This is a genomic window from Streptomyces sp. NPDC101166 (assembly GCF_044768125.1).
GTDB lineage: Bacteria > Actinomycetota > Actinomycetes > Streptomycetales > Streptomycetaceae > Streptomyces.
Map to the genome: position 1 here is coordinate 1 of NZ_JBIWPF010000017.1, position 56,099 is coordinate 56,099.

Genomic DNA, 56,099 nt, shown 5'->3' on the forward strand with positions numbered 1-56,099 from the left:
TGCGGTGAAGATTCGACACCTCCACCACACACGGGGGCCTTCGTCACGATCAAGACCGACCCGCGTTAACAACGCTCGTGATCAATACACCTAGGTCGCCGTGCAGCTCACGCTCGGTACGCCTCCCCCGCCCGGCGCCCCGCCGAAGCCGAGGCTCGCCGAACCGCCCGCCGGGACGCTGCCGTTGTGGGCCGCGTTCGTCGCCGTCACCGTCGCACCGGTCTGGGTGTACGTCGCGTTCCACATGTTCGTCACCTTCTGGGCGCCGGGCCACGTCCAGGTGACCTTCCACGAACCAAGCGGTACGGCACCGGAGTTGGTGATCTTCACCTCCGCGTTGAAACCGCTCCCCCAGTCGCTGCTGACGCTGTAGACGGCGGTGCAGGCGGGTGTGCCGCCGCCCGGGTCACCGGGGTCGCCGGGATCGCCGCCTCCGGTGCCGGGAGGGAAGCCGGGGGCCTTGACGCTCGCCAGGTAGCCGTCCTTCACGGTGTCGACGGTGGTCCAGTCGTCCTTCAGGATGCCCCCGGTGTCACCGGAGTTGGGGTTCCAGGACCAGAACGTCCAGTGGAAGGAGTCGTTGCCGTACGCCGAGGTCGAGCGCAGATAGCTCACCAGGGCGGCCAGCCAGCGCTGGTCGGTCGTGGACTGGAGCGTCGTGCCGAACTCACCGAGGAAGACCGGGGCGACGTTCTGCTTGAAGAGGTAACCCCAGTGACGGTCCCAGATCCCGGGCATGTTCGCGGGGAACGAGGGGTCGCTGAACCAGGGCTGCTGGGCCACGCTGGTGGCGTAGTCGTGCGCCGAGTACACCAGCCGATCGGCGACGTTCAGACGGACGGGGTACTGAGCGGCGCCCATCAGGTTGCCGCCCCACCAGATGGAGGCGCCGTTGAAGCTCTGGACGCCCTCCACGAAGATCAGCAACTGCGGGTTGACGGACAGGACCGCGTTCCCGGCCCGCTCGGCGGCCAGCCGCCAGTCCCTGGTCGTGTCGCCGCACCCCCAACAGGCCGGGTCATGCGGCTCGTTGTGCAGATCGATGCCGACGACGGTGGAGTTGCCCGCGTAACGGCCCGCCAGCGCCTTGAGGTTGGCGATCCACGTCGACTCGGAGACCGCCGGGGTGTACCAGAGCGCCGACTGGCCCGCCGAGTCCGGCCGGTGGCGGTCCAGGATGACCTTCAGGCCGGCCTGACCGGCGTAGCCGACGACCTTGTCCAGAACCTGCAGCGAGTTCAGGCCCTGGAGGTCCGCGTTCTTGCCGGCGGAGAAGTTGACGCCGACGGGTGTCGCGCCCGGCTTGAGGATGTCGTCGCTGTAGGGGACGCGGAGGGTGTTGTAGCCCAGCGACCGAATCTGGTCGATCATGCTCTTGTAGTCGCGGGTCCACAGGCCGTGGACGACGCGGTTGTCGGTCTCGAAGCCGAACCAGTTGATGCCGGCGACGCGGACCGACTGACCGGCGGAGTCCAGGAGTCGGCGTCCACTGGTGTGCCAGTAGCCGGCTCCGGCGTCGGCGGAGCGGAGCCCGCCCGCCGCCGTCCCGGCTCCGGCCCTCGCGTCGGCGGCGGTGTCGGCGGTGGCCCGCGCGCCGGCCGCCAGCGGTAACACGAGCGCGGCGACCACCGCGCACAGCGTCCTGCGCAAGCTGCTGCGGAACATGTGCCTGCTTCCTCTCGGCGGGCCGGAATCAGTGGGAGCGCTCCCACCCCGCTCTCCCATGGAAGTCAAAGCACATGAACACGTCAAGATGCGGAACGCCGGCGCCGTGCCCGGAAAGGTCTGCCGGCCGGTGAACCTTTCCGGTCACGGCACTAGCGGCTCAGCTTTTGGAACCTGCGCACCGCAAGCGGCAGGAAGATCAGCGTCAGCACCACGGGCCACGCCGTCGCCATCAGCAGCGCGTGCCGCTCGACCCAGGAGTCACCGCCGCCGGCCCCCGCGCCGAACAGTTCGCGGGTCGCCGCCGCCGTGGAGGAGATCGGGTTCCACGAGGCCACGAAGCCGAGCCAGTCCGGCATGAGCTGGGGCGCGACGAAGATGCTGGAGATCATGGTCAGCGGGAAGGCCACCGCGAACAGACCGCCCGCGGCCTCGGGGTTGGGCACCAGCAGCCCCAGCCACACCCCGGCCCAGATCAGCGCGAACCGCAGCCACAGCAGCAGCCCGAAGGCGGCGAGGAAGCCGAGGCCGGCGTCCGGACGCCAGCCCATCGCGAGCGCGGTCAGCATCATGATGGCCAGCTCCGCACAGGCGGCGAGCAGATCGGTGATCCCTCGCCCGGCGACCACGGCGGAGGACGCCATCGGCATGGAGCGGAACCGGTCGATGACACCCTTGGTCGAGTCGTGGACGACGAGCGTGGCGGTGTTGATGAAGCCGAACGCCATCGTCATCACGAACATCCCCGGCATGAGGAAGTCCGTGTAGTTCCCCCCGCCTGGCACCTTCATCGCGCTGCCGAAGACATATCCGTACAGCAGCACGGACAGGATCGGGAAACCCAGTTGCCAGGCGATGTTGACCGGCTGCCGCTGGTAGTGGGTCAGGCCGCGGCGCACGACGTTCCAGACGTCGGCGAGCAGCCAGTAGGCGCGGCCGTGGGAGTCGCGCACGGTCAGATCGACGGCGCTCATGCCGCGACCTCCTTCCGCTGTGCGGCGTCGGTGCGGGAGGCGTCCGTGCGGTGTCCGGTCAGGCGCAGGAACACGTCGTCCAGGCTCGGCCTGCGCAGTCCGATGTCCTCCACCCGCACCCCTTCGTCCTGGAGGGTGCGCGCCACCTCGGTGAGCGCGGCCACCCGGTCGGTCACCGCCGCGTGGACCCTCGACTCCTGCTCGTCGCACTCCGGTTCACCGTCCGCGACCCGGGCGACGACCTTCACCGCGCGCGGGATGTCGGACCGCTCGGCGACCACGACCTCGACGCGGTCGCCGCCGACCCGGTTCTTCAGCCCGTCCGGGGTGTCGTCGGCGATGGCCCGGCCCTGGTCGATGACCGTGATGCGGGAGGCGAGCTTGTCGGCTTCCTCCAGGTACTGCGTGGTCAGCAGCACCGTCGTGCCGCCCGCGACCAACGCCCTGACCGAGTCCCAGACTTCACCGCGGCTGCGCGGGTCCAGCCCCGTCGTCGGCTCGTCCAGGAACAGGACGGCCGGGGTGAGGATCATGGACGCGGCGAGGTCGAGACGCCGCCGCATGCCGCCGCTGTACTTGCCCACGCCCTTGTCGGCCGCGTCGGTCAGGTCGAACTGCTCCAGCAGTTCGGCGGCCCTCAGCCGTGCCCGCTTCCCGCCGAGGTGGAACAGCCGGCCGAACATCTCCAGGTTCTGCCGCCCGGTGAGCACCTCGTCCACCGCCGCGTACTGGCCGGTGAGCCCGATGCGGGCGCGCACCTCGCGGGCCTGCCGGGCCACGTCCAGGCCGGCGACGGTCGCCCGTCCGCCGTCCAGTGCGACCAGCGTGGAGAGGATGCGTACGGCGGTGGTCTTGCCCGCGCCGTTCGGCCCGAGCAGACCGTGCACCGTGCCTTCCCGGACCGCCAGGTCGAACCCGTCGAGCGCCCGCTTCTCCCCGTACCTCTTCTCCAGCCCCTCGGCGCGCACGGCATGTCCGTCGGCCATGAGTCCCCCTTCCGTGACCGGATACGACCGGGACCAGCCGCCCCGGTAACTGGGTACACCGTACCCGAATTCGCGTACGCCGTACTCGGTTTTTTGTCGCGGAACTACACTGCGCCCATGACGAGCAGTACGGAGACCAGCGGCAGCGGCGACATCGTCCGCACCCTCGAGCTGCTGTGGGACCTCGGCAAACGCCCCAGTCGCGGCCCCAAGCCGGGGCTGACGCTGGAGCGGATCGTGGAGGTCGCCGTCGAGGTCGCCGACCGGGACGGGCTCGACGCCGTCTCGATGCGCCGGATCGCCACCGAGCTCGGGACGGGGGCGATGTCCCTGTACCGCTACGTCCCCGGCAAGGCGGAACTGCTCGACCTCATGCTCGACCGCGTCCAGCGCCCGTCGGAGAACCCGTCCGACCTCGGCGACGGCGGCTGGCGCTCGGCTCTGGAGGCGATGGCCCGCGCCACCCTCGCCCTCTACCGCCGCCACCCCTGGCTGCTCCAGGTCAACCAGTCCCGTCCGATCCTGGGGCCGAGCGCCCTGGACGGCATGGAGAAGGTCCTCGGCCGCATCAAGCCCATGGGCCTCACCGACCCCGAACTGGTCTCGGCGATCGTCATGATCGACGCCTACGTCGTCGGGGCCGCGCGGACGCAGATGTACCAGGAGGAGGCCGAACGCAAGTCCGGTATGACGGACGCCCAGTTCTGGTCCGCGCAGGCGCCGACGCTGGAGCGGATCCTGGCCTCCGGGCGCTATCCGGTCATGTCCGAGCTCTCCGAGGACACCTTCCTCCCCACCTTCGACCACTTCGGCTTCGGGCTCGAGCGGATCCTGGACGGCCTGGAGGCCCTGGTCGCCGAGCGGGGCCGGGAGACGTAGACCTCGCGGGGCGCTCGGACGGGCGGGACGGTCACGGGCGGCGGGACGCGCTTCGTCCCACGCCGGTCATCCCCGCCGCCGCAGTCGCCGGACGCCGAAGAGGGCCAGGCACAACGCCGCCAGGGCCGCCGCGCCCAGCGTCACGGTCCTACCCGCCCCCTCGCCGCCGCCCCCGCTCTTCGAGGACGCCGAACTCCCGCCGCCCGAAGCGGACTTGCCGCCCCCGTCGGCAGCGCCCGGGGCGTCCTCCGCCTGCACCGGGCTCTGTTCGCCCTCCGTGCCGTACAACAGCTTCGAGCCGTCGGCCGAGAAGCTGACGGACTCCCCCTGCCGCTGCAACGGCAGGTCGAGCCGCCCCAGCCGCTTGGGCCGGCCGCCGTTCCAGTCGTAGTCGATGCCGCCGAAGTAGCCGCGGACGGCGAGACGCCGGCCGTCCGGGGAGAAGGCGGCGTCGGTGGCCCACAGGTCGATGGGGGCGACGGGCTTGAACACGTTGACGCCGGAGGCGGAGAGCCGGGCCGGGCCTTCGTAGAGGTGCCCGCCCTCCTCCTGCTTGTCGATGATGTAGACGCGGCCGGTCTTCGGGTGCACCACGAGCGACTCGGCGTCGCGCGGGCCGTCCTGGTACTTCACGACGTACTGCGTGGCGCGGACCTTCTGATCCTTGAGCTGCTTCGGCTCGGGCAGCCGGTACACCCACACGTGGTCCCACACGACGCCGTCGTTGTCGCCGATGTCGCCGACGTAGAGCTGGTCGTCCGGTCCGACGGCGATCGCCTCCACGTCGCGCGGGGTGCCCACGCCGGTCATGGTGATCGTCGCGACGGTGCGGCCGGTGGAGCTGTCCACCGCGTAGAGGAAGGCGCCCTCGTCCTGGTCGTTGTGCGTCCAGTAGATCCCTGGATGCCGGCGGGAGGCGGCCAGGCCGCTGGACTCGGTGATGCGGGGGTCCTCGATCGTGAAGCTCCCGTCGCCGTCGGCGGCGGAGGCGGGCACGGCGAGGGCGCCCACGAGCAGGGCCCCGGCAAGGAGGGCGAACGGTCGACGCATGCCCCAAGACTGCCACCCCGCCCGGCCTTTGCGTCGCCCGTGGCAGGCCTCACACCCCACACGTCACCTTGATCCCTCATGATGAGCGGATGCTCAGGTTGATGCCCGTCGGCGACTCCATGACGATCGGCAGCGCGGGTGAGCACACCTGGCGCTACCGCCTGTGGCGGCACCTGTGCGAGACGTACGGCGGCCCGTTCACCCTCGTCGGTCCGCGCGAGACGCTGTACGACAAGGCGACGGACGCCCCCTCCTCGTCCGCGTACGCCGAACCCGACTTTCCGCGCCGGCACCTGGCCGGGTGGGGCGAGGGCTGGCTGCACATGGCGCCGCTGGTCGGCGGGACAGTTCGGGAGTGCCGGGCGGACGTCCTGCTGGTCTCCCTGGGCCTGATCGACCTCGGCTTCTACACGAACGCCGAGCAGACGGCGGACAACGTCCGCGTGTTCGTCGCCGAGGCCCGCGCGGCCCGGCCCGGAGTGCGGGCGGTGCTGCTGCCGGTCATCCCCAATGTCCGCGCCGCGAACGACGCGCCCTTCGCCGCGCAGGTCGCCCGCTTCAACGAGCTGCTCGCCAAGACGGCGGCGGACCTCGACGAACCTTCGTCGCCGCTGCTGATGGCGTCGGTCCCGGAGACGTGGGACATCCACACCGACACCTACGACGGCACCCACCCGAACGCGAGCGGCGAACACAAACTCGCCGGCGCGTTCGCGGACGCGCTGCACCAGGCATGGGGCATGGGCGGCCCCTACGCCCCCTACGACTCGTAGGTGTCGTAAGGGTCGTAGGGGCCAGGCCCCCTGGCGAGGTCCCCAGCACCCCGACGACAGAGCCGGCTGACGCTCAAGTCCTCACCAGGCGAAGGCCTCCGGGGACGGACCCGGGCCGGGGAAGACCTCGTCCAGGCCGGTGAGCAGTTCGTCGGACAGCTCCAACTCCACCGCGCGGATCGCCGATTCGAGCTGCTCGGCGGTGCGGGGGCCGACGATCGGGCCGGTCACGCCGGGGCGGGTGAGCAGCCAGGCCAGGGCGGCCTCGCCGGGCTCCAGGCCGTGCTTGTCGAGGAGGTCCTCGTAGGCCTGCACCTGGGCGCGGACGCCGTCGTCGGCCAGGGATGCGGCGGCCCGGCCGGAAGCGCGGCGAACGCCCTGCGCCTCCTTCTTGAGGACTCCGCCGAGCAGTCCGCCGTGCAGCGGGGACCAGGGGATCACCCCGAGCCCGTAATCCCGCGCGGCCGGGAGGACCTCCATCTCGGCGCGCCGCTCGGCCAGGTTGTACAGGCACTGCTCGCTGACGAGGCCGATGGTGCCGCCACGGCGGGCGGCGATCTCGTTGGCCTGGGCGATCTTGTAGCCGGGGAAGTTGCTGGACCCGGCATAGAGGATCTTGCCCTGCTGCACGAGCACGTCCACGGCCTGCCAGATCTCCTCGAACGGAGTGTCCCGGTCGACGTGGTGGAACTGGTAGACGTCGATGTGGTCGGTCCGCAGCCGCTTGAGGCTGGCGTCGACCGCGCGCCGGATGTTCAGCGCGGAGAGCTTGTCGTGGTTGGGCCAGGCGTCACCGTCGGCGGCCATGTTGCCGTACACCTTCGTGGCGAGGACGACCTTGTCGCGCCGCTCACCGCCCTTGGCGAACCAGCTGCCGATGATCTCCTCGGTGCGGCCCTTGTTCTCGCCCCACCCATACACGTTCGCGGTGTCGAAGAAATTGATACCGGCGGCCAGCGCCGCGTCCATGATCCCGTGGCTGTCCGCTTCGTCCGTCTGCGGTCCGAAGTTCATCGTCCCCAGGACCAGTCGGCTGACCTTGAGTCCGGTACGTCCGAGCTGCGTGTACTCCATGAGGCCCCAGCCAACGCCTTGAAGCCCACTCGAAGCAAGCGATCCACCGACACCGCGAGGACAACCCCCCAAGGGGCGCGGGGAACTGCGCGACCAGCCCCCGCACGCCCGCAGCCGACGCCACCAGAGACACACCGCCGCCCACCCCACACCGCAAGGACACCCCCCAAAGGGGCGCGGGGAACTGCGCGACCAGCCCCCGCACGCCCGCAGCGGCAAGCAACGACAAGCACCCACAGCCGCCCGACCAGCGGAGCTAAAGCGCTGCGGCCACCGCCACGACGACGAACATCAGCACCAGCACGGCGGCCATGATCCGGTTACGGGTTTTCGGGTCCACACCCCGAGCCTAACCGGCCCCGCCCAGCGCCCACCGGCCGACCGGGTCGTAGCGGGGCTGCTCCCCCGGCGTCCCGGACCTCGGCAGCCTGCTGCGCACCAGCACCAGCTCGCGCACCGTCCACGTCCGGCCGGCGAAGGCGTCCAGCGCCTCGACGTACGGCCGGACCTCGACGGCGTCCCGGCTGCGGGCCAGCGTCAGGTGGGCCTTGTAGCGGCGGTGCTCCCCCATGTCGAGGCCGGCCTTGCGCGCCGCAGCCTCCGCCCGCTCGGCGAGCAGCCGCAGCGCCGCCGTCTCACCGTCCGCCCCGGTCCACAGCGCCCGCCCGTGCCCGAACTGCCCCCCGCCCCGCAGCGCGAGCCCGAAAGGCGCGGTGCGGTGCGCGGCCCGCTCCAGCCGGGCCGACAGCTCCGGCACGACGTCGTCGTCGACCTCGCCGTAGAAGGCGAGCGTGAAGTGCCAGCCGGGCCGCCCGGTCCAGCGCAACGCGTCCGCACCGGGCAGCTTCCGCAACGCGGCCACCTCGGCGGCGAGTTCGAGGGCGACGTCCTCGGGAGGCAGGACGGCGGCGAAGAGTCTCATACGGTCAGTCTGCCCCTGCTCCTGCCCCGGGTTCCGGGCGTGTCCCGGACGCCGTACGTATCGTTGTACCGCGCGGCCGCTCCCGCCCACGGGGCAGCCGGGGAGGAGCGCCACGATGACCGTCGTCGACGACAGGATCGCCATGGCCGACGCGAACACCCAGCGCCTGGACGAGTGGTTCGAGCGGCTGGAGCAGATGCCCGTCCCCGAAGGATTCCGGGTCGAGATCGTCGGGGGCACTGTTCACATGACGCCGCAGCGCGACACTCATTGGCTGATCATTCGCAGGATCGTGCGGACCGTCGAGGACAAGTTCGGGATGGATGTGAAGGTGTTCTCGGACGTCCGCATCGACTTCCCTGGGCACGAGAACGGCTTCTGCCCCGACGTCGCCCTTCTCAGCGCCTCTGCGGTGAAGGACGACGAAGGCCGCTGGTGTCACGACGACGTCGAGTTCGTCGCCGAGGTGATCTCCAAGGGCACCGCCGCCAACGACTACGGCCCCAAGAAGACCGCCTACGCGGTGGCCGAGGTGCCCGTCTACCTCGTCGCCGACCCCTACCAGGGCAAGTGTCACCTCTACACCCAGCCCAAGGACGGCGAGTACCTCAGTGAACTGTCCGTGGTCTTCGGGACGGACGTCGACATGAGCGCCACCCCCCTCGGTCTGACCCTCAGGACCGACGAGTTCCCCCGCGACTGAACCCGCGGCTGATCCCGACCGTCCTGAGGGCCCGCCGAACGCCGGACCAGGGGGCTACGCCGCCGCGGCCAGCTCCTCCCGCTCCCGCGGCACGAACCGCACCGTCGGGTGCCCGTGGCGCCAGCCCACCGCGAGCCGCAGACCGCCGATGCGGGTGAGGATCACGCCGATGGCGACGGCCGCGACGGCGGAGACGGCGCCGCCCGCTGCGAGGCCGGCGCGGACGCCGTACGCGTCGGTGATCCAGCCGGCGATCGGCGCGCCCACCGGGGAGCCGCCCAGGAAGACCATCATGTACAGGGCCATGACCCGGCCGCGCATGGCGGGATCGGTGCCCATCTGGATGCTGGTGTTGGCGGTGACGTTGAGCGTCATGCCGAACACCCCGATCGGGGCCATGAGCAGGGCGAACAGCCACAGGGACGGGGCGGCCGCCGCGACCAGCTCCAGCACGCCGAAGGCGATCCCCGCCGCGACCAGCACCCGCAGCCGGGCCGTGCCGCGCCGGGCCGCGAGCAGCGCGCCGATCAGCGAGCCGACGGCCATGAGCGTGTTGAAGAGGCTGTAGGAGCCCGCGCCGGCGTGGAAGACGTCGTCGGCGAAGGCGGTCAGGTAGACGGGGAAGTTGAAGCCGAAGGTGCCGACGAACCCGACCAGGACGATCGGCCAGATCAGATCGGGGCGTCCGGCGACATAGCGCAGGCCTTCCCGCAGCTGGCCCTTGCCGCGCGGGGCGCGCTCGACGACGTGCAGTTCACGGGCGCGCATGAGCAGCAGACCGGTGATGGGCGCGACGAAGGACAGGCCGTTGGCGAGGAACGCCCAGCCGGTGCCCACGCCGGTGATCATCAGGCCTGCGACGGCGGGGCCGACGAGCCGCGCGGACTGGAAGTTCGCGGAGTTGAGGCTGACCGCGTTCTGCAGTTGCGCCGGGCCGACCATCTCGGAGACGAAGGACTGGCGGGCGGGGTTGTCGAGCACGGTCGCCAGGCCCACGGCGAACGCGGCGACGTAGACGTGCCAGACCTGGACGTGTCCGGAGAGGGTGAGCGCGGCGAGCGCGACGCCGGTGAGGCCCATAGCGGCCTGGGTGCCGAGCAGCGTGCGGCGCTTGGACAGCCGGTCGACGAGGACGCCGCCGTAGAGCCCGAAGAACAGCATGGGCACGAACTGCAGGGCGGTGGTGACGCCGACGGCGGTGGCGGAGCCGGTGAGGCTGAGCACCAGCCAGTCCTGGGCGATGCGCTGCATCCAGGTGCCGACGTTGGAGACGACCTGGCCGGCGAAGAAGAGCCGGTAGTTCCTGACCTTCAGGGAGCTGAACATCGAGGACTTGCGGGCGCCTGTGCCGAGCGGGGCCTTGGCGGCGTCGCCCGGCGAGGACGTGCGGGCGCCTTCGGCAGGCGCCGGTGGAACGGTGTCGTGGGTGGTCGGTGCGGGGGCGGAGTCTGCTCCGGGTCCCGAACTCAAACGGGTTCGCCTCCTTCTGGCGTCCTACAGATGTGCGAGTTTCTCCAGCACGGGGGCGGCGGCGCGCAGCTTCGCCCACTCGTCGTCGTCGAGGCCGTCGACGAGGGTGGCCAGGAAGGCGTTCCGCTTGCGGCGGCTCTCCTCGAGCATGGTCTCGGCCTGCTCGGTCTTGGTGACCACCTTCTGGCGCCGGTCCTCGGGGTGCGGCTCCAGCCGGACCAGGCCCTTGGCCTCCAGCAGCGCCACGATGCGGGTCATCGAGGGCGGCTGCACATGCTCCTTGCGGGCGAGCTCGCCCGGGGTGGCGCTGCCGCACAGGGAGAGGGTGCCGAGCACCGACATCTCGGTGGGGCTCAGCGATTCGTCGACCCGCTGGTGCTTGAGCCGACGGGACAACCGCATCACGGCGGATCGCAGGGAGTTCACGGCGGCAGCGTCGTCGCCATGGGTAAGGTCCGGCATGTTCTTTAGCGTAACTCATTACCCTCGCTAAGGACCACCGCAGGGGTCCCCGAGTGCCCGTGACGCCCGCCACGCAACCTCACCGACATCCGAATGTCACTCATACGGGTGATACGTGCGCGGAACGCCTCCCACCGCCCCGATCCGTGCCGCGACCCTCGTACGCATGGGGACCAGTGTGCTCAGCCTGCGAATAGACCACGACCTGCTCGAACGGCTCCGCCACCATGCCGCCAGAAGCGGAATGAGCGTCCAGGACTACGTCGTCCAGACGCTCGTCCGCAACGACTTCGACGAGCGGTTCCAGACCGCCGTGGAGGAGACGGAGAAGTTCTACGGCCTCGCGTGAACCGCGTCGAGCGGATCACGCGAGGCCGCAGGGCGCACGCATCGGGCCGGCCCGAAGGCCGGGGTCACGTCGGCTCACAGGCCCGTGGGCCCGCCGGCCGACAGGCCGGGATCAGGTCAGTCCGAGAGCCGGCATCAGGTAGTAGAAGGCGAAGACGGCGGCGACCACGTACATCGGCGTCGGCACCTCCCGGCCCCGGCCCGCCGCCAGGCGCAGCACGGCGAAGGTGATGAAGCCCATGCCGATGCCGTTGGTGATCGAGTAGGTGAACGGCATCATCACCATCGTCACGAAGGCGGGGACGGCGATCGTGTAGTCCGCCCAGTCGATCTCCTTGACCGAGTTCGCGAGGATCAGGAAGCCGACCGCGATCAGGGCCGGGGTGGCCGCCTGGGACGGGACCATCGTGGCGACGGGGGTCAGGAAGAGGGCGACGGCGAACAGGCCGCCGGTGACGAGGTTGGCGAAGCCGGTGCGCGCGCCCTCGCCGACGCCCGCCGTGGACTCCACGAAGGCGGTGGTGGCGGAGGAGGAGCTGGCGCCGCCGGCGGCGACGGCGATGCCGTCGACGAAGAGCACCTTGTTGATGCCGGGCATCTGCCCCTGGGCGTCGGTCAGCTTGGCCTCGTCGCTGACGCCCATGATCGTGCCCATGGCGTCGAAGAAGCAGGACAGCAGGACCGTGAAGACGAACAGGACGCCGGTCAGCACGCCGACCTTCGAGAACCCGCCGAACAGGCTGACCTGGCCGATCAGGCCGAAGTCGGGGCTGGCGACGGGGTTGCCCGGCCACTGCGGGGTCGTCAGGCCCCAGGACGGCACGTCGGCGACGGCATTGATGATCACCGCGAGGACGGTCATCGCGACGATCGAGATCAGGATCGCGCCGGGCACCTTGCGGACAATCAGCGCCAGCGTCAGCAGCGCGCCGAGGACGAAGACCAGCACCGGCCAGCCGGTGAGGTGACCGCCGGTGCCCAGCTGGAGCGGGACGGTGGTCTGGGCGACGTCCGGAATGCGGGTGACGAAACCGGAGTCCACCAGACCGATCAGCATGATGAACAGGCCGATACCGATGGAGATCGCCTTGCGCAGCCCGAAGGGCACGGCGTTCATCACACGCTCACGCAGACCGGTCGCCACGAGCAGCATCACGATGAGACCGGCGAGGACCACCATCCCCATCGCGTCCGGCCAGGACATCCGGGGCGCGAGCTGGAGGGCGACGACGGAGTTCACCCCGAGGCCGGCGGCGAGGGCGATGGGCACGTTGCCCACGACGCCCATCAGCAGCGTGGTGAACGCCGCGGTCAGACAGGTCGCGGTCACCAGCTGTCCGTTGTCGAGCTGGTGACCGTACATGTCCTTCGCGCTGCCGAGAATGATCGGGTTCAGCACGATGATGTAGGCCATCGCGAAGAAGGTGGCGAAGCCGCCGCGGATCTCACGAGCGAGGCTGCTGCCACGCTCCGAGATCCGGAAGTAGCGGTCGAGAGCACCGTGCTCGGGCGTACTGCCCGGCTCCTGCGGCGCGGGGTCCTTGGCAGTGGCCGAGGGCGACATTGGCGTTTCCTACGAACAGAAAGGGACAAAGACAAACCGTTTCAGTATGAACACATAGATGAAGCCACGCCATCTCCGCGCGTAGACCGACAGGCCTCGTAGGCTGTCCCCCATGGCCCCCTTCTTTACGGGATCTCCCAGACACGAGGCGCCGGAGCCCCTGGAGGGCCCCGTGGTCGGCACCGTCGTCGGCGGCACCGTCATCTGGTTCGTCCTCTTCCTCGCCCAGCTCCCCTTCTACGGCTGGTACGAGGACCACGGCCGTCTGTGGTGGCTGTGGACCTGCCTGGCCGGCGCGGGCCTCGGTCTCATCGGCATCTGGTACGTGCGCAAGCGGGACGCGGCGATCAAACGGGCGGCCGCGAGCGCGGGAGACGCGGCGGACGCGGCGCGCACCGGGAATGCGGCACACGGCGGGGACGCGACGGACGCGAGCCACACCGGGGACACGGCGGACACCGCCGGCCTGCGGGCCGCCGACGCGCGCCCCTCGGACAACCCGTAGGCCCCGTCATACCGCCGTACGACGGCCCGTCTTCCCTCGTCCTCCCAGGGTCGGATCTTTCGGACTTCCGGCGAGTGATTGCCCCAATCCGCACGTACTGTCGAACCCATGACCCACACCGACGCCGAGCACGCCGCCGCAGCCGCAGCCCCAGCCCCGGCTCGATCCGGTCGATCGGCTCGAGCAGCCTCACCGGCTCCCCCGGCGGCGACCGGGCTCACCTCCGCCGAGGTCGCGGAGCGCGTCGAGCGCGGTGAGGTCAACGACGTCCCCGTCCGCAGCAGCCGGTCCGTCGGCGAGATCGTCCGGGCAAACGTGTTCACCCGGTTCAACGCGATCATCGGCATCCTGTGGCTGGTCATGCTGGCGGTCGCCCCGATCCAGGACAGCCTGTTCGGTTTCGTGATCCTCGCCAACACCGGCATCGGCATCGTCCAGGAGTGGCGGGCGAAGAAGACCCTCGACTCCCTGGCCGTCGTCGGCGAGTCCCGGCCGACCGTGCGGCGCGACGGCGTCGCCGTGCGGGTCGGCACCTCCGAGCTGGTCCTCGGCGACCTCATCGAGATCGGCCCCGGCGACAAGATCGTCGTCGACGGGACGTGCGCGGAGGCGGACGGGCTGGAGGTCGACGAGTCGCTGCTCACCGGCGAGGCCGACCCCGTCGTCAAACACCCCGGCGACGAGGTCATGTCCGGCAGCTTCGTCGTCGGAGGCGGCGGCGCGTTCCAGGCGACCAAGGTCGGCCGCGAGGCGTACGCGGCGCAGCTCGCCGAGGAGGCCTCCCGGTTCACGCTCGTCCACTCCGAGCTGCGCTCGGGCATCTCGACGATCCTCAAATACGTGACGTGGATGATGGTCCCGGCCGCGATCGGCCTGGTCGTCACCCAGCTGTTCGTCAAGGAGAACGACCTCAAGGACTCGATCGCGCGGACCGTCGGCGGGATCATCCCCATGGTCCCGGAGGGTCTGGTCCTGCTCACCTCGGTCGCCTTCGCGATCGGCGTCATCCGGCTGGGCCGCCGGCAGTGCCTGGTCCAGGAGCTCCCCGCGATCGAGGGCCTCGCCCGCGTGGACACCGTGTGCCTGGACAAGACGGGCACCCTCACCGAGGGCGGGATGGACGTCACCGAGGTCCGCGCGCTCGACGGGGCCGACGACGGCTACGTACGCCGGGTGCTCGGCGCGCTCGGCCAGGCCGACCCGAGGCCCAACGCCTCACTCCAGGCGATCATCGACGCCTACCCGGACGACGCCGACGGCTGGCGCTGCACCGAGGCGCTCCCCTTCACCTCCGCGCGCAAGTTCAGCGGGGCCGCGTTCAGCGAGGGCGACGGGGAGAGGAGCACCTGGCTGCTGGGTGCCCCCGACGTCCTGCTGAACGCCGACGACCCGGCCCTCGCGGAGACCGAGCGGCTCAACGAGCAGGGCCTGCGCGTCCTGCTGCTCGCCCGTGCCGCCGGCGACCTGTCCGACGCGGAACCGGCCCGGGGCGCGCGGGCCACCGCGCTCGTCGTCCTGGAGCAGCGGCTGCGCCCGGACGCGGCCGACACGCTCGGCTACTTCGCCGACCAGGACGTCCGCGCCAAGGTCATCTCCGGGGACAACGCGGTGTCCGTGGGCGCGGTCGCCGCCAAGCTCGGCCTCGACGCCCGTACGGTCGACGCGCGCGAGCTGCCCGACGCACGGGACGACATGGGGCGGGAGCTGGACGAGGCGACGGTGTTCGGGCGGGTCACCCCGCAGCAGAAGCGGGACATGGTCGGCGCGCTCCAGTCCCGTGGTCACACCGTCGCGATGACCGGCGACGGCGTCAACGACGTGCTCGCGCTGAAGGACGCGGACATCGGCGTGGCGATGGGATCGGGCTCCGAGGCGACCCGGGCGGTCGCACAGATCGTGCTGCTGGACAACAGCTTCGCCACGCTGCCCTCGGTGGTGGCCGAGGGCCGGAGGGTGATCGGGAACATCACCCGGGTGGCGACGCTCTTCCTGGTCAAGACGGTGTACTCGGTGCTGCTGGCGCTGCTGGTGGTGTGCTGGCAGGTGGAGTACCCGTTCCTGCCCCGTCATCTGACCCTGCTGTCGACGCTGACGATCGGCATCCCGGCCTTCTTCCTCGCCCTCGCCCCGAACACCGAACGCGCCCGCCCGCACTTCGTGCGCCGCGTCATGCGGTACTCGATCCCGGGCGGGGTGCTGGCAGGGGCGGCGACCTTCACGACGTACCTGATCGCCCGCCACCACTACACCGGGCCGGGCGCGCTGGACGCGGAGACCAGCGCGGCGACGCTGACGCTGTTCCTGACCTCCATGTGGATACTGGCGATCATCGCCCGCCCGTACACGTGGTGGCGGATCGCCCTGGTGGCGGCGATGGGCGCGGCGTTTTTGGTGGTGCTGGTGGTGCCGTGGCTCCAGGACTTCTTCGCCCTGAAGCTGGTCGGGGTGACGATGCCGTGGACAGCGGTCGCCGTCGCGGCGGCGGCGTCGGCGGTGCTGGAGCTGATGTGGCGGTGGGTGGACCGGCGTTCCCCGCAGTGACCTGACGCAAAACGTCCTTAAGAAGGTCATTGCACGCAAAGAGGTCGTCGATCATAATCCGCGTGTCGGGCTCGAGCCCTGCCTCCGGCATCATGCCGAAATACGCGACACCGCCGGCCGCCCGGGGAAGAGAGCTGACCAGGTGCTGAGCAGTGGTGGGTACTCGGCCGCGTCGAGGACCGCTGTGGCGGGAGCGCTGCTGCTCCTCGCCTCCTTCGCAGTCGCCTCCTGCGGCGGCGAAGGCGACAAGACCGACGCTCCGAACGGCAAGGTCACGGTCGTCTACGAGGACGACACGGTCAAGCCCGTGGACCGACGGGCGGTGGCGGTCGTCCGGCGGTCCCGCGTGCTCGAGCAGGTCGCCGGCTGGCTGAACACGTCGATCGCCCTCCCGCACGACCTGGTCGTGAAGGTCACCGCAGAGGTCCCGCCAGGGGTCACGGACGCGGTCACTCAGCCCGACGGCAGGACCGTCTATGTGCCCCCGCCGTTCCTGACCCAGATCCAAGGGGTCCTCGGCAAGGTGGTCAAGACCGTCGAGCGACCCGCCCTGATTCCCCCTTCCAGCTACAACGTCGACGACCTGACCGCGCTGTCGACCCAGTTCGTCTTCGGTCACGAGATGGGTCACGCTCTGCAGCGCCAGCTTCTGCTCGCGAACCTCGGGCTGGAGGAGGACGCCGCTGACGGGTTCGCCTCGTTCTACACCGTCAACGAGGTGGGGCCGGGGCCGTCGTTGGCAGCCGCCATCCTCTTCGACGAGCTCGCCCGCGAAGAGGGCAAGCTGACACTGGAGGGGTTCTCGAGCGACCACCCCGTCACCCAGCAACGGGTCTTCACCTTCCTCTGCCACCTCGAGGGGAGCGACCCCAAGAAGTACTACGAGCCGCTGGTCGGGCCGGGGTACCTGCCGAAGACCCGCGCCCTGCTCTGCCCGCAGGCCTGGGCGATGCTGGACTACGGCTGGTGGACCCAGCTCCGACCGCACTTCAGCGGAGCGTTCAAGGAGCAGGGCGACAAGGCGCAGGAGAACGCACATGAGCGTCTGATCGCTGAGACGAAGGCCCTCGCGGAGAAGCTCGACGAGATCCGCACCGGGCAATGAGCCGTCGGCTCGAAGCGGCGCTCATGTGCCCGTTCGGTCCTTCGCGAGGTGCCGGCCGATCACCCGGCTCGACGGAACCGATTGTCGAGGCGGTGGGCACGGCCCCGGCGGAGATGTCCCGCCCTGCGGTGACAGCGCGCGCGGAAGGGGGCCGGGTGGGCGCTTGCCGAAGTCCTTCAGCCGAAGCGCGGGCCGCTCGACCAGGTGCCAGGAGGCGACGGCGAGGATCAGGGTGAAGGACATGCTCAGCAGAAGGTACAGCGGCATGCCGAAACGGGCGTAGCCGAGGACGACGAGGGTCTGCTGGACCGGGAAGCCGTAGATGTAGATGCCGTAGGAGTAGTCGTCGCGGGCGCCGACCCGGCGGAAGCCGCCGGGCAGCCGGACGGCGAGCCACAGCAGGAGATAAGCGTAGGCGGGCAGGCCCACGACGTAGAAGTAGCCGTGGCGCAGGCTGCCCAGCACGACGGCCCCCGCGGCCAGGGCGAGCGGATCGCTGACGGGTACGCGCTCCTTGCACAGCTCGACGAGCATGCCGAGGCAGAAGGCGAAGCCGAGGTAGGAGATCCATCCCGGGGTGACGCCCCCGACCAGGGGCAGATACATGATGCGGAAGAACCGCGCCGCCACAGCGCCCGGCCAGAAGGGGGTTGCGATCGCCTGCCGCACGACGAGCCACCCCAGCAGGAAGGTGATGAGCACGACGACGCGGCGCGCCCTGCCGAGCACCCCCGTCACAGCGAGGACGGCCACCCCGAGGTAGCACAGCGTCTCGTGACGCAGGGTCCACAGCGACCCGTTGAAGGCGGGGGCATGGACGATGCCCAGGGCGCGCTCGTGCACCATGAACCCTGAGATGTCGTAACGACGCGTGGCGACGGCCCAGTTGTCCTGGAGGTAGCCGAACGGGCCGTCAGGGCCGCCCAGTCCGTCGAGGGTGCGGTAGGCGTACCAGTGGAGCGACGGCGCGAGGACGAACGCGGTGAGCGCGAGGCACACCCAGAAGCCGGGCAGGATCCGCAGCGCCCGGTGCCACAGGAACCGGCGCACCGAGAGCCGCAGGCCACTGCGGGCGACGAGAAGCCCCGACAGGACGAAGAAGCCGTAGACCGCGAGATTGCCGAGGGTGGCCTGTCCGCCGGAGAAGGCGAACAGGTATTCCTTGCCGCCGTATCCGAGGGTGCGGGCGTGCGACACGATGACAGCGGTGGCGAGGGCCAGCCGCAGAAACCCGAGACTGTTGTCCCGGCCGGCCAGCAGCTCGGCGACAGTTCCGTGCGACCAACCGGGCAGGGAACGGCGGAGCGCGAGGGGAAGGGGCATGAGGGATTCCCTTTGACCGGCGAGAAAAAGAAAAGGCGAACGCCAGACCGCGCAGGCGCACACCGGGCTCTTCTCGTCCCCTGGCAGAATTCCGCGTCAGGTCAAGCAAAAACAGCCTAGGCAGGCCGAAATACCAGGGTCAACGCCGCTTTCCAGCCGCCCCGCCGCACCCGGCCCGAAGCCCCTGAGGAATGCCGCCATCCCCGCAAAGGAGCAGCTCAAAGCCACCATCCGCTCCTCTCCACCGCCTCCGAAGACCCCCTACCGAGCCCCGCCCCACCACTCCACGGAGCGAAAGGTGACCGACTTTATGCCGTCGAAAACCCGGCCACCGAAAACCGCGACGAAAGCGAAGCCTCCTGCCCGAATTTCTTCCCGCCCGGAATTCAATCGGGGGCCGCTGGAATCGGCTCGGGCACCGAACGGGCTCATGGCCGGTGCGCCGGCACACCCTCGACGGGCTGCGGCAGTACCACCTTCGGCCGGTGACAACCGCCGAATAAACTCGCTGGGCCGACTGCGCAAGCGCAGCCGGCCCAGGCCTCGGAACATGCGAAACGAGGGTTCAGTCGAACCAGCGGTCCCGGGCCAGTTCCTCCGTGCGGGACGGGTCTTCCAGGAGGGCTGCCACCTCGAAGCGGCGGGGCCATTGGGTTGTCGACCAGGCCAGGCCCGCTGCCACTCCTTCCAGGGTGGCGGCGTGGAGCACTCCGTCGGGGGTCAGGCGCCAGTCGAGGTCCACGCCGTCGACGATCAGTTCCTCGTGTTCGACGTACGAGTGCGGGGTGCTCGGGCCGAGCAGGGTCCGTACCGAGTCGGGGACTTCGTGTTCCGTGCCCTCGGAGTCGATCGCGGCCGTCACGGACTCGCTGAGGCGGCGGACCTGGAAGAGTTCGGCCAACTCCGCTGCCCGGGACGGGCGCACGGGGAGCAGGGGGACGCCCCCGGTGAAGGGGAGGAGGTCGGGCGAGTCGACCACCATCGCCTCGGTCGCGTCCACGATCCTGACCTCGCCGTCGACGACGGCTCGCAGGTCGTCGGGGAGGGTGACCTGCTCGGGGTCGAGGTCCGCCAACGCCGTGTACAGGCCGTGCAGTTGAGTCGCCGACACCTCGCGGTCCGGGTCCGCCAGGCGGTCCAGGAGTTCGGCCGCGCCGCCCGGCTCGTCGAGGAGCGCGGACACCGACGTGCGGACGCCGAGAGCGCGCAGCACCTGCTCGTCGTCGAAGCCGGTCGCGTCCGCCTCGTCGTAGAGGCCGTGCAGCAGCGGGTCGCCGCCTGCGGCCAGCAGGCCCGCGGGGCGGCGGCCGTCGAGGACCGGGTTCCCGCGCAGCCACCACGCCGTGTACGGGCGGACGATCTCGTGGGTGCCGTCGTGGAGGAGGACGCGGACCGGCTGGGTGAGGGCGTCGCGCAGCGGCGGCCGGGCGAGCAGGGAGAGGGCCTCGGGCCACTTGTCGTCGTCGACGAGATCCAGGTCCCGGACGGCGACGAGCTCGGTGGCCACGGGCGGCACCGGCGCGTCGGGGAACCGGTCGAGGACGTCCTCGCACCACACGTCCACGGCGTCCAGCAGTCCCGCGTCGTCCGGCTCGGGGAAGTCGCCCTCGCGGGGCTCCAGTTCGTCCGGGTCGAGGACGACGTCCGTGGCCCGCACGAGGGCGAAGCCGGCCAGCACGCCGCAGGCGGCCAGCGGCTGTTCGCCCCACCTCTCCGCCAAGTCGGCGTCGACCATGCCGAGTTCGTCCTCGCGGATGACGGAGGCGAACGGGCTGCCGGGCAGGACGAGTTCGCCGGCGGGGGCGAGCTCGCCGTCCTCGTCGGGCAGGGCGAGCGCGCCCAGCCAGGGCTCGTCGCCGGGCGCGAGGTCCGCGTCCCGGACCAACGCCAGGACGGTGTCGGCGAGTTCCTCGGCGTCCGGCGCGTCCTGGTCGTCGTAGAAGGCTCCGCTGTCGTCGTCCAGGGACGCGGCGACGGCCGCCCGCACCTGCGGGGTGGTGAGGACCGCGCGCGGCGTCGCGGGCAGCGCGCCGAGCTTCTCAAGGAGCGGGTGCGCGGCGTCGGGGTGGGCGACCTTGAGGCCGAGGCGGGCCAGGACGTCCGCGTCGACGCCGGTCGTGTCCGCGGTGGGCAGCAGGACCTGGCGGGGTCCGATGGTCGTGCGCCGGTCGGCCAGCGGCACGGGCAGGCCGGTCAGCCGGTCGGGGTCGACGCCCGCGAGGCTGTCGTAGAGCCGGTGCCACCAGTGCGGGTCCTTCTCCAGCCCCGCCAGCCGGTCGATCGCGTCGGCCAGCGGGATGCGGGGCACGCCGAGGGTGCGCAGCTCCACCCGCCGTTCCAGGCCGGCCGGCAGCAGCGTGGGCAGGACCTCCGCCAGCACCCGCACGGTGTCCGCGCCCGCGCCCTCCACGATCTCGGCGTCCCGTGGGCGCAGCGCCTGCGGAAGCTCGTCCTCCGGCGCCGGCGCGACCGCGGGCGGCAGGAAGGCGGTGCGGGGCAGGCGTTCCAGGATCGCCTGGCGCAGCGCGCCGTCCAGTTCGCCCTTGCCGAGCGGGCCCGGCACCAGGTCGATGATCGCCGCGCCCACCGGCCGCCACGCGGCGAGCAGCCCGGCGTAGGCGTCGGCGGCGCGCTGGACGAGGAAGTCGGTCAGCGGGCCGGGCGCGGCGTGCCGGCGGGTGGTGTCCAGCGGCAGCGAGGCGATCAGCAGCGCGGGCACGCCGAGGGGTTCGTCGCTGGGGGTGGGCGCGTGCACGACGGGGCCGGTGCGGGGCCGCGCGGGCGCTCCGTCGCCGTCGACGGGGACGGCCCAGGTCACCGACCAGTGCGGCCGCAGCCGTTCCTCCACCGGCCGGTCGGCCAGCAGGTCCGGCGTGAGCGGGCCGTCGGCGGCGGCGATCCGCCAGCGGGTGTTCCCGTCACGGGAGTCCTCGACGACGGTCAGGTCGCCGTCGGCCGCGCGGCGCAGGGTGCGCGGCTCCTGGTCGTGCACCTCGACGACGACCTCGTGCAGGCCGGGCAGGGCGAGGAGCAGTGCGTCGTCCACGGCGGTCAGGAGCCGCTCGGCGAGATCGGCGGCGGCCGGGTCGCGCAGGGGCAGGATGACGGCCGTGTCGTACGGGTCGGGCGCGGTGCCCTCGGCGGCGAACGGCAGCCTCAGCAGCGGGACATGACCGTCGCGGCGGCGGATCTCGTCGCCCAGGCCGGGGCTGTGGCGGGCCGTGTCCGACGCCAGCCCGCGGGCCTCCGCCAACGACCAGCGCACACCGCCGTGCCGGCCGACGACGGCGGGTTCGTCGGTGACGGCGAGCACGGCGGCGAAGCCGACGCCGAACCGGCCCACCGCCGACTGCCGTGTGTCCCGCTTCGCCGAGGCGCGGAGCGTGGCGAGCGACTCGACGCCGGCCGCGTCCAGCGGGGCGCCGGTGTTCGCGGCGACGAGGACGCCCCCGCGGAGCGTGAGGCGCAGCCGGCCGGGGACGCCGGCCCGCGCCGCGGCGTCGGCCGCGTTCTGCGCCAGCTCGACGACGAGGCGGTCCCGGTAGCCGCCCAGGACGAGGTCCTCCTCGGCGTTGGCGTCCTCCCGGAAGCGGGCGGGGCTGGTCGCCCAGGCGTCCAGGACACCTCGGCGCAGACGGGCCGTGCCGAAGGGATCCGCGCCCTCGGGCGCCGGCCGCACGAACTTGCTCACGTCGGTTTCCCTCTCGTCGTCTGCGTGAGGAGAAGGTATCGCGCGGCGAGGACGTCAGCTCCCGGAGGCGTACGGGACCAGGACGGCCCTGCCTCCGGGAGGCTGGAGCCGAAAGGGGAGCCCCTGCCTCCGGGAGGCTGCAGCCGAAATGGGAACCCCTGCCTCCTGGAGGCTGGCGCCGAGGCGGAGGCCGCTGCCGCCGGGAGGCGAAGCCGAAGCAGGGCCACCGCCGCCGCACACCGTGACGTGATCCGGGAGTTGTCGACCCCCTGACCTCAACCCCTCGGCGGCGAAGGGGACTTCAGAAGCACCGAAGCGCTACGAGTGCCCGAGCTCCGCCGTCTCCTCGTCCGCGTCCGCCGGCACCGAGCCCGAGTCGGCGGACGGGCGGAGCGGGAAGGGGTCCACCCGCGTCTCGTCGATGACCGGCGGGGCCGGCCGCGGGGGCTTCGGCATGACCGCGGCCTCGGAGTGACCGCCGCAGCCGTACGCCAGCGACACCACGCGGCCGTCCGCCGGGGAGAACTCGTTGGCGCAGACGCCGAAGGCCTGGCCGAGGGAGCCGCCGACGGGGGTGAGGAAGCCGCAGCTGACGCAGGATGCGGGGGCCGCCTGGGCCATGGGCGTCTTGGAGCCGTAGGCCTCCTCCCAGCGGTCGGCGGCGGTGTGCAGGCCGTAGCGGGAGAGGACCCGGGCCCGGCGCATGCCGAGTTCCTCGGCGACGGCGGGGATGGAGCCGCGCACGGGGGCGGCGGGCAGCCGCGCGGGCGGTTCCTCCGTGACCTCGGCGTCCTCCGCCTCGACCAGCTCCGCCATCTCGTGCGAGAGGGCCGAGTTCGGCGGCGGGGCGTCCTCGCCGGTGAAGCCCGGCTCCAGGCGCAGGTCCTCGGCGTCGGTGGGCAGGAGGTCGCCGGGGCCCATGTCGCCGGGGCGCAGACGCTCGCTCCACGGGACCCACTCGGGGGCGAGGACCGCGTCCGGGCCGGGCAGCAGCACCACCTCGTCGAGGGTGACGGTCTTCGCGCGGGAGGCCCGCGCCACCGTCGCCGCCCAGCGCCAGCCGCGGTACCCGAGCTCCTTGCACTCGAAGAAGTGCGTGACCACGCGGTCCCCTTCGGAGACCACCCCTACGTGCTCCCCGACGACGCCGGGGGCGGCGGCCTCCTCCGCCGCGGCGCGGGCGAGGTCGACGGCCTCGGCGCACAGGCGGTCGGGGGTGCGGCTTCGCGTGGTCGCTGCGCTCACAGGTATCGCTTCTCTCCTACGCCGTCTCTCGAGTGCGCCGGCCTGAAGGCGGGCGGGTGCGGACGGAGCGGACCTGAGGGCCGCGTCGACGTCCGCGCCCGATCGCGCTCGGACGCACCTGCTGTCATCCATTCTGCGGGATGGCCGGGAGGCGCGCGGCCGAGAACAATCGCCACGGCGCGCTACGCACGCTACCTGTTCACCGCCGCTCGGCCTACACCGACGGGACGTTTCCCACCCTACGACGATTCCGGGCCCGCTCCGCCACCACGGCCCCAGCACGCCCATACGCGCGGTATCCGCACTACGTCCGCCCTTCTCGGGGCACTATGACGGGGTGGCAACCGCGAGGACGCCCCAGGACGCCGCCGGGACGGGCGGGGCTGAGGGGTACAAGGGGTACAAGGGGTTCGAGGAGGGAAGTCGGGTGAGCGGTTCGGGCCGGGTCGGCGGGTCCGTCCGCGCGGTGGGCCGTGCCCTGCACCTGCCGTTCAGCGGCACCGCGCGCGGCATCCGCAAGGCCACCCACGCGCACGGCGCCGGCGAGTCCGGTCTCGGCAAGCTGATCGAACTGCACGGGGTGAACGGCGCCGGCGACGTCATGATCACCGTGGCGCTCGCGTCGACCGTCTTCTTCTCGGTGCCGACCGACGAGGCCCGTGGCCGCGTGGCGCTCTATCTCGCCATCACCATGGCGCCGTTCACGGTGCTCGCGCCGGTGATCGGCCCCCTCCTGGACAAGGTGCCGCACGGCCGCCGGGCCGCCATGGCCGGTGCGATGGGCGCGCGGGCGCTGCTCGCGCTGGTGCTGTCGGGCGCCGTCGTCACCGGCAGCATCGAGATGTACCCGGCGGCCCTCGGCGTGCTCGTCGCGTCGAAGGCGTACGGCGTGGTCAGAAGCGCCGTCGTGCCGCGTCTGCTGCCGCCGCGCTTCTCCCTGGTGAAGGCCAACTCGCGCGTCACGCTGGGCGGGCTCCTCGCCACCGGGATCGCCGCGCCGATCGGAGCGGGGCTGCAGGCGCTCGGCCCGCGCTATCCGCTCTACGGCGCGTTCGTCATCTTCGTCGCGGGGACGTTCCTGTCGTTCTCCCTGCCGCCGAAGGTGGACTCGGCGAAGGGCGAGGACACCGCCCTGCTCGCGGCGGACGAGCAGCATCTGCACGGCCCGCACCGGCAGCCGGTGAAGCGGCCGGGCCTCAGGACGGTCGGCATCGCCGTCACACACGCGCTGGGCGCGAACACCGCCCTGCGCTGGCTGTCGGGGTTCCTGACGTTCTTCCTGGCGTTCCTGCTGCGCGAGCACCCGCTGACCGGGCAGAGCGCGGCGGTCTCGCTCGGCATGGTGGCCGTCTCGGCGGGTGCGGGCAACGCGCTCGGGACGGCGGTGGGGGCGTGGCTGCGGTCCCGGGCGCCGGAGCTGATCATCGTGACGGTGGTGGCCGTCGTCCTCGGCGCGGCGATCACGGCGGCGGTGTTCTTCGGGGCGTTCCTGGTGGCGTGTCTGGCGGCGGTGGCGGGCTTCTCGCAGGCGCTGGCGAAGCTGTCCCTGGACGCGCTGATCCAGCGGGACGTGCCCGAGCTGGTGCGCACGTCGGCGTTCGCGCGTTCGGAGACGCTGCTGCAGATCTCGTGGGTGTTCGGCGGCGCGGTCGGCATCGCGATGCCGCTGAACGGCACGCTGGGCCTGTCGGTGGCGGCCGCGGTGGTCGCCCTCGGCTGGGTCACCACGGTCCGCGGCCTGCTCGTCTCCTCACGCCACGGCGCCGGCCCGCGCACGCGCGTGGCGTGAACGACCCTGACACGCGGGCACGCCGTACCCCACGTAGAGAGACCTCGGGGCCTGCCAGATAGCCTTCCGCCATGACCACGATGCCCCGCGGCGGAGCCGCTGATGTTCACGGCGTTGTGCGACGCCGCCGCGCCGTCGCCGCCGCCGGCGCCGTTTCCGCCGGACTGCTCGTCCTGTCGGCGTGCGACAAGCCGACCCCGCTGTCCACGATCACTGTCGGCCGCTCCTCTGTGAGCGAGGAGGCCACCTGCGGCGGTGAGGGCAAGACGCTGACCACCGAGGCGCTCACGGCGTGCCTGAAGGACACGGACATCAAGTCGATCAAGGTCGACCCGGACGAGACGGTGCGCTTCGGCGTCGACCCTGACGTCGCCGAGAAGCGCTGGACGGTCCTGATGAACGGTCAGCCGCTCCTCGACGACACCGACAAGACGTACCTCACGATCCCCGGCAGCGTCTTCTTCAACGCCCAGTACGGCGCGCAGGGCGACTCCACGCTCGTCTCCATCAAGGCGGGCGACGGCAAGAAGCAGAGCCAGGCGGTCACCGGGCTGTGGTCGTTCAAGCTGAAGAAGGACGACTGATCGCTTCCGTCGTGCGGCGCGTGCTGGTGGCCACCGCGGTCCCCGTGGAGCGGGACGCGGTGGCACAGGCGTTCGACGAGCCCGGGCGTGAGGTGCGGCTGCCCGGGGCGAGCGTGCTCAGGACGACGTCGGGGCCGTTGACTCTCGACCTGCTGGCCGCCGGCGTGGGCCCTGCCCTCGCCGCCGCCTCCACCGCGAGCGCCCTGACCGCCGCCGCCCTCGGCGACGCCCCCTACGGCCTCGTCGTCTCCGCCGGGATCGCCGGCGGCTTCACGCCCTCCGCGGGAGCCCCGGCCGGGCAGGACGAGGGCGGCGCGCCCGTCGGCTCCCTCGTCGTCGCCGACGAGATCACCGCCGCCGACCTCGGCGCCGAGACCGCCGACGGCTTCCTGCCGGTCACCGACCTGGGCTTCGGAGTCGTCACCCACCGGCCGCCCGCCACCCTCGTACGGCAGGCCGCGGCCGCCGCCGGAGCGCGCACCGGCACGGTCCTCACCGTGTCCACCGTGACCGGCACCGCCGCCCGCGCCGCCGCCCTGCGCTCCCGCCATCCCCGCGCCCTCGCCGAGGCCATGGAGGGCTTCGGGGTCGCCGAGGCCGCCGCCGCGCACGGCACGCCGGTGCTGGAGGTCCGCGCGGTCTCCAACCCCGTCGGCCCCCGCGACCGGGCCGCCTGGCGCATCGGCGACGCCCTGACCGCCCTGACCGAGGCCTTCGGGAAGCTCACGCCCGTCCTCAGGAGTTGGAACGCGTATGACCACGACCGGTGACCCGCTGCGGATCGCGTACTCGCCCTGCCCGAACGACACCTTCGTCTTCGACGCCCTGGCCCACGGCCGGGTCCCCGGCGCGCCCGCGCTCGACGTGACGTTCGCGGACATCGACGTCACCAACGGCATGGCCGAGCGCGGCGAGCACGACGTGCTGAAGGTGTCGTACGCCGTGCTGCCGTACGTCCTCGACGCCTACACGCTGCTGCCGTGCGGGGGCGCGCTGGGGCGGGGCTGCGGGCCGCTGGTGCTCACCCGGGAGCCGGGGCTCGGCCTGGCCGGCCGCTCGGTCGCCGTGCCGAGCGAGAAGTCGACGGCCTATCTGCTGTTCCGGCTGTGGGCGGCGGACCAGGTGCCCGGCGGGGTCGGCGAGATCGTCGTCCTGCCGTTCCACGAGATCATGCCGGCCGTGCGGGACGGCAAGGTGGACGCGGGACTGGTCATCCACGAGGCCCGTTTCACCTACCGGGACTACGGGCTGCACAAGCTCGCCGACATGGGTGAGCACTGGGAGGACACGACGGGCCTGCCGATCCCGCTCGGCGCGATCATCGCCAAGCGCGCGCTGGGAGCGGCCGCGCTGACCCGGCTCGCCGACTCCATCCGCACGTCCGTGCGAGCCGCGTGGGACGCGCCGGAGGTGTCCCGCCCGTACGTCATGGCGCACGCCCAGGAGATGGACCCGGCCGTCGCCGACCAGCACATCGGCCTGTACGTCAACGAGTTCACGGCCGATCTCGGCGACGACGGCTACGCAGCGGTGCGCGGGCTGCTGACACGCGCGGCGGCCGAGGGACTGGTGCCGCCCCTCGGCCCGGACGCGCTCGCTTTCCCGTGAGCCCCGCGGTTCAGACGTCCAGCTGGTCGGCGACCGCGCGGAGCAGGCCGGCGATCTTCTTGCCGGAGGTCTTCTCGGGGTAGCGGCCCTTCTCCAGCATCGGCGTGATGTTCTCCAGGAGGGTCGTCAGATCCTGGACGATCGAGGCCAGTTCGTCCGGCTTCTTGCGGGTCGCGGCGGCGACCGAGGGGGTCGGGTCCAGGACGACGACGGAGAGGGCCTGGTCACCGCGCTGCCCGGCGACGACGCCGAACTCCACGCGCTGCCCCGGCTTCAGTGCCTCGACTCCGGCGGGGAGGACCGAGGAATGGACGAAGACGTCGCCGCCGTCGTCGCGGGAGAGGAAGCCGAAGCCCTTCTCGCTGTTGAACCACTTGACCTTGCCAGTCGGCAAAGCACACGCTCCCTCGATCGGTCCCGGGCGCTCCTGGACGCCGGTTGAACTGCCGTCATGACACCCTACCGGGGGTCTCTCCAGGCGGGCACGCCTTAAAACGAGCCGAAGCGCAGTGCGCCCCGGGGCCGCGAGGACCGTCAGAACGATCACGTTCCGCCGAAGCGGTGACCCCCGCGCCGGACGGTTCCCGGCGGGGGCGGGACTACCCTGGAGCGGTGCGTGACGAGACCCAGACGACCTCAGACTCTTCCGGCGCTTCCGGCGTATCGGATGCTTCCGGCACTCCCGGTTCTTCCGGCCCTTCGGGTGCTCGTGGTGAGGCCGCCGCGCCCGGTGACCGGCTGATCCGTGCCGGAGCCCTCGTGTTCTTCGCCGGCGCCGTGGCCACCCTGGTCACCGTGGCCCCGCTGTTCCTCGGGACGACACCCTTCCCGACGTTCATGTTCGGGCTGAGCATGCTCATGGGCGTCGGCTTCCTGCTGGCCGGCGCGGGCGTGCTGCGGTCGGTCGCGGCGGGGCGGCGTCAGGCGCGCGCGGGGCGGTAGGCGGCCAGCCAGGCGGGGAACTCCGTGAGGTCCCCGAGGACGACGTCCGCGCCGGCGTCCGTCAGCTCCCGCGCGTCGCACGGGCCGGTGGCCACGGCGACGGAGAGGGCCTCGGCGGCCCGCGCCCCGCGGACGTCCCCGACATGGTCGCCGACGTAGACGTCCGCGCCGTGCTCGCGCAGGGCCGCCGCCTTCTCCTCGGCCCACAGGTCGCCGACGACCGCGTCGGGCTCGATGCCCAGGTGGGCGAGGTGCAGCTCGGCGTTGGGCTCGTACTTGGCGGTCACCACGACCGCCTTCCCCCCGGCGGCGCGCACCGCCGCGATCGCCTCCCGCGCGCCGGGCAGCGCGAGGGTGGGGGCGATGGCCACGGTCGGGTAGATCTCGCGGTACAGGTCCCCGACGGCGTCGACCTCGTCGGCGGGGAACCAGTTGACCAGCTCGTCGGCGAGCGGCGGGCCGAGACGGGTGACGACGAGATCGGCGTCTATGGGGCGGCCGGTGCGCCGGGAGAGGGCGGTGTAGCAGGCGTGGATGCCGGGGCGCGAGTCGATGAGGGTCATGTCGAGGTCGAAGCCGACCGTGAGCGTGGGGGTGGTGGCCATGGAGGCCATTGTGCTGGTCGGCGGGCCCGCCGCCCCCGCCGCCCCTCCCGCCCGAGCGCTACTTCCGCCGCTGCGACCGCCACACCAGGAACAGGGCCGACGCCACCGCCGCTCCCCGCACGACCCACGGAAAGGTCTCCTGGATCGCGTCGTTCAGATGGCCCTCGGCGACGGGCGCGCCCCAGCGTCCCTCGGTACGGCCCCACAGCCACACCACGCCGGACACCGCCGCCAGCCCCGGCAGGACCATGACGGCCCACTTCGTCTCCCGCTCGGTCAGCCTGCGTGAGGCGTAGGCGATCAGCCAGCCCACGATCAGCGCCAGCCAGCTCCCGGCCACCGCGCCGGCGACGAGGCAGCCGGCGGCGAGCAGCAGGAGCGGGTTGCTCCAGCGGCCGCTCCCCAGCAGGGGGGCCGGCCGGAACCGACGCCCCGCCGGGGCCGCTTCCGCCTCCTCCTGCCTCTCCTGCTCCTCGGGGGCCTGCTCCTTCTCCGTCCGCTTCGGGGGCGGCGGCTTGAGCATGTCGGGGATCTCGACGCCGCCGACGAAGCCGGGGACCTCGTCACCGAGGTCGAAGGGACTCGGCTCGCGTCGCCGCCACCAGTCCGGGGACTCGACGCCGTCGCCGAGTTCGTGCGCGCCGGCGCGGTGCGGCGGGGACGGCGCGTCGGGAGCGGCGGGCGCGGCGTCCGGCTTCTGCCGGGGGCGCGGCACGACCCGGCGGAACCGCCTGGGCCGCTCGCTCCCGCTCTCGCCCTCGCGGTCACGCTGAACGGGCACGGAGGGAGCGGCGGGCTCCTCGGGCACGGGCGGGGCGCCGCCGGCCGCGGCGGCCACCAGATCGTCCGGGCTGCCGAGCCGGTCGAGGATGCGGCGGACGGCGGCCGGAGAGTCCACGGGCGACCTGGCACGCCGCTTGTCGATCTCGTTCCGCAGGTCCGACACGAGCCGCATCCGCGTGGCCGAGGACAACTGCCGCTGCTGGGCCACGTCACCGACGCGGCTCAGAAACTCGTACACGACCTGATCGCTCTCGATCCCCACGAAGTCCCTCCGAGGGGATGGCCGTTGTTGTCCCCGTTGGTCACGGTACCGCGCTGGGGGCATGCCGCCCCCGAGACCCCCCGCATCGGCCTGAACGGCCCCGTCCTCGAACGCCGGAGGGGCTGAGCAATGCTCACCGGGGTCACCGTCACACCCACCCGCTAACGTGGGTCAGATGAGCCCCGAGGACGCCCCGGCCCCCCGCTCCCTCGCGGAGGCCCTCCGCGGCAGGGACGACGCCTCCCTGGCCGCCCTCCTGCGCCACCGCCCCGACCTCATCACCCCGGTCCCCACCGACCTCACCCAGCTCGCCACCCGCGCCGGCACCCGCGCCTCCGTCGTGCGCGCGCTGGAGCGGCTGGACCGGTTCGCCCTGCAGACCGCGGAAGCGCTCGCGGTGGCCGGGGACCCGGCGTCGTACGACGAACTGCTGCGGCTGATGGCCGGGGACGAGAAGGACCGGGCCGTCGACGAGGCGCTGCCCGGCGCGGTCGCCGCCCTGCGGGAGCAGGCACTGGTGTGGGGAGCCGACGACCGGCTGCGGCTGGTGCGCACCGCGCGGGAGCTGCTCGCGCCGTCGCCGCAGCACCCGTCCCCCACGGGGCTCGGCCCGTCCGTGCGGGAGGCCACGGCGGGGATGTCGCCGGGCCGGATCCAGGAGATCGTGGCGGCGGCCGGGCTGCCGTCGACGCACGACTCGGTGTCGGCGGTCGCCGCGCTGAGCTCCCTCTTCGCCGATCGACGCAGGATGAAGGCGCTGCTGGCGAAGGCCCCGGCCGACTCCCTGGACGTGCTCGACCGGCTGGTGTGGGGGCCGCCGTACGGGCAGGTGACCGCGGACCCCGCGCCCAGGCTGCGCTGGCTGCTGGACCGGGCCCTGCTGCTGCCGACCTCGCCCGGCACGGTCGTGCTGCCGCGCGAGGTCGCCCTGCATCTGCGGGCGGGCCGGGCCCACCGCGCGGTGGAGCCCGCGCCGCCCTCCGTGGAGCCGGCCGTGATCCACCGCCCACAGGTCGTGGACGCGACGGCGGCCGGACAGGCGTACACGGCGCTGACGACGATCGAGGAGCTGCTGAAGGACTGGGACGAGGGCGGGCCGACCGTGCTGCGGGCGGGCGGGCTCAGCGTGCGCGACCTCAAGCGCACGGCCGTCGCGCTGGACGTCTCCGAGCCCGTCGCGGCGTTCTGGGTGGAGCTGGCGTACGCGGCGGGGCTGATCGCCTCCGACGGCGAGGCCGACGAGCGGTACGCGGCCACCCCGGAGTACGACGAGTGGCGGGAGCGTCCGGCCGCCGAGCGGTGGGCGCGGCTCGCCCAGGTGTGGCTGTCGGCGACCCGGACGCCCGGAGTCGTGGGCGGGCGGGACCTGAAGGACCGTGCGCTGTCGGCGCTGGGCCCGGGGCTCGACCGTTCGGCCGCGCCGGAGGTACGGCGCCGGGTGCTGACGCTGCTGGCCCGGCTGCCCGAGGGCGGCGCGCCGGACGCCGAGACGGTGCTGGCCCGGCTGCGCTGGGAGCGGCCGTTGCGCACCCAGGGGAGGCACGCGACGCAGCCGGCCCAGGCGCAGTCGCCCACGCGGCCCCCGGCGCAGCCGCATCCGCCCCGGGGCGAGGACGACGACCTGCGCTCCCGGCTCGCCCGCTGGACGCTGAGCGAGGCGGAGCTGCTGGGCGTGACCGGCCGGGGCGCGCTGTCGGCGCACGGGCGGGCGCTGCTCGGCGCGGACGCGGAACCGGAGGCCGGGGTGGGCGGCGCCGCGGACGCCGAGACCGCAGCCGCCGACGCCGCCCGGCTGCTCGCGCCGCTGCTGCCCGAGCCGCTGGACCACGTGCTGCTCCAGGCCGATCTGACCGCCGTGGCGCCGGGGCCCCTGCACCGGCCCCTCGCCGACACCCTGGGCGTCCTCGCCGACGTGGAGTCGAAGGGCGGCGCGACCGTCTACCGCTTCACGCCCGCCTCGGTGCGGCGCGCCCTGGACTCCGGGCAGACCGCGTCCGACCTGCACGCCTTCCTCACCGCGCACTCCCGTACGCCGGTCCCGCAGCCGCTCGCGTACCTGATCGACGACGTGGCCCGCCGGCACGGCCATCTGCGCGTGGGCGCGGCCTCCGCCTACGTGCGCTGCGACGACGACGCCCTGCTGAACGAGATCCTCGTCGACAAGCGTGCCGCGGCCCTGCGGTTGCGCCGGCTCGCCCCGACCGTGATCGCGGCCCAGGCCGACCCGGCGACGCTGCTGGAGGGTCTGCGCGCGATGGGGTACGCGCCGGCCGCCGAGTCCGCGGAGGGGGACGTGGTGATCACCCGGGCCCTCGCCCACCGCACCCCGCCCCGCACGGCTCCCGTGCCGGTCCCGGACGGCCCGCCGGTCCCCGACGCCACCCTTCTCGCCGCCGCGATCCGCGCGATCCGGGCCGGTGACCTGGCCTCCACGGCCCCGCGCAAGGCTCCCGACGCCGCCCCTCTGGCCCCCGGCGAACTCCCCCGCACCGGCCCGGCGGAGACCCTCGCGACCATGCAGGCCGCCGTCCTCACCGGCGAGGCCCTGTGGATCGGCTACGTCAACGCGGAGGGCGCCGCCAGCCAGCGTGTCATCGCCCCCGTGCGGGTGGAGGGCGGGTTCGTGACGGCGTACGACCACACGGCGGACGAGGTCCGCACCTACCCGCTGCACCGGATCACGGGGGTCGCGGAGCTGGCCGACGACTGACCGGGCCGGGATGCGAGCGGGCGGCCGTCGGCCTCAGCAGTCGCCGACGCCCGCGTCGGCGGGCAGGTCGAAGTGGGCGCGGGCCTCGGCCGCCAGGGCCTCGGAGGACATCGGGTCCTGGACGGCGGACGCGGCGACCACTCCGAAGCGGGCCCGCACCCACTGCGCGGCGGCCGCCCCGTCGGGCGGCTCCTCCCGTGACACGATCCGGTAGCCGCCGGCGGCCGACGCGTCCCGCTCCAGCCGCACCACCTGCGGTACCTGCGCGCCGGCGCACTCCACCAGGGCGTCGTCGCGCACCCCGTACTCCACGCACAGCGTGTCGACGTCGGCCCGCACGGCGTTCCCGTGCTCCTCCAGGCCGAGCGCCTCCGCCCGGCAGAACCAGCGCCCCTGGGACGCCGGCCCGCCCTCGTCGGCCCCGCGCGCCTCCAGGCCGTCTTCAAGGACCGGCCGCACCTGGCCCCAGAGCCCGTCGTCGACCTCGGCCGGCCGCATCGCCCACACGCCACTGGCCACAAGCACCACCACGGCTCCCGCGCCGGTCGCCCAGCCGCGGGCCGACAGCACCGTCATACCGAGACCTCCCTCACCACGGCCGCGCCCCGCGCGGCCGCAACCTCTGGTCGTCCCCTGGTCAGACGTGCGAGGGGGGCGGAGGGTTGTCCTGCTGCGCCCGGGAAGCGGGCCGCCGCCGCGTGTGGCGCGTCTGTGCCATGCCCCCGCTTCAGATGCAGATCACGATCTTTCCGCGGGTGTGTCCGCGCTCGGCGTGCGCGTGGGCGTCGGCGATCCGCTCCAGTGGGTAGGTGTGTTCGACACGGGGTGTGTAGCGGCCTTGCCGGCCCAGTTCCGCGGCTGCGGACAGGAGGGTGGAGTCGTTCTCCGCGTTGACCACATGTGCGCCCAGGCGCTGCCCGCCCACATGGTCGGCGACCGTCGCGACGCGCTTCGGGTCGCCCGTGATCGCGACGAGGTCGTCCAGGGATCCGGAGGCCGCGGTGTCGAGCGCGATGTCGACGCCGTGCGGAGCGAGAGCGGAGAGGCGCTGCGCGAGGCCGGGGCCGTAGGTGGTGGGAACGGCGCCGAGAGAGGTGAGGAACTCGTGGTTGTGTTCGCCGGCTGTCCCGATCACGGTGGCGCCTTGTGCCACGGCGATCTCGACTGCCGCGCTTCCCACGCCTCCGGCGGCTCCTTCGACGAGAAGGGTGCGTCCCGCGAGGGAGCCGAGCGCGTTCAGGCCACGCATCGCGGTCACGGACGCAAGACCGGCGCCCGCAGCCTGCTCGTCGTTCCATGTGTCGGGGGCGTGGGCCCAGGCGGAGAGGACGACCAGTTCCGCGGTCGCGCCGGTGACACCGCCCAGCCCGAAGACGCGGTCGCCGATGCTCACCCCGTGCACTCCGTCACCGATCTCGTCGACCACGCCGGCGGCGTCGCGCCCGGGAACGGCGGGCAGCTCCAGGGGAATCAGCTGGTGCAGGGCACCGGCGCGCAGCTTCCAGTCGATGGGATTGACGCTGGCCGCCGCGACGCGGACACGTATCTCACCACGTCCCGGGTGAGGGTCGGGGGCCTGCTCGATCACCAGGCTCTCCGCCCCGCCGTATTCGTGGAAGCGGGCTGCACGCATAATGTCCTGCCTTACCTTTATGGATCGAATTGACGGCGTTCATTTCACGCCCGTTGCACTTATGGGGTGCGGATCGGTGCGGTCGCCGAGCAGGCGGGCGGCGACCCGCCCCGACAACCACGATCCTGCCCATCGCCGGAATACCTCCCGCCGAGTCGACGCTCCGGAAGATATCCAGAAGGTCGGTCACCGGATGGATACCAAGACCGGAGACGGGAGACCCTCGATGACGCAACGGCCACCGCTGCCACCCGACTTGTTCGACGAGCTGTGCCCGTCCCCACTGATGCCTTTCCGCTTCGGCGACAAATGGGCGCCCATGGTCCTCCGCTGCCTGGAGGACGGCCCGCGCAGATATTCCGAACTCCGCGTGCCACTGGGCCACGTCACCCCGAAATCGCTCACTCAGTCACTCCGCGGCCTGGAGCGGAACGGGTTCGTGTCACGCACGGTGCACGCCGACCCGAAACTGCGGGTGGAGTACGCGCTGACACCGCTGGGCCGCAGCACACTGGAGCCGCTGGCCGCCGCCTGCCGATGGGCTACCGAGCACTGGGACGAGCTGCTCGACGCCCGCGAGGACGGCATCTTCTCCAACGGCTGACTCGAACCTGGTGCTCGGCGGGCCTGGTCAGGATGTGTCGCGGTCCCGGCCGGTCGAGCCCACGTGAGAAGCCCGAGACATCGATGTCTTCCTCGACGGCTACGACCTCCCAGCCGCGTGCCTCGCACAACGCCTCACAGGCCGCGACGCCGGCGTTCCGGCGAAGTCGTCTCGTCGGTTTCGCGCGATAGGCGAACATAGAGGGCGGCGCGCATCCCCGGCGCGCCGGCCGGGACGCCCTTCCGGCGTCGGGCACGGGGCATAGCCCGTGCTGTGACAGGCGTTGTTTCTGTCGAGACGACCTTATCTCCGGAGGTATGTGTGTCCTGCCTAATCGTCCAGTCGGACAAGACTCTGCTCCTGGAGGTCGACCACGAGCAGGCCGACGACTGCCGTCGCGCGATCGCTCCGTTCGCGGAGCTGGAGCGCGCCCCCGAGCACATCCACACCTACCGGATCACCCCGCTCGGCCTGTGGAACGCGCGGGCGGCCGGGCACGACGCCGAGCAGGTCGTGGACGCGCTCGTGCAGTACAGCCGCCACCCGGTGCCGCACGCGCTGCTCGTGGACGTCGCGGAGACGATGGACCGCTACGGCCGGCTGACGCTCAGCAAGCACCCGGCGCACGGGCTGGTGCTGACCACGACCGACCGGCCGGTGCTGGAGGAGATCCTGCGCTCGAAGCGGATCATGCCGCTCGTCGGCGCCCGCCTCGACCCGGACACCGTCGTCGTGCACCCCTCCGAGCGCGGCCAGATCAAGCAGACGCTGCTCAAGCTGGGCTGGCCGGCCGAGGACCTCGCCGGGTACGTGGACGGCGAGGCGCATCCGATCGGGCTCGCCGAGGACGGCTGGGCGCTGCGGCCGTACCAGAAGCAGGCGGTGGAGAACTTCTGGCACGGCGGAAGCGGCGTGGTGGTCCTGCCCTGCGGCGCGGGCAAGACGCTGGTCGGCGCGGGGGCGATGGCCCAGGCGAAGTCGACCACGCTGATCCTCGTCACGAACACGGTCTCGGCCCGGCAGTGGAAGCACGAGCTGGTGAAGCGGACCTCGCTGACCGAGGACGAGATCGGCGAGTACAGCGGCACGAAGAAGGAGATCCGGCCCGTCACCATCGCCACGTACCAGGTGCTGACGACCAGACGCAAGGGCGTCTACCCGCACCTGGAGCTGTTCGACTCCCGTGACTGGGGCCTGATCGTCTACGACGAGGTGCATCTGCTGCCGGCCCCCGTCTTCAAGTTCACCGCCGACCTCCAGGCGCGGCGGCGGCTGGGCCTGACCGCGACGCTGGTGCGGGAGGACGGCCGCGAGTCGGACGTGTTCTCCCTCATCGGTCCCAAGCGGTTCGACGCGCCGTGGAAGGAGATCGAGGCGCAGGGCTACATCGCGCCGGCGGACTGCGTCGAGGTCCGGGTGAACCTCACCGACTCCGAGCGGCTCGCCTACGCGACCGCGGAGGCGGAGGAGAAGTACCGCTTCTGTGCGACGACGGCGACGAAGCGGAAGGTGACCGAGGCGCTGGTGCGGCGTTTCGCCGGGCAGCAGATCCTCGTCATCGGGCAGTACATCGACCAGCTGGACGAGCTGGGCGAGCATCTGAACGCGCCCGTGATCAAGGGCGAGACCTCCAACGCGCAGCGCGAGAAGCTCTTCGACGCGTTCCGGGAGGGCGAGATCAGCGTGCTGGTGGTGTCGAAGGTCGCGAACTTCTCGATCGACCTGCCGGAGGCGACGGTCGCCATCCAGGTGTCGGGGACCTTCGGGTCACGGCAGGAGGAGGCTCAGCGGCTGGGCCGGGTCCTGCGCCCGAAGGCGGACGGCCATCAGGCCCACTTCTACTCGGTCGTCGCCCGCGACACCATCGACCAGGACTTCGCCGCCCACCGTCAGCGGTTCCTGGCGGAGCAGGGCTACGCGTACCGGATCGTGGACGCGGACGATCTGCTGGCGGAGAGCTGACACCGGGGGCTTCGCGCCGGTTCCGCTGGCGGGGGCCTCACTTGCGGCGGACGCCGGCCTCCTCGCCGTACTCGCCGAGGACGATCACGTCGAAGGCGGCGCCGGCGAAGACCTTCACCGCGCGCAGGGCGTCGCCGAGGAGGTGACGGTGGGCGCCCGCGACGGGAGTGGCGCCGGCCGGAAGGCGGGCTGGGTGAACGGTCGCTGCACTCATGTCTCCATGATGCGAGCCGCTTCCCCGGTGATGCATCGGCTGAGGTCCGAGGCGGCGCCGGGCCTCCCCGCGCCCGGGGAGCGGCCCCCGTCAACGGGGCGGTAAATCCATTGGCGCCGCCCGGCGCCCCTCACCTACACTCTCCGCTCTTGCCCGCCTCCCTCCCGGAGTGCCGTCGTCCGGCCGGAAACCGGACGGCTTCCCGCAGCGCCCTTCCCGCAGGTCCCTCCGGAGGCACCCCCTTGTCCACGCCCGCCGTACCCGCGCAGGACTTCCCCGACGCCGTCGACGACCCGCTGGGCCGTGAGCGCGCCCACCTCGGCGCCTCGCGTGCCGCGCTGCGCGCCATGCGCGAGGACGTCGAGGCCCTCGACATCAGCGACGTCACCGCGAACTGGGTCAACGCGCAGATCCTGGAGCGCCAGATCGGCGAGCGCATCAAGGCGCTGGCCGACCTCAGCGACATCCCGCTGTTCTTCGGCCGCCTCGACTACCTGCACGCTCCGGGGGCCGAGAAGGCGGAGGGAGCCGAAGGGGAGTCCTTCTACATCGGGCGGCGGCACGTCCACGACCACGACGGCGACCCGATGGTCATCGACTGGCGCGCACCCGTCTCGCAGCCGTTCTACCGGGCCTCCAAGAACGATCCCATGGACGTCGGGCTGCGCCGGCGCTTCGGCTACACGGGCGGCGCCCTCACCGCGTACGAGGACGAGCACCTCTCCGACCCGGCCGAGGCGGCCGTCGTCAGCAAGCTGCTCCAGCAGGAGATCGAGCGCCCGCGCGTGGGCCCGATGCGCGACATCGTGGCGACGATCCAGCCCGAGCAGGACGAGATCGTACGGTCGGGGCTCGCGGGGAGCGTCTGTGTGCAGGGCGGTCCGGGGACCGGTAAGACCGCCGTCGGTCTGCACCGCGTCGCCTACCTCCTCTACGCTCACCGGGAGCGGCTGGCCCGCACCGGCACGCTGGTGATCGGACCGAACCGGTCCTTCCTCCACTACATCGAGCAAGTGCTGCCCGCTCTGGGCGAGTTGACGGTCCGGCAGGCCACGGTCGAGGACCTGGTCGCGCATGTGGAGGTGCGCGGCGAGGACGAGTCCGCGGCGGCGGTCGTCAAAGGCGACGCCCGCATGGCGCAGGTGCTCCGCCGGGCCCTGTACTCCCACATCACGATGCCGGCCGAGCCCGTCGTCGTGGTGCGCGGCTCCCGACGCTGGCGGGTCCCGGCCTACGAACTGGAGTCGATGGTGCGGGAGCTGCTGGAGAGGGACATCCGCTACGGCGCCGCCCGCGAGGCCCTGCCGCAGCGCGTCGCGCACGCGGTGCTGGTGCAGATGGAGCGGGCCGGGGAGGCGCCCGACGACCGGGTGCAGGACGCGGTGGCCCGCAACAGCGCGGTCAAGGCGGCGGTGAAGGCGGTGTGGCCGCCGGTCGACCCGGCGAAGCTGGTCCTGCGGCTGCTGACCGACGCGGAGTTCCTCGCCGCCCACGCGGAGGGCGTCCTCAGCGAGGAGGAGCAGAAGACGATCCTGTGGGCGAAGCCGGTCCGCTCGGTGAAGTCGGCGAAGTGGTCGACGGCGGACGCGGTGCTGGTCGACGAGGCGTGCGACCTCGTGGAGCGCACGCACTCGCTGGGCCACGTGGTGCTGGACGAGGCGCAGGACCTCTCCCCCATGCAGTACCGGGCCGTCGGGCGCCGCTGCTCCACCGGCAGCGCGACCGTGCTGGGCGACCTCGCGCAGGGCACCACACCCTGGGCGACCAGGAGTTGGCCGGAAGCCCTCGCCCACCTGGGCAAACCCGAGGCGGTGATCGAGGAGCTGACGGCCGGCTTCCGTGTGCCGACGGACGTCATCGGCTACGCCTCCCGGCTCCTCCCGCACATCGCGCCGGGGCTGACCCCGGTCGCCTCGGTCCGTGAGAACCCGGGCTTCTTCGCCGTCCGCCGGGCCTCGGGGGACGAGGAAGTCATCGCCGCCTGCGAGGAGTTGCTGCGCCACGAGGGCTCGACGGGGCTGATCGCGGCGGATGCCCGCATCCCGGCCCTGGCGAAGGCGCTCGGGGCGGCGGGCATCGGCCATCTCGCCCCCGGCGAGGAGACCACCCACGAGACACGTCTGACCCTGGTCCCCGCGTCCCTCGCCAAGGGCCTGGAGTACGACTACGTGGTCCTGGACGAGCCCCAGGCGGTGGTGGACGGCGAACCCGACGAGCGGACGGGCCTGCGCCGCCTGTACGTGTCCCTGACCCGAGCCGTCTCCGGCCTGATCATCACCCACAGGACCCCGCTGCCGGCCCAGCTCGGCTAGTACGGCCTACCGTCCGCGTCCAGTGCGCCGCGCCACCGCGCCACCGCCGACGTCGACACCGGCTCCGTCCACCCTCCGGGCCGGGCCGCTCCTCCGATGTGGAAGGCGTCGACGCCGACGGCGCGCAGGGTGGGCACATGGTCGAGGCGCAGGCCTCCGCCGACGAGGAGGCGCTGCTCGTAGCCCGGCTCGCCACGGCGGGAGGCCTCCGCGAGGAGGGTGGGCAGGCCTTCGTCGACGCCTGCCGGGGAGCCGGCCGTGAGGTAGGCGTCCAGGCCGGGCAGACCGTCCAGCTGCTTGCGCAGGGCGTCGCGGTCGGCGCAGTGGTCGATGGCTCGGTGGAAGGTCCACCGGCAGCCGGCCAGCTCCGCGACGACACTCTCCACCGCCGGGAGGTCCACCGTGCCCTCCTCGTCGAGGAAGCCGAGCACGAACTCCCGCGCCCCGGCCGCCGTCAGCTCCCCGGCGGCCCGGACCAGCCGGGCGAGGCCGCCGGGGCCGCCGGCGGCGAAGCCGTCGGTCAGGCGCAGCATCACGCGCAGGTCGATGTCGACGGCGGCGCGGATCGCCGCGAAGGCCCGCACGGGCGGGGTGAGCCCGTCGGCGGCCATGTCGGCGACCAGTTCGAGGCGGTCCGCACCTCCGGCCTGGGCGGCGACCGCGTCCTCGGCGTCGAGTGCGATCACCTCCAGGACTGCACGCTTGCTCATGGGTCCCCATTCGTCGGCGTTCACAGGTGGCTACAGGTGGCTACAGGTCCGTGCGGCTACAGGCCCGGGCGACTATAGGTCTAGTCCAATTCAAGGGTACGCGCCCGCCCGGGCACGCGGGCCGTGGTGGCACCGGTCCCGGCCACGGAAGAATGACTTCCATGACCCCATCGGCCGACGACCGCGAAGCCCCGGCCGCCGAAGGCGGCCTCGACGCCCTGCGCGCCCGCTTCGCCCACGCCCTCGAAAGCGCCCGCGGCCCCGCCACCGGCCCGGACCCCCTCCCCTACGCCGACGCCCTCCTCGCCCGCTGGCGGGAGCCGCAGCGCCGCTACCACACGCTCACGCACCTCACCGCCGTCCTCGACCACGTCGACGCCCTCGCGGAGCACGCCGGCGACCCGGACGTCGTCCGCCTCGCCGCCTGGTTCCACGACGCGGTCTACCTGCCCGACCGCTCCGAGAACGAGGAGCGCTCGGCCCGTCTCGCCGAGCGCGCACTCCCCGAGGCCGGTCTGCCGGCGGCGAAGAGCGCCGAGGTGGCCCGCCTGGTCCGGCTCACCGTCACCCACGCCCCCGCCGACGACGACCCCGACGGCCAGGTGCTCTGCGACGCCGACCTCGCGATCCTGGCCGCGCCGCCGTCCGCGTACGCCGCGTACACGGCCGCGGTCCGCGAGGAGTACCACTTCGTCCCGAACGACGCCTTCCGCGAGGGCCGCGCGGCGATCCTGCGCCAACTCCTCGACCTGCCCCGCCTGTTCCACACCCCGCACGGCGTGGAGCACTGGGAGCCGACAGCGCGCCACAACCTCCGCGCGGAACTCGAACTGCTGACGCGGTGACCTACGGCGGAGTAGCGTCGGGCGCGTCCCCCTACCGGAAGGACCGCGTTCCATGAGCGAACGGCCGCCGCTGCCGGGAGCGCCCGCCGGGACGGCAGTGGCGTCCCCTCACGGCGGCACGCTCCGAATCCCCACCCCACGCCTCACCCTCGAAGGCGTCCCCCCGCACGCCGCCACCGGTCTTCGGGCGGGCGGCGACGGCGGGTTCGCCTGGCTCGGGGGCGCGCCCTTCGAGGGCACCCGGGACGTCTCCGGGATGCTGACGCAGGCGCACGCCGCCGGGGTGTACCGGCCCGAGTTCGGCATGTTCGCGCTCGTGCGGCGCGGCGACGGGCTCGCCGTCGGCAGCATCGCCTTCCACGGACCCCCCGACGACGAGGGCCGCGTCGAGATCGGCTACGACCTCGTGGAGGCCGCCCGCGGACACGGCTACGCCACGGAGGCGGTCGACGCCCTCACCGACTGGACGCTGGCCCGGGACGACGTGGGCTGCGTCTGCGCGACGGTCGAGGAGACGAACACCGCGTCCCAGAACGTGCTGCACCGAGCCGGGTTCACCCGAACCCGGCTGAACAGCGACGAGCTGCTGCTGTACGTCCGCAGCCGGGGTTGAGGCATGTGGGCGGGCGCGCTCCGGCGCCCCGCGTCAGGCCGGCCGTCCCTTGGGTCTGCGCAGGCCGGACGCCGTCAGCAGACGGACCACCTCGCGGCTGCTGACCTCGACCGCGCCGGCCGCGACCGCGTCCGCGTAACGGTGCGACGGGATGTCGTAGTGGTCCCGTTCGAAGGCGCGCCGCGGCACACCCAACCCCTCGGCGAAAACGTGCAGTTCGTCGAAGGACAGATCGCTGACCAGATGGGACCACAGCCGCCCGTGACCGGGCCAGCTCGGCGGGTCGATGTAGACCGTCATCGGGACCTCACGAGGCCGGCGGCCCGCCGACCGCCCCGCCCAGCGTGCCCACCGCCGCGACCCGCACCCCCGCCTTGTGGCACACCCAGTGCGGGTCCGGCCCGAGTTCGGGCTCCACGTCGAGCGCGTGCGGGTCGCCCGAGCCGCACACCGGGCACAACGGCCAGCGCCCGTACCGCTCCAGCAGCGCGTCCTGCACGTCCTGCGCGACCAGCCCGGCGACGAACGCCACGCCCTCCGGCCACTGCTCGACCCACCAGCGCCGCTGCACCACGGAGTCCTCGACCATCGAGACGACGTCCGCCGCGGCGACGTCGCCCGCGGCCAGATCGGCGAGCACCAGGGCGCGGGCCGCGTGCAGCGCCTGTTCCAGGGGGCCGACGGGATTGCCGGAGGAGGGATCCATGCCCCCATTGTGCGCAACTCCCGCCCCTGACCTCGAACCGAAAATACTTTTCGACCCGGTACGCGGACCATGTGCTCACCTGCCCGGCGCACCCACGACAGCGCGGCTCCCGCCCCGGCCGCGTCGTACGAGGCGTCGGCCCACCGGCACCGGTAAACCGTAGGGGTGTTCGCCCCGACCGGCCCGGGCCCGCCCCGCCGGTCGCACCCCTGCGGCGGACCGCACGTCCTGACAGCCGCGCGCCCCAGCCGGCCGCATCGACCCCGCACCGGAAAGAGCCTCCCCGTGATCTCCTCCTCTCCTCCGCCCGGCCCCCGTGCCCCGCACGACGAACTGCGCTCGCAGCTCGACTCCCTCACCACCGAGGCCTTCCGGCCCGAGCTGGCCGAGATCGACCGGCTCCCCACGCTCGACATCGCCCGCCTGATGAACGGCGAGGACGCTGCCGTGCCCGCCGCCGTCGCCGCGCGGTTGCCCGAGATCGCCGCCGCCGTCGACGCCATCTCCGAGCGGATGGCGCGCGGCGGACGACTCGTCCACGCCGGGGCCGGCACCGCCGGACGGCTCGGCGTGCTCGACGCCTCCGAGTGCCCGCCCACCTTCGCCACGGCCCCGGGCCAGGTCGTCGGACTGATCGCCGGCGGCCCGAAGGCGATGACCCGCTCCGTCGAGGGCGCCGAGGACTCCCGCGAGCTGGCCGAGACGGACCTCGCCGCCCTCGCCCTCACCCCCGAGGACACGGTGGTCGGCATCTCCGCCTCCGGACGCACTCCCTACGCCGTCGCCGCCGTCGAGTACGCCCGCTCCCTGGGCGCCCTGACCGTCGGGCTGGCCTGCAACCCGGGCAGCGCGCTGGCCGCCGCCGCCGAGCACGGCATCGAGGTCGTCGTCGGACCGGAACTCCTCACCGGCTCCACCCGGCTGAAGGCGGGCACCGCCCAGAAGCTGGTGCTGAACATGCTCTCGACGATCACGATGATCCGGCTCGGCAAGACCTACGGGAACCTCATGGTCGACGTGCGCGCCTCCAACGAGAAGCTGCGCGCCCGCTCCCGGCGGATCGTCGCCCTGGCCACGGGGGCCGCCGACGAGGAGATCGAGGCCGCCCTCACGGCAACCGGCGGCGAGGTGAAGCACGCGATCCTGGCCCTGCTCGCCGGGGTCGACGGACCGTCGGCCGCCCGCCTTCTGGAGGAGTCCGACGGCCATCTGCGCGCCGCGCTCGCCGCCGCGGGGCGTTGAGCCGCACCCTCGGGGAGTGCGCATCGACCCCACCGTCACCGCCGCCGCCGTCCTGCCCCTCGTGGGCGGCCCGGCCAACGTCGTCACCGTCGCCCACTGCATGACCCGACTGCGGCTGGGCCTGGCCGACCCGTCCCGGGTGGACGAGGAGGCACTGAGGTCCCTGCCCGGCGTCCTCGGGCTCGTCGTGGACGCCGGCTCGTACCAGGTGGTGCTGGGCCCGGGCGCGGTGACGCAGGTGACCTCCGCCCTCGAAGCACTGCTCGCCGCGCACACCGGCGGCGAGCCCTCCGGTCAGGCGGGCTGCGAGTTCGCGGGCGAACTCGCCGCGCGCGGGGACCGGTTGCGCGAGGAGCGGCGGCGGCGCAACGCCACGCCCCTCAAGTCGGCCCTGCGCCGCCTCGCGAACGTCTTCGTCCCCCTCATCCCCGCGCTCATCGGCTGCGGCGTCGTCGCGGGAGTCAACGGGCTGCTGGTGAACGCCGGCCTGGTGCCGTGGCTGACGCCCGCGCTGGCCGCCGTGGCCTCCGGGTTCATGGCGCTGATCGCGGTCTTCGTCGGCCTCAACACCGCCAAGGAGTTCGGCGGCACACCGGTCCTCGGCGGCGCGGTCGCCGCGATCGTGGTGTATCCGGGCGTCGCGAAGCTCACCGTGTTCGGGGTGACGCTCTCCCCCGGCCAGGGCGGCGTCCTCGGCGCGCTGGCCGCCGCCCTGCTGGCGACCCGCGTCGAGAAGTGGTGCCGGGGCCGGGTCCCCGATGCCCTGGACGTGCTCCTCACCCCCACCCTCACCGTCCTCGTGGCGGGCCTCGCCACCCTCTACGGCCTGATGTGGGCGGCCGGCGCGGTGTCCACCGCCATCGGCACGGCCGCGAACTGGCTGCTCGCCACGACGGGCCCCGTCGCCGGCCTCGTCCTCGGCGGACTGTTCCTGCCGTTGGTGATGCTGGGCCTGCACCAGGCCCTCATCCCCATCCACGCCACCCTCATCGAGCAGCAGGGCTACACGGTGCTGCTGCCCATCCTGGCGATGGCCGGCGCGGGCCAGGTCGGCGCCTGCCTCGCCGTCTACGTGCGTCTGCGTCACGACACCTCCCTGCGTACGACGATCCGCTCGGCGCTCCCCGCGGGTCTGCTGGGCGTCGGCGAACCCCTGATCTACGGCGTCTCCCTTCCCCTGGGCCGCCCCTTTCTCACCGCCTGCGCGGGCGGGGCGGCCGGCGGTGCGTTCGTCGGTTTCTTCGCGATGCTCGGCGACCGCGTCGGCGCGACGGCGATCGGCCCGTCCGGCTGGGCCCTGTTCCCCCTGCTGGCCGGGAACCGCGGCTGGGGCTCCCTGCTCGCGATCTACACGGGCGGCCTGCTGACGGGCTACGCCGTCGGCTTCACCGCGACCTACCTCTTCGGTGTCCCCGACCGCCCGCGCCCATCAGCCTGACCCGGCTCCGTCGCTGACATGTGCGACCGTGGTTGCGAGAACCCCGCCCCCGCGCCGCCCGCGCGAGGCACCCGCCGGCCAGCAGCAGAAACCGGAGCCGCCCGCCATGAACCACGCCCAGCTCACCCATCTGGGCCGTGCCCTCCGCCTCCTCGGTGAGCACGGCGAGGCCCTCACCGGGGACACACCGGACGCCAAGCTCCACGAGGTCAAGGCGGACCTGCGCCGCGCCCTGGAACTGCTGGACGAAAGCGTCACCGCCGCGCCCGCCACCCGCTGCGCCGAGCATCCCGGCGGCCCGGTCGACAAGGCAGCCCCCGACCTCTGCCTGCTCTGCGAGACCCGCCGCCGCGCGGCCCGCCGCGCCGAGTTCAACGGCCCCGCCCCGCATTCCTCGGGCCCGGCCGCTGCCACCCCCTCCCGCTACGGCACCCGCGCCGACCGCCCCCAGCCCCAGCAGCGCTGGCTCCCGGAGCTGTGGAACGGACAGGAGTGGCAGCTGTGCGGCACCCCCCGCCGGGACCGCCGCGAGGCCGAGCTCTACCTCGCCGCCCTGCGCCGCGGCTCCCGCCCCGCGATGGCCTACCGGCTGGTGCACGAGTTCACCGACTACGAGGTGCTGCGCATCTGGGGCACCCCGGTCCGCACCGACATCGAACCTCTCGGCAATCTGTAGTCCCCTTCCCCGTCCCGTCTCTCCGTCCCGGTCACCGCCCCACCAGCGGCAGCGCCGGGAAGTCGTACCCCTCCCACAGCCGCCGCGCCGTCTCCTCCGGATACGCCCGCACCTCCGGCTGCGCGTCCAGCACCTGCGTCAGCCGCCGCTGCCCGTCGTACGCCGGCCAGCCCGGGTCGCCGGTCCGGGCGAAGGACGTCCAGGCGGCCTGGAAGCGGGCCGTCAGCTCCCTGGCCTCCGCCGGCACCTCCACCCCCGCGAACAACAGGGCCCCCAGGTCCGCCTCGTAGGTGCCGAAGAGCAGGGGGACGTCCAGGCCGTGGCACGCGCCGAGCCCGCCGCCCATGCCCGGAGCCGGCCAGGTCAGCTCGTAGACATGGGCCCGGCCGCCGCCCGCGATCTGCGCTTCGGCCAGGCGCAGGGACGGTATGCGGAACAGCCAGTCGGACTGCACCCGCTCGAACAACTCCCCGGCTCCCGCCTCCGGATAGGCCGCGCGGTAAGCCGCCTCCCCGCCGTCCGGGGCGAACACCCGCAACGCACCGGCCGCCTGTTCCTCCGTCACCCTGCCCAGCCAACCCGCCATGGCGACGAACAGCCGGTACTCCTGCGCGTTGTGCCCGACGACCAGCGCCACGTCCCGCCCGGCGCCCGCCGCCAGCGCCTGCCAGGGGGTGGCCGGCAGGACCTCGCCGTCGACGACCGGCGAGAAAGGCGTGACCGTGGGCGCGACCTGCCCCCAGCGGTCCACCCGCTCCGCCATCTTCGCTCCCAGCGCGGCCCCGGCCTCCGTCAGCCGACGCGGGTCCACGGCGGACAGGTCGGCGGCTGTGGGGCGCAGCCCGGCCTCGGCGGCGATGGCGGCCGCGAGGTCGCGGGCCAGCTCGTCGGAGAAGAACGTGCCGGGCACACTCTGGGCGATCGCCCGCCCGAACAGTCCGCGCGCGCCCGGCGCGGCGAGCAGCGCGGCCACAGAACCGGCGCCCGCCGACTCACCGAACACGGTCACCCGGCCGGGATCGCCGCCGAACTCCGCGATGTTGTCCCGCACCCACTCCAGTGCCGCGATCTGGTCCAGCAGCCCCCGGTTGGCGGGCGCGCCGTCCAGCCGCGCGAACCCCTCGATGCCGACGCGGTAGTTGAAGGTGACCACCACGAGGTCGCCGGCGCGGGCTATGTGCTGGGCGTCGTATCCCGGGCTGCCGGAATGCCCGAGCTTGTAGGCGCCGCCGTAGATCCACACCATCACCGGCCGGGCGGCCTGAGCCGCATCCGTCCCGGGCCCGCCCGTGGCCGGCGTCCAGACGTTCACCGTCAGCCAGTCGTCGCCCGCCGGCTCGTCCCGGCTTGCCGCGAGTCCCTGCAACCCCGCCTCCTGCGGGGGCGGCGGCCCGAAGGCGTACGCGTCCCGCACGCCGTCCCACGGGTGCGGCGGGCGTGGGGCCTGGAACCGGGCCTCGCCGACCGGAGGCGCGGCGAACGGGATGCCGCGGAACACTGTCAGGCCGTCCTCACGGCGGCCGCGCACGGCTCCCGCGGCGGTACGCACGACGAGCTGGGACTCGGCGATCGTCATCAAGCACTCCTGTCATCGACCGTCATGAACTGTCATCGGCTGTGATCAGCTGTCATCGGCTGGTTGTTCATGGAACGGCCGGTGGCCGGGGGAAGTGCCGGAAGCGGCCGGCACCCCTCGTGTGAGTGACAGCCGCCCTGGAAAGTCGTATGACATCACCGCCATGAAGGACGGCAGGCCGGCGAAAAGCCGACGGCTCACGCCTCGATCGAAGCAGGCTCCCACGCTCCAGCGCCGGCCCGTCCCGGGCGCGCCGCCGCCACGCAAAGAGGCCCTGCGGCCCTGCCCGCTGCCCGCCACGCAAAGAGGCCCTGCCCGCTGCCCGCCATGCAAAGGGGCCCGGGGCGGACAGATCTCCGCCCCGGGCCCCGAGGGCTCGCCGCAGACTCAGCTCAGCGTGCGCAGCGCCGCCGCGTCGTACGGAGCCAGATCGGCGAAGCGGCCCTCGAGGACCTTCGCCGCCCACTGCGGGTCCTGGAGCAGCGCGCGCCCGACGGCCACCATGTCGAACTCGTCGCGCTCCAGGCTGTCGAGGAGGTCGTCGATGCCCTTGACCGGCGAGCCCTCACCCTGGAAGCCCTTGATGAAGTCGCCGTCGAGACCGACCGAGCCGACGGTGATGGCGGTCTTGCCGGTGAGCTTCTTGGTCCAGCCCGCGAGGTTGAGGTCGGAGTCCTCGAACTCCGGCAGCCAGTAGCGGCGGGTGGAGGCGTGGAAGGCGTCGACGCCGGCCGCGGCGAGCGGGGTGAGGATGGCCTCCAGCTCCTCCGGGGTCTCGGCGAGACGCGCGTCGTAGGCCTCCTGCTTCCACTGCGAGTAGCGGAAGATGATCGGGAACTCGGGCGACACGGTCTCCCGCACGGCGGCCACGATCTCGGCGGCGAACTTCGTACGGGCCACCGGGTCGCCGCCGTAGGCGTCGGTGCGGCGGTTGGTGTGCTCCCACAGGAACTGGTCGACGAGGTAGCCGTGGGCGCCGTGGATCTCCACGCCGTGGAAGCCGATGCGCTCGGCGGCGGCCGCGGCCTGGGCGAACGCCCCGATGACGTCGTCCAGGTCACGCTGGGTCATGGCCTTGCCGGTGACGTCGTCGCCGTCGACGCGGATGCCGGAGGGGCCGACGGCGGGCGCGTCCGCGAAGGGCGGCTCGCCGTCCTTGCGCACCATCCCGATGTGCCACAGCTGGGGCACGATCGTCCCGCCCGCCGCGCGCACGGCCTCGGCGACCTTCGCCCACCCCGCGAGCTGCTCCTCGCCGTGGAACCGGGGCACCCGGTCGCTCTGGCCGGCGGAGTCGTGCCCGACGTACGTGCCCTCGGTGACGATGAGGCCGACGCCGGCGGCGGCGCGACGGGCGTAGTACGACACGACGTCCTCGCCGGGAACGCCCCCCGGGGAGAACATGCGCGTCATCGGCGCCATCGCGATGCGGTTCGGGACGGTGAGGCCGTTGATCGTGACCGGACGGGAGAGGATCTCGGCGGCGCGGGAGGGGATGGACGACGTCGTGACGGTCACGTGGAGGGCTCCTCGGAGAAGTGGGCGGAAAACGGTACGTGCATGGAACCGGACGGTATGTGCACACGCATTCAATGCACCTCACCGTCAACCGCCACCGCCCGGCCCGCATTCCGTGCCGCGCCGCAACCCCCTGTGATCCGAACCACGCCCGGCCCCACTGGCACCCGAACCGGCCGCCTCCCCTTCCCCCGGAGGGGACCCCGGCTTCTTCCGGCTGCACGCCGGGGCGTGAAGAGTGCTGTACCGGCCGGACGGCGCCACCGTCACGTCACATCCTGCAAGTCGGCCGCAGAACCTGAAGCGGGCCGCAAACGCCCGAGGGCGGCACCCCCGCGTCAGCAGGTGGTGCCGCCCTCGGTCCGAAGGACAGGCGATCAACCGTCAGGTCGATCAGAAGTCCATGTCACCGCCCGGCATGCCGCCGCCGGCCGGGGCCGCGGCCTTCTCCGGCTTGTCGGCGATGACGGCCTCGGTGGTGAGGAACAGCGCGGCGATCGACGCGGCGTTCTGCAGCGCGGAGCGCGTCACCTTCGCCGGGTCGATGATGCCCTCGGCGATCATGTCGACGTACTCACCGGTCGCGGCGTTCAGGCCGTGGCCGACCTGGAGGTTGCGGACCTTCTCCACGACGACGCCGCCCTCGAGACCACCGTTGACGGCGATCTGCTTGAGCGGGGCCTCCAGCGCGAGCTTCACGGCGTTGGCGCCGGTCGCCTCGTCACCGTCGAGCTCCAGCTTCTCGAAGACCTGGGAGGCCTGCAGCAGGGCCACGCCACCACCGGCGACGATGCCCTCCTCGACGGCCGCCTTCGCGTTGCGGACGGCGTCCTCGATGCGGTGCTTGCGCTCCTTGAGCTCCACCTCGGTGGCCGCACCCGCCTTGATGACGGCCACGCCGCCCGCGAGCTTCGCCAGGCGCTCCTGGAGCTTCTCGCGGTCGTAGTCCGAGTCGCTGTTCTCGATCTCGGCGCGGATCTGGTTCACACGGCCGGCGACCTGGTCCGAGGAGCCGGAACCGTCGACGATGGTGGTCTCGTCCTTGGTGATGACGACCTTGCGGGCCTTGCCCAGGAGGTCCAGGGAGGTGTTCTCGAGCTTGAGACCGACCTCCTCGGAGATGACCTCGCCGCCGGTGAGGATGGCGATGTCGTTCAGCATGGCCTTGCGGCGGTCGCCGAAGCCCGGGGCCTTGACCGCGACGGACTTGAACGTGCCGCGGATCTTGTTGACGACCAGGGTCGACAGGGCCTCGCCCTCGACGTCCTCGGCGATGATCAGCAGCGGCTTGCCCGACTGCATGACCTTCTCCAGGAGCGGGAGCAGGTCCTTGACGTTGGAGATCTTGGAGTTGGCGATCAGGATGTACGGGTCGTCGAGGACGGCCTCCATACGCTCCATGTCGGTGGCGAAGTACGCCGAGATGTAGCCCTTGTCGAAGCGCATGCCCTCGGTGAGCTCGAGCTCGAGCCCGAAGGTCTGCGACTCCTCGACGGTGATGACGCCTTCCTTGCCGACCTTGTCCATGGCCTCGGCGATGAGCTCGCCGATCTGGGTGTCGGCGGCGGAGATGGAGGCCGTCGAAGCGATCTGCTCCTTGGTCTCGACATCCTTCGCCTGCTCCAGCAGGGCACCGGAGACGGCCTCGACGGCCTTCTCGATACCGCGCTTGAGGGCCATCGGGTTGGCGCCGGCGGCTACGTTGCGCAGACCTTCCTTGACCAGGGCCTGGGCGAGGACGGTCGCGGTGGTCGTACCGTCACCGGCGACGTCGTCCGTCTTCTTGGCGACTTCCTTGACCAGCTCGGCGCCGATCTTCTCGTACGGGTCCTCGAGCTCGATCTCCTTGGCGATGGACACACCATCGTTGGTGATCGTGGGGGCGCCCCACTTCTTCTCGAGGACGACGTTGCGGCCCTTGGGGCCGAGCGTCACCTTGACGGCGTCCGCGAGCTGGTTCATGCCGCGCTCGAGGCCGCGCCGCGCCTCCTCGTCGAACGCGATGATCTTGGCCATGTGAAGTGGTCCCTCCAGGACTGGGGGTGATTCCTTCGGACCGCGCCCGCGCCCGCGACGGACGGCTCGCCGGCCTCGTGGTTCCTTCCCACCCGGCCTGCGGGCCTCACCGACCCGGTCCTTCGTTGTCACTCTCACCTTCAGAGTGCTAACGCCAATGATTAGCACTCGGCCATGGCGAGTGCAAGCGCCTCGGTCGGATACGCCGGGACTGTCGGCCACGCGCGAACACCGCCGGCGCCCCCCGGACCGCCGGGACATGGCCGGCGGCAGGACCGATGCGCGGCCGGGCAGCGCGAAGGGCTCGCACCCCCGTCGGCGGGATGCGAGCCCTTCGCTTGAAACGTTCAGGCGGTGACGCGAACCATGTCGGCCTGCGGGCCCTTCTGGCCCTGCGAGATCTCGAACTCGACCCGCTGGCCCTCTTCCAGGGTGCGGTAGCCGTCCATCTGAATGGCGCTGTAGTGGACGAAGACGTCCGCACCACCGTCGACCGCGATGAAGCCGTACCCCTTCTCCGCGTTGAACCACTTGACGGTGCCCTGAGCCATGCCTAACTCCCCTATTACTGGCCCTTGCACAGATCCACACTTCGCGGATCCGGGTCAGACCTCACCCCCCAGTTGGTTGGGGGCGTGCGCCGGAACGCGTCGACCGCGGCTGAATGTATCTGTCCAACTGCCGTCTGCAACAGGTCAATCGGACGAGAATTCTGGACGCGCACGGTCCGGAAAGTGGTGAGGATTCGCCCGGATTCAGGGCAAGTCGGACTGCCCAAACGTTACAAAAGCCGCAGAAGGCGCACACACTTTGGCTACTTCTTGTCGGGCGTAAGGCAGAAATCAAAGGCTCCGGATCATTGAATCGGAGGCCGGTTCCCCAACTGTACCGCGCTCAACCACACTGAATTGCCCCCTCCGCTTCTCTTGCGGAGAGGGCAATTCGATGAACTCAAAGTAATCACTGTTACCGACGGTTACTACCGGCGGGTAGTGATCGTCGCTCAGCCACCCGCGACAGCCGGAATGATGGAAACTCCCGCGCCCTCGGGCGTAGCCGTCTCAAGACCCTGCTCGAAGCGGACGTCGTCGTCGTTCACGTACACGTTGACGAACCGGCGCAGCTTGCCCTGGTCGTCGAGAACGCGGGCGGCGATGCCCGTGTGGTTCTTCTCCAGGTCGGCGATGACCTCCCCGAGGGTCCCGCCCTCGGCGGTGACCTCGGCCGCCCCGCCCGTGTAGGTGCGGAGAATGGTCGGGATGCGGACAGTGACGCTCATGCTCGGGACCTCCGGTGAAGCAGACTGCTGACAGGCGCGGGGACCACTGCCCCCGCGGACGGCGCCAGGGACACGCCCTAGGCGAGACCAGCCTCGCGGAACGACTCCAGGTTCGGCCGGATCGTCGCGGTGAGCCCCGTACCGGCCACCGCGTCCAGGGTCTTCAGACCGTCCCCGGTGTTGAGGACGACGGTCGTCAGCGCCGGGTCCAGCACACCGTTCTCGATCAGCTTGCGCGTCACGCCCACGGTCACCCCGCCGGCGGTCTCCGCGAAGATCCCCTCGGTCCGCGCCAGCACCTTGATCGCGTCGACGACCTGCTCGTCGTTCACGTCCTCCACCGCGCCGCCGGTGCGCCGCGCGATGTCGAGCACGTACGGGCCGTCGGCCGGGTTGCCGATCGCCAGCGACTTGGCGATGGTGTCCGGCTTCTGCGGCCGCACGACGTCGTGCCCCGCCTTGTAGGCGACCGACACCGGGGAGCACCCCTCCGCCTGCGCACCGAAGATCTTGTACGGCTTGTCCTCGACGAGCCCGAGCTTGATCAGCTCCTGCAACCCCTTGTCGATCTTCGTGAGCTGGGAGCCGGAGGCGATGGGCACCACGAGCTGGTCGGGGAGCCGCCAGCCGAGCTGCTCGCAGATCTCGTACGCCAGCGTCTTGGAGCCCTCGGCGTAGTACGGCCGCAGGTTGACGTTGACGAAGCCCCAGCCCTCGCCCGCGGGGTCGCCGATGAGCTCGGAGCAGAAGCGGTTGACGTCGTCGTAGTTGCCCTCGATGCCGACGAGTTCGCCGCCGTAGACGGCGGCCATGACGACCTTGCCCTGCTCCAGGTCGTGCGGGATGAACACGCAGGAGCGGAAGCCGGCCCGGGCCGCGGCGGCGCCCACCGCGCCGGCGAGGTTGCCGGTGGAGGAGCAGGACAGGGTGGTGAAGCCGAAGGCGCGGGCGGCCTCCAGGGCCTGGGCGACGACCCGGTCCTTGAAGGAGTGCGTCGGGTTGCCGGAGTCGTCCTTGACGAACAGCTTGCCGGGCTCGACGCCCAGCTCGCGGGCGAGGTTGTCGGCCTGGACGAGCTTGGTCCAGCCGGGGTTGATGTTCGGCTTGTCCGCGACGTCCGCCGGGACGGGCAGCAGCGGGGCGTAGCGCCAGATGTTGGCGGGGCCGGCCTCGATGCGCTTGCGGAGCTCCTCCGTGTCGTAGGAGGAGAAGTCGTAGGCGATCTCCAGCGGGCCGAAACACTCCTCGCAGGCGAAGACCGGGCCGAGGGGGACGCGGTGGCCGCACTCCCGGCAGCTCAGCGCCGCGGCGGGGCCGAGGTCGACGGCGGGGGCGGGGGTGCCGGTGGAAGCGGTGGTTCCGGTCGCAACAGTCTGCGCAGCCATGTGAGGCGAGGCCCTTTCTCCTCATCTTCCTCACGACGCATCTCGCCGTGAGACGGATTTGGCACCTTCCCGAACCGGGAGCCCCGCCACTTCTATGTGACAAGAGCCGGCTGGAGGGTTGCCGGGGCTTCATCGGGCCGTGTCCCTCTGCCCCTCTGGATGAGCAATATGCAGTTGTTTGTCCTGAACGCCGGATTGACCCTGGACATGCGATGGTCATCCGCGTTGTTCAAGACTGTAACCGACACCCCGGAGAGTTGAGATAGTCGTCCGAAGCGCGAGACGGATCACACGGTCACCCCCTGTGTACCTGGTGTGATCACGACAGTGAGGAGCCGTAGACCGTGCTGGAAGAAGTCGGGCGCTGGCTGGCCACCCGCTCCTGGTCGGTGACCGATCGCCCGCTGCACAGGATCCTGGCCGCCAAGCGCGCCACGGGTCAGTCGGTGTCCGTGGTGCTGCCCGCGTTGAACGAGGAGGAGACGGTCGGCGAGATCGTCTCGATCATCCGTCACGACCTCATGCGGCAGGCTCCGCTCGTCGACGAGATAGTCGTCGTCGACTCCGGCTCCACCGACCGCACCTCCCAGGTCGCCGCGGCGGCGGGAGCGCGCGTCGTCCACCGGGACGCGATACTGCCCCGCATCCCGGCGCTGCCCGGCAAGGGCGAGGTGCTGTGGCGCTCGCTGCTGGTCACCACGGGCGACGTCGTCTGCTTCGTCGACGCCGATCTGCGGGAGTTCTCCTCCGACTTCGTGTCCGGGATCGTCGGCCCGCTGCTCACCGAGCCCGGCGTGGACCTGGTCAAGGCCATGTACGACCGCCCGCTGGGCACCGGGGCCGACCCGCTCGCCCCCACCGGGGCGGCCGGCCAGGGCGGCCGGGTGACGGAGCTGATGGCGCGCCCTCTGCTGAACATGCACTGGCCGCAGCTCGCGGGCTTCGTGCAACCCCTGGGCGGCGAGTACGCGGCCCGCCGCAGCCTGCTGGAGAGGCTGCCCTTCCCCGTCGGCTACGGGGTGGAGCTGGGGATGCTGGTCGACGCGCTGCACCTGGTCGGCCTGGACGCGCTCGCCCAGGTCGACGTGGGCGTGCGCAGACACCGTCACCAGGACGGGCAGGCGCTCGGCCGGATGGCGGCGGCTATCTACCGCACCGCGCAATTGCGGCTGGCCCGCGGCCACCTGGTGCGCCCGGCCCTCACCCAGTTCGAGCGCGGCGCGGACGGCTTCGAGCCGCGCACCCACCCGGTGGACACCGAGGAGCGGCCGCCGATGGCGGAGATCGCGGAGTACGCCTCCCGCAGGGTGGCTTAGGGAGAGCCGGCCGCCACGTTTGAGGGGTGGGCGAGCGGGCTAGGTTGAGGCGTATGGCTTCCACGGCTTCCCCGCACGACGTCGCTGCTCAGGGTGCTCAGGTGCTGGTCGCGTCCAACCGCGGCCCGGTCTCCTACACGGTCCGCGAGGACGGCTCGCTGCAGACCAAACGGGGCGGCGGCGGCCTGGTGTCGGGCCTGTCGGCCATCGGCCCGGAGGCGGGCGCCCTGTGGGTCTGCTCGGCACTGTCCGACGACGACCGCGAGGCGGTACGGCGCGGGGTCGGCGAGGACGGCGTGCGGATGCTGGACATCCCCGCCGACGTGCACGCCGACGCGTACAACGGCATCGCCAACTCCGTGCTCTGGTTCGTCCACCACCTGCTCTACCAGACCCCGCTGGAGCCGGTGTTCGACGCCGAGTTCCGGCGCCGGTGGGCGTCGTACGAGACGTACAACCGCGCCTTCGCCGAGGCGCTCGCCGAGGAGGCGGCGCCGGGCGCGGCCGTCCTCGTGCAGGACTACCACCTGTGCCTGGTCCCCGGAATGCTCCGCGAACTCCGCCCCGACCTGCGCATCGGCCACTTCTCGCACACGCCGTGGGCGCCCGTGGACTACTTCGGCCTGCTGCCCGCCGACGTCCGACAGCAGCTGCTGCGGGGCATGCTCGGCGCGGACCGGCTCGGCTTCCTCACCCGCCGCTGGGCGGACGCCTTCACCGCGTGCTGCGAGGAGTTCACCGGCGGCCTCGACGGGACCGAGATCGGCGTGCACGGGCTCGGCGCGGACGCCGACTTCCTGCGCGCCCGCTCCCACGAGCCGGACGTCGACGAGCGCATGGCGGCGTTGCGCGAGGAGATCGGCGCCGCGCCCGACGGCGGCGCCCGCCGGACCATCGTCCGCGTCGACCGCACCGAGCTGTCGAAGAACATCGTGCGCGGCCTGCTCGCCTACCGGCAGCTCCTCGACGACCGCCCGGAGTGGCGCGAACGCGTCGTCCACGTCGCCTTCGCCTATCCCTCCCGCCAGGACCTCGCCGTCTACCGCGACTACACCGCCGAGGTGCAGCGGGTCGCCCAAGAGATCAACGAGTCGTACGGCACCCCCGGCTGGACCCCGGTCGTCCTGCACGTCAAGGACGACTTCGCCCGCTCCCTCGCCGCCTACCGCCTCGCGGACGTGGCCCTGGTCAACCCCATCCGGGACGGCATGAACCTCGTCGCCAAGGAGGTGCCGGTCGTCTCCGACGAGGGCTGCGTGCTGGTCCTGTCCCGGGAGGCGGGCGCGTACGCGGAACTCGGCGACGACGCGATCGTGGTGAACCCCTACGACGTGCTGGAGACCGCCCGCGCCCTGCACGAGGCGCTCACCACGTCGCCGCAGGAGCGGGCGGAGCAGACCAAGAGGCTGACGGCGGCCGCGACCGCGCTGCCCCCGGCCCAGTGGTTCCTGGACCAGTTGCAGGCGCTGCGGGGCGTTCAGCCCAGCTGAG

The 56,099-nt window shown here is 72.2% G+C and carries 51 protein-coding genes and 1 riboswitch (1 of these 52 running past the window's edge); of the genes, 23 read left to right on the plus strand and 28 right to left on the minus strand.

Annotation, left to right across the window (positions count from 1 at the left end; all coding sequences use genetic code 11):
• Nucleotides 1-90 precede the first annotated feature (90 nt).
• The 3 genes from ACIRS4_RS27165 to ACIRS4_RS27175 all read right to left on the minus strand — a co-directional run bounded on the left by ACIRS4_RS27165 (nt 91) and on the right by ACIRS4_RS27175 (nt 3,625).
• Nucleotides 91-1,665 carry a cellulase family glycosylhydrolase gene (locus ACIRS4_RS27165; protein ID WP_404200965.1) on the minus strand — a complete coding sequence of 525 codons (1,575 nt, stop codon included), beginning with the start codon at nt 1,663-1,665 and terminating at the stop codon, nt 91-93.
• A gap of 152 nt (nt 1,666-1,817) precedes the next feature.
• Nucleotides 1,818-2,639, minus strand: a complete 822-nt coding sequence (locus ACIRS4_RS27170) for an ABC transporter permease (RefSeq protein WP_404200967.1) — start codon at nt 2,637-2,639, stop codon at nt 1,818-1,820.
• Nucleotides 2,636-3,625 carry an ATP-binding cassette domain-containing protein gene (locus ACIRS4_RS27175; RefSeq protein WP_404200969.1) on the minus strand — a complete coding sequence of 330 codons (990 nt, stop codon included), beginning with the start codon at nt 3,623-3,625 and terminating at the stop codon, nt 2,636-2,638. Before ACIRS4_RS27175 ends, ACIRS4_RS27170 begins: the two co-directional genes overlap by 4 nt.
• Nucleotides 3,626-3,742: 117 nt before the next feature.
• Here ACIRS4_RS27175 and ACIRS4_RS27180 point away from each other — a divergent pair, with 117 nt between their 5' ends.
• Entirely contained in the window at nt 3,743-4,504 is a 762-nt protein-coding gene (locus ACIRS4_RS27180) for a TetR/AcrR family transcriptional regulator (RefSeq protein ID WP_404200971.1), read from the plus strand.
• Nucleotides 4,505-4,570: 66 nt separating this feature from the next.
• Here the strand turns inward: ACIRS4_RS27180 and ACIRS4_RS27185 are convergent, their stop codons facing one another.
• On the minus strand, nt 4,571-5,554 hold the full coding sequence (locus ACIRS4_RS27185; RefSeq protein WP_404200973.1) for a WD40 repeat domain-containing protein: 984 nt from the start codon (nt 5,552-5,554) through the stop codon (nt 4,571-4,573).
• An 89-nt stretch (nt 5,555-5,643) separates the two neighbouring features.
• Here ACIRS4_RS27185 and ACIRS4_RS27190 point away from each other — a divergent pair, with 89 nt between their 5' ends.
• On the plus strand, nt 5,644-6,327 hold the full coding sequence (locus ACIRS4_RS27190; RefSeq protein ID WP_404200975.1) for a GDSL-type esterase/lipase family protein: 684 nt from the start codon (nt 5,644-5,646) through the stop codon (nt 6,325-6,327).
• Between the two features lie 81 nt (nt 6,328-6,408).
• On the opposite strand, the gene ACIRS4_RS27195 is transcribed toward ACIRS4_RS27190, so the two are convergent.
• Together ACIRS4_RS27195 and thpR are read right to left on the minus strand one after the other, a co-directional pair.
• Nucleotides 6,409-7,401 (minus strand): aldo/keto reductase, encoded by a 993-nt coding sequence (locus ACIRS4_RS27195; protein ID WP_404200977.1) that lies wholly within the window; start codon nt 7,399-7,401, stop codon nt 6,409-6,411.
• 349 nt (nt 7,402-7,750) lie between these two features.
• Entirely contained in the window at nt 7,751-8,323 is a 573-nt protein-coding gene (gene thpR, locus ACIRS4_RS27200) for an RNA 2',3'-cyclic phosphodiesterase (RefSeq protein WP_404200979.1), read from the minus strand.
• Between the two features lie 115 nt (nt 8,324-8,438).
• Between thpR and ACIRS4_RS27205 the strand changes: the two genes are divergently transcribed.
• Complete coding sequence (locus ACIRS4_RS27205) at nt 8,439-9,026, plus strand: Uma2 family endonuclease (protein WP_404200981.1); 588 nt, start codon at nt 8,439-8,441, stop codon at nt 9,024-9,026.
• 54 nt (nt 9,027-9,080) lie between these two features.
• Here the strand turns inward: ACIRS4_RS27205 and ACIRS4_RS27210 are convergent, their stop codons facing one another.
• Both ACIRS4_RS27210 and ACIRS4_RS27215 read right to left on the minus strand, forming a co-directional pair.
• Nucleotides 9,081-10,496 carry an MFS transporter gene (locus ACIRS4_RS27210; protein ID WP_404200983.1) on the minus strand — a complete coding sequence of 472 codons (1,416 nt, stop codon included), beginning with the start codon at nt 10,494-10,496 and terminating at the stop codon, nt 9,081-9,083.
• A 24-nt stretch (nt 10,497-10,520) separates the two neighbouring features.
• A complete protein-coding gene (locus ACIRS4_RS27215; RefSeq protein WP_352246549.1) occupies nt 10,521-10,958 on the minus strand; it encodes a MarR family transcriptional regulator in 438 nt (145 codons plus the stop codon).
• Between the two features lie 166 nt (nt 10,959-11,124).
• Between ACIRS4_RS27215 and ACIRS4_RS27220 the strand changes: the two genes are divergently transcribed.
• Complete coding sequence (locus tag ACIRS4_RS27220; RefSeq protein WP_130442022.1) at nt 11,125-11,307, plus strand: ribbon-helix-helix protein, CopG family; 183 nt, start codon at nt 11,125-11,127, stop codon at nt 11,305-11,307.
• Nucleotides 11,308-11,418: 111 nt separating this feature from the next.
• Here the strand turns inward: ACIRS4_RS27220 and ACIRS4_RS27225 are convergent, their stop codons facing one another.
• On the minus strand, nt 11,419-12,870 hold the full coding sequence (locus ACIRS4_RS27225; RefSeq protein WP_404200986.1) for an NCS2 family permease: 1,452 nt from the start codon (nt 12,868-12,870) through the stop codon (nt 11,419-11,421).
• A gap of 112 nt (nt 12,871-12,982) precedes the next feature.
• Here ACIRS4_RS27225 and ACIRS4_RS27230 point away from each other — a divergent pair, with 112 nt between their 5' ends.
• The 3 genes from ACIRS4_RS27230 (at nt 12,983) to ACIRS4_RS27240 (ending at nt 17,021) form a co-directional block, all read left to right on the plus strand.
• Complete coding sequence (locus ACIRS4_RS27230; RefSeq protein WP_404200988.1) at nt 12,983-13,375, plus strand: DUF2530 domain-containing protein; 393 nt, start codon at nt 12,983-12,985, stop codon at nt 13,373-13,375.
• Between the two features lie 108 nt (nt 13,376-13,483).
• Entirely contained in the window at nt 13,484-15,916 is a 2,433-nt protein-coding gene (locus tag ACIRS4_RS27235) for an HAD-IC family P-type ATPase (protein WP_404200989.1), read from the plus strand.
• 142 nt (nt 15,917-16,058) lie between these two features.
• A complete protein-coding gene (locus tag ACIRS4_RS27240) occupies nt 16,059-17,021 on the plus strand; it encodes a DUF4344 domain-containing metallopeptidase (RefSeq protein WP_404200991.1) in 963 nt (320 codons plus the stop codon).
• Nucleotides 17,022-17,042: 21 nt separating this feature from the next.
• On the opposite strand, the gene ACIRS4_RS27245 is transcribed toward ACIRS4_RS27240, so the two are convergent.
• The 3 genes from ACIRS4_RS27245 to ACIRS4_RS27255 form a co-directional block, all read right to left on the minus strand.
• On the minus strand, nt 17,043-18,344 hold the full coding sequence (locus ACIRS4_RS27245) for an acyltransferase family protein (protein WP_404200993.1): 1,302 nt from the start codon (nt 18,342-18,344) through the stop codon (nt 17,043-17,045).
• A gap of 565 nt (nt 18,345-18,909) precedes the next feature.
• Nucleotides 18,910-22,035, minus strand: a complete 3,126-nt coding sequence (locus tag ACIRS4_RS27250) for a sacsin N-terminal ATP-binding-like domain-containing protein (RefSeq protein WP_404200995.1) — start codon at nt 22,033-22,035, stop codon at nt 18,910-18,912.
• Between the two features lie 318 nt (nt 22,036-22,353).
• Nucleotides 22,354-23,280, minus strand: a complete 927-nt coding sequence (locus tag ACIRS4_RS27255) for a DUF3027 domain-containing protein (RefSeq protein ID WP_404200997.1) — start codon at nt 23,278-23,280, stop codon at nt 22,354-22,356.
• A 337-nt stretch (nt 23,281-23,617) separates the two neighbouring features.
• On the opposite strand from ACIRS4_RS27255, the gene ACIRS4_RS27260 reads away from it, so the two are divergent.
• The 4 genes from ACIRS4_RS27260 to ACIRS4_RS27275 all read left to right on the plus strand — a co-directional run bounded on the left by ACIRS4_RS27260 (nt 23,618) and on the right by ACIRS4_RS27275 (nt 27,261).
• Complete coding sequence (locus tag ACIRS4_RS27260; RefSeq protein WP_404200999.1) at nt 23,618-25,069, plus strand: MFS transporter; 1,452 nt, start codon at nt 23,618-23,620, stop codon at nt 25,067-25,069.
• Nucleotides 25,070-25,140: 71 nt separating this feature from the next.
• Nucleotides 25,141-25,653: a DUF2771 domain-containing protein gene (locus tag ACIRS4_RS27265; RefSeq protein ID WP_404201001.1), complete on the plus strand. Its 513-nt coding sequence runs from the start codon at nt 25,141-25,143 to the stop codon at nt 25,651-25,653.
• Between the two features lie 26 nt (nt 25,654-25,679).
• Nucleotides 25,680-26,423: a futalosine hydrolase gene (locus tag ACIRS4_RS27270; protein WP_404201222.1), complete on the plus strand. Its 744-nt coding sequence runs from the start codon at nt 25,680-25,682 to the stop codon at nt 26,421-26,423.
• A complete protein-coding gene (locus ACIRS4_RS27275) occupies nt 26,407-27,261 on the plus strand; it encodes a 1,4-dihydroxy-6-naphthoate synthase (RefSeq protein WP_404201003.1) in 855 nt (284 codons plus the stop codon). The genes ACIRS4_RS27270 and ACIRS4_RS27275 overlap by 17 nt, the downstream gene beginning before the upstream one ends.
• A 10-nt stretch (nt 27,262-27,271) precedes the next feature.
• Here ACIRS4_RS27275 and ACIRS4_RS27280 read toward each other — a convergent pair whose 3' ends face one another.
• Nucleotides 27,272-27,655 (minus strand): cold-shock protein, encoded by a 384-nt coding sequence (locus ACIRS4_RS27280; RefSeq protein WP_130441994.1) that lies wholly within the window; start codon nt 27,653-27,655, stop codon nt 27,272-27,274.
• Between the two features lie 344 nt (nt 27,656-27,999).
• Here ACIRS4_RS27280 and ACIRS4_RS27285 point away from each other — a divergent pair, with 344 nt between their 5' ends.
• On the plus strand, nt 28,000-28,203 hold the full coding sequence (locus ACIRS4_RS27285; RefSeq protein ID WP_351091912.1) for a hypothetical protein: 204 nt from the start codon (nt 28,000-28,002) through the stop codon (nt 28,201-28,203).
• Here ACIRS4_RS27285 and ACIRS4_RS27290 read toward each other — a convergent pair.
• Nucleotides 28,182-28,817, minus strand: coding sequence for an HAD family hydrolase (locus ACIRS4_RS27290; RefSeq protein ID WP_404201005.1), 636 nt, complete (start codon nt 28,815-28,817; stop codon nt 28,182-28,184). The two genes, ACIRS4_RS27285 and ACIRS4_RS27290, sit on opposite strands and share 22 nt — an antisense overlap.
• Nucleotides 28,818-28,866: 49 nt before the next feature.
• Nucleotides 28,867-29,853 carry a hypothetical protein gene (locus tag ACIRS4_RS27295; protein ID WP_404201007.1) on the minus strand — a complete coding sequence of 329 codons (987 nt, stop codon included), beginning with the start codon at nt 29,851-29,853 and terminating at the stop codon, nt 28,867-28,869.
• 175 nt (nt 29,854-30,028) lie between these two features.
• Between ACIRS4_RS27295 and ACIRS4_RS27300 the strand changes: the two genes are divergently transcribed.
• Nucleotides 30,029-32,563: a helicase-associated domain-containing protein gene (locus ACIRS4_RS27300; RefSeq protein ID WP_404201009.1), complete on the plus strand. Its 2,535-nt coding sequence runs from the start codon at nt 30,029-30,031 to the stop codon at nt 32,561-32,563.
• Between the two features lie 33 nt (nt 32,564-32,596).
• On the opposite strand, the gene ACIRS4_RS27305 is transcribed toward ACIRS4_RS27300, so the two are convergent.
• Nucleotides 32,597-33,139: a hypothetical protein gene (locus ACIRS4_RS27305; RefSeq protein ID WP_404201011.1), complete on the minus strand. Its 543-nt coding sequence runs from the start codon at nt 33,137-33,139 to the stop codon at nt 32,597-32,599.
• A gap of 151 nt (nt 33,140-33,290) precedes the next feature.
• Complete coding sequence (locus ACIRS4_RS27310; RefSeq protein ID WP_404201013.1) at nt 33,291-34,196, minus strand: NADP-dependent oxidoreductase; 906 nt, start codon at nt 34,194-34,196, stop codon at nt 33,291-33,293.
• Nucleotides 34,197-34,422: 226 nt separating this feature from the next.
• On the opposite strand from ACIRS4_RS27310, the gene ACIRS4_RS27315 reads away from it, so the two are divergent.
• Nucleotides 34,423-34,800 (plus strand): winged helix-turn-helix transcriptional regulator, encoded by a 378-nt coding sequence (locus tag ACIRS4_RS27315; RefSeq protein ID WP_404201015.1) that lies wholly within the window; start codon nt 34,423-34,425, stop codon nt 34,798-34,800.
• 321 nt (nt 34,801-35,121) lie between these two features.
• Entirely contained in the window at nt 35,122-36,762 is a 1,641-nt protein-coding gene (locus ACIRS4_RS27320) for a DNA repair helicase XPB (protein WP_404201017.1), read from the plus strand.
• Between the two features lie 37 nt (nt 36,763-36,799).
• On the opposite strand, the gene ACIRS4_RS27325 is transcribed toward ACIRS4_RS27320, so the two are convergent.
• The gene (locus ACIRS4_RS27325) at nt 36,800-36,976 is read right to left on the minus strand and encodes a hypothetical protein (RefSeq protein WP_207228811.1); all 177 of its coding nucleotides are present in this window, start codon (nt 36,974-36,976) and stop codon (nt 36,800-36,802) included.
• 242 nt (nt 36,977-37,218) lie between these two features.
• Here ACIRS4_RS27325 and ACIRS4_RS27330 point away from each other — a divergent pair, with 242 nt between their 5' ends.
• Nucleotides 37,219-39,288, plus strand: a complete 2,070-nt coding sequence (locus ACIRS4_RS27330; protein ID WP_404201019.1) for a HelD family protein — start codon at nt 37,219-37,221, stop codon at nt 39,286-39,288.
• On the opposite strand, the gene ACIRS4_RS27335 is transcribed toward ACIRS4_RS27330, so the two are convergent.
• Nucleotides 39,285-39,998: a copper homeostasis protein CutC gene (locus ACIRS4_RS27335; protein WP_404201021.1), complete on the minus strand. Its 714-nt coding sequence runs from the start codon at nt 39,996-39,998 to the stop codon at nt 39,285-39,287. The two genes, ACIRS4_RS27330 and ACIRS4_RS27335, sit on opposite strands and share 4 nt — an antisense overlap.
• 161 nt (nt 39,999-40,159) lie before the next feature.
• On the opposite strand from ACIRS4_RS27335, the gene ACIRS4_RS27340 reads away from it, so the two are divergent.
• Both ACIRS4_RS27340 and ACIRS4_RS27345 read left to right on the plus strand, forming a co-directional pair.
• Nucleotides 40,160-40,843 carry a hypothetical protein gene (locus tag ACIRS4_RS27340; protein ID WP_404201023.1) on the plus strand — a complete coding sequence of 228 codons (684 nt, stop codon included), beginning with the start codon at nt 40,160-40,162 and terminating at the stop codon, nt 40,841-40,843.
• 52 nt (nt 40,844-40,895) lie between these two features.
• Nucleotides 40,896-41,456 (plus strand): GNAT family N-acetyltransferase, encoded by a 561-nt coding sequence (locus ACIRS4_RS27345; protein WP_404201025.1) that lies wholly within the window; start codon nt 40,896-40,898, stop codon nt 41,454-41,456.
• 33 nt (nt 41,457-41,489) lie between these two features.
• On the opposite strand, the gene ACIRS4_RS27350 is transcribed toward ACIRS4_RS27345, so the two are convergent.
• Nucleotides 41,490-41,756: a DUF4031 domain-containing protein gene (locus ACIRS4_RS27350; RefSeq protein ID WP_404201027.1), complete on the minus strand. Its 267-nt coding sequence runs from the start codon at nt 41,754-41,756 to the stop codon at nt 41,490-41,492.
• Nucleotides 41,757-41,763: 7 nt separating this feature from the next.
• Entirely contained in the window at nt 41,764-42,162 is a 399-nt protein-coding gene (locus tag ACIRS4_RS27355; protein ID WP_404201029.1) for a hypothetical protein, read from the minus strand.
• A gap of 285 nt (nt 42,163-42,447) precedes the next feature.
• Between ACIRS4_RS27355 and murQ the strand changes: the two genes are divergently transcribed.
• The 3 genes from murQ to ACIRS4_RS27370 all read left to right on the plus strand — a co-directional run bounded on the left by murQ (nt 42,448) and on the right by ACIRS4_RS27370 (nt 45,518).
• Nucleotides 42,448-43,404 (plus strand): N-acetylmuramic acid 6-phosphate etherase, encoded by a 957-nt coding sequence (murQ, locus tag ACIRS4_RS27360; RefSeq protein ID WP_404201031.1) that lies wholly within the window; start codon nt 42,448-42,450, stop codon nt 43,402-43,404.
• A gap of 16 nt (nt 43,405-43,420) precedes the next feature.
• A complete protein-coding gene (locus ACIRS4_RS27365; RefSeq protein WP_404201033.1) occupies nt 43,421-44,842 on the plus strand; it encodes a PTS transporter subunit EIIC in 1,422 nt (473 codons plus the stop codon).
• Nucleotides 44,843-44,948: 106 nt separating this feature from the next.
• Nucleotides 44,949-45,518, plus strand: coding sequence for a hypothetical protein (locus tag ACIRS4_RS27370; protein WP_404201225.1), 570 nt, complete (start codon nt 44,949-44,951; stop codon nt 45,516-45,518).
• A 31-nt stretch (nt 45,519-45,549) separates the two neighbouring features.
• Here the strand turns inward: ACIRS4_RS27370 and ACIRS4_RS27375 are convergent, their stop codons facing one another.
• The 6 genes from ACIRS4_RS27375 to thrC all read right to left on the minus strand — a co-directional run bounded on the left by ACIRS4_RS27375 (nt 45,550) and on the right by thrC (nt 53,292).
• Entirely contained in the window at nt 45,550-47,094 is a 1,545-nt protein-coding gene (locus ACIRS4_RS27375; protein WP_404201035.1) for a carboxylesterase/lipase family protein, read from the minus strand.
• A 387-nt stretch (nt 47,095-47,481) separates the two neighbouring features.
• Nucleotides 47,482-48,612 carry an NADH:flavin oxidoreductase gene (locus ACIRS4_RS27380; protein ID WP_404201037.1) on the minus strand — a complete coding sequence of 377 codons (1,131 nt, stop codon included), beginning with the start codon at nt 48,610-48,612 and terminating at the stop codon, nt 47,482-47,484.
• 393 nt (nt 48,613-49,005) lie between these two features.
• Entirely contained in the window at nt 49,006-50,628 is a 1,623-nt protein-coding gene (groL, locus tag ACIRS4_RS27385) for a chaperonin GroEL (protein WP_404201039.1), read from the minus strand.
• 347 nt (nt 50,629-50,975) lie between these two features.
• Complete coding sequence (locus ACIRS4_RS27390; RefSeq protein ID WP_004986573.1) at nt 50,976-51,179, minus strand: cold-shock protein; 204 nt, start codon at nt 51,177-51,179, stop codon at nt 50,976-50,978.
• A gap of 452 nt (nt 51,180-51,631) precedes the next feature.
• Entirely contained in the window at nt 51,632-51,907 is a 276-nt protein-coding gene (locus ACIRS4_RS27395; RefSeq protein ID WP_130441963.1) for a MoaD/ThiS family protein, read from the minus strand.
• Nucleotides 51,908-51,984: 77 nt separating this feature from the next.
• The gene (gene thrC / locus ACIRS4_RS27400; RefSeq protein ID WP_404201041.1) at nt 51,985-53,292 is read right to left on the minus strand and encodes a threonine synthase; all 1,308 of its coding nucleotides are present in this window, start codon (nt 53,290-53,292) and stop codon (nt 51,985-51,987) included.
• Nucleotides 53,293-53,310: 18 nt separating this feature from the next.
• Nucleotides 53,311-53,458, minus strand: a riboswitch (SAM riboswitch).
• A 178-nt stretch (nt 53,459-53,636) separates the two neighbouring features.
• Here thrC and ACIRS4_RS27405 point away from each other — a divergent pair.
• Nucleotides 53,637-54,608, plus strand: coding sequence for a glucosyl-3-phosphoglycerate synthase (locus ACIRS4_RS27405; protein WP_404201043.1), 972 nt, complete (start codon nt 53,637-53,639; stop codon nt 54,606-54,608).
• A 53-nt stretch (nt 54,609-54,661) separates the two neighbouring features.
• Nucleotides 54,662-56,098 (plus strand): trehalose-6-phosphate synthase, encoded by a 1,437-nt coding sequence (locus ACIRS4_RS27410; protein ID WP_404201045.1) that lies wholly within the window; start codon nt 54,662-54,664, stop codon nt 56,096-56,098.
• Here the strand turns inward: ACIRS4_RS27410 and otsB are convergent.
• Nucleotides 56,086-56,099: the final stretch of a trehalose-phosphatase gene (gene otsB / locus ACIRS4_RS27415; RefSeq protein WP_404201047.1), read on the minus strand. 823 nt of this gene lie beyond the right edge of the window; the window shows 14 of its 837 coding nt (coding positions 824-837); its start codon lies off the right edge, out of view; it ends in the stop codon at nt 56,086-56,088. The two genes, ACIRS4_RS27410 and otsB, sit on opposite strands and share 13 nt — an antisense overlap.

Coding starts and splice junctions, on each gene's coding strand:
- ACIRS4_RS27355 (WP_404201029.1), bottom strand. CDS start 42,162: ATGGATCCCTCCTCCGGCAATCCCGTCGGCCCCCTGGAACAGGCGCTG.
- ACIRS4_RS27195 (WP_404200977.1), bottom strand. CDS start 7,401: ATGGAGTACACGCAGCTCGGACGTACCGGACTCAAGGTCAGCCGACTG.
- ACIRS4_RS27175 (WP_404200969.1), bottom strand. CDS start 3,625: ATGGCCGACGGACATGCCGTGCGCGCCGAGGGGCTGGAGAAGAGGTAC.
- ACIRS4_RS27275 (WP_404201003.1), top strand. CDS start 26,407: ATGACCACGACCGGTGACCCGCTGCGGATCGCGTACTCGCCCTGCCCG.
- ACIRS4_RS27300 (WP_404201009.1), top strand. CDS start 30,029: ATGAGCCCCGAGGACGCCCCGGCCCCCCGCTCCCTCGCGGAGGCCCTC.
- ACIRS4_RS27395 (WP_130441963.1), bottom strand. CDS start 51,907: ATGAGCGTCACTGTCCGCATCCCGACCATTCTCCGCACCTACACGGGC.
- ACIRS4_RS27230 (WP_404200988.1), top strand. CDS start 12,983: ATGGCCCCCTTCTTTACGGGATCTCCCAGACACGAGGCGCCGGAGCCC.
- thrC (WP_404201041.1), bottom strand. CDS start 53,292: ATGGCTGCGCAGACTGTTGCGACCGGAACCACCGCTTCCACCGGCACC.
- ACIRS4_RS27315 (WP_404201015.1), top strand. CDS start 34,423: ATGACGCAACGGCCACCGCTGCCACCCGACTTGTTCGACGAGCTGTGC.
- ACIRS4_RS27335 (WP_404201021.1), bottom strand. CDS start 39,998: ATGAGCAAGCGTGCAGTCCTGGAGGTGATCGCACTCGACGCCGAGGAC.
- ACIRS4_RS27390 (WP_004986573.1), bottom strand. CDS start 51,179: ATGGCTCAGGGCACCGTCAAGTGGTTCAACGCGGAGAAGGGGTACGGC.
- ACIRS4_RS27185 (WP_404200973.1), bottom strand. CDS start 5,554: ATGCGTCGACCGTTCGCCCTCCTTGCCGGGGCCCTGCTCGTGGGCGCC.
- ACIRS4_RS27370 (WP_404201225.1), top strand. CDS start 44,949: ATGAACCACGCCCAGCTCACCCATCTGGGCCGTGCCCTCCGCCTCCTC.
- ACIRS4_RS27340 (WP_404201023.1), top strand. CDS start 40,160: ATGACCCCATCGGCCGACGACCGCGAAGCCCCGGCCGCCGAAGGCGGC.
- ACIRS4_RS27220 (WP_130442022.1), top strand. CDS start 11,125: ATGGGGACCAGTGTGCTCAGCCTGCGAATAGACCACGACCTGCTCGAA.
- ACIRS4_RS27310 (WP_404201013.1), bottom strand. CDS start 34,196: ATGCGTGCAGCCCGCTTCCACGAATACGGCGGGGCGGAGAGCCTGGTG.
- ACIRS4_RS27165 (WP_404200965.1), bottom strand. CDS start 1,665: ATGTTCCGCAGCAGCTTGCGCAGGACGCTGTGCGCGGTGGTCGCCGCG.
- ACIRS4_RS27375 (WP_404201035.1), bottom strand. CDS start 47,094: ATGACGATCGCCGAGTCCCAGCTCGTCGTGCGTACCGCCGCGGGAGCC.
- ACIRS4_RS27215 (WP_352246549.1), bottom strand. CDS start 10,958: ATGCCGGACCTTACCCATGGCGACGACGCTGCCGCCGTGAACTCCCTG.
- groL (WP_404201039.1), bottom strand. CDS start 50,628: ATGGCCAAGATCATCGCGTTCGACGAGGAGGCGCGGCGCGGCCTCGAG.
- ACIRS4_RS27170 (WP_404200967.1), bottom strand. CDS start 2,639: ATGAGCGCCGTCGATCTGACCGTGCGCGACTCCCACGGCCGCGCCTAC.
- ACIRS4_RS27410 (WP_404201045.1), top strand. CDS start 54,662: ATGGCTTCCACGGCTTCCCCGCACGACGTCGCTGCTCAGGGTGCTCAG.
- ACIRS4_RS27350 (WP_404201027.1), bottom strand. CDS start 41,756: ATGACGGTCTACATCGACCCGCCGAGCTGGCCCGGTCACGGGCGGCTG.
- ACIRS4_RS27345 (WP_404201025.1), top strand. CDS start 40,896: ATGAGCGAACGGCCGCCGCTGCCGGGAGCGCCCGCCGGGACGGCAGTG.
- ACIRS4_RS27235 (WP_404200989.1), top strand. CDS start 13,484: ATGACCCACACCGACGCCGAGCACGCCGCCGCAGCCGCAGCCCCAGCC.
- thpR (WP_404200979.1), bottom strand. CDS start 8,323: ATGAGACTCTTCGCCGCCGTCCTGCCTCCCGAGGACGTCGCCCTCGAA.
- ACIRS4_RS27305 (WP_404201011.1), bottom strand. CDS start 33,139: ATGACGGTGCTGTCGGCCCGCGGCTGGGCGACCGGCGCGGGAGCCGTG.
- ACIRS4_RS27205 (WP_404200981.1), top strand. CDS start 8,439: ATGACCGTCGTCGACGACAGGATCGCCATGGCCGACGCGAACACCCAG.
- ACIRS4_RS27245 (WP_404200993.1), bottom strand. CDS start 18,344: ATGCCCCTTCCCCTCGCGCTCCGCCGTTCCCTGCCCGGTTGGTCGCAC.
- ACIRS4_RS27225 (WP_404200986.1), bottom strand. CDS start 12,870: ATGTCGCCCTCGGCCACTGCCAAGGACCCCGCGCCGCAGGAGCCGGGC.
- ACIRS4_RS27180 (WP_404200971.1), top strand. CDS start 3,743: ATGACGAGCAGTACGGAGACCAGCGGCAGCGGCGACATCGTCCGCACC.
- ACIRS4_RS27290 (WP_404201005.1), bottom strand. CDS start 28,817: ATGGCCTCCATGGCCACCACCCCCACGCTCACGGTCGGCTTCGACCTC.
- ACIRS4_RS27265 (WP_404201001.1), top strand. CDS start 25,141: ATGACCACGATGCCCCGCGGCGGAGCCGCTGATGTTCACGGCGTTGTG.
- ACIRS4_RS27325 (WP_207228811.1), bottom strand. CDS start 36,976: ATGAGTGCAGCGACCGTTCACCCAGCCCGCCTTCCGGCCGGCGCCACT.
- ACIRS4_RS27190 (WP_404200975.1), top strand. CDS start 5,644: ATGCTCAGGTTGATGCCCGTCGGCGACTCCATGACGATCGGCAGCGCG.